Annotated in this window: 45 protein-coding genes (2 of these 45 running past the window's edge); 15 read left to right on the top strand and 30 right to left on the bottom strand. The window is 59.1% G+C overall.

What is annotated here, in order from left to right; genetic code table 11:
- The 4 genes from can to M0G74_RS13440 all read left to right on the top strand — a co-directional run.
- Positions 1–350, top strand: partial view of a carbonate dehydratase gene (gene can, locus M0G74_RS13425; protein WP_236250425.1) — the 3' portion only. It extends 307 nt beyond the left edge of the window; 350 of the gene's 657 nt are visible here — the last part of the coding sequence; the start codon falls outside the window, past its left edge; its stop codon occupies positions 348–350.
- 263 nt (positions 351–613) lie between these two features.
- Positions 614–2281, top strand: a complete 1668-nt coding sequence (locus M0G74_RS13430) for an FAD-dependent oxidoreductase (RefSeq protein WP_248217985.1) — start codon at positions 614–616, stop codon at positions 2279–2281.
- Positions 2282–2378: 97 nt separating this feature from the next.
- Positions 2379–2942, top strand: a complete 564-nt coding sequence (locus tag M0G74_RS13435) for a flavin reductase family protein (protein WP_248217986.1) — start codon at positions 2379–2381, stop codon at positions 2940–2942.
- Between the two features lie 200 nt (positions 2943–3142).
- Positions 3143–3925, top strand: coding sequence for a glycerophosphodiester phosphodiesterase (locus tag M0G74_RS13440; RefSeq protein ID WP_248217987.1), 783 nt, complete (start codon positions 3143–3145; stop codon positions 3923–3925).
- A gap of 27 nt (positions 3926–3952) precedes the next feature.
- Here M0G74_RS13440 and M0G74_RS13445 read toward each other — a convergent pair whose 3' ends face one another.
- Positions 3953–4615, bottom strand: coding sequence for a peroxiredoxin-like family protein (locus M0G74_RS13445; RefSeq protein WP_248217988.1), 663 nt, complete (start codon positions 4613–4615; stop codon positions 3953–3955).
- A 165-nt stretch (positions 4616–4780) separates the two neighbouring features.
- Between M0G74_RS13445 and selD the strand changes: the two genes are divergently transcribed.
- Together selD and mnmH are read left to right on the top strand one after the other, a co-directional pair.
- The gene (selD, locus tag M0G74_RS13450) at positions 4781–5836 is read left to right on the top strand and encodes a selenide, water dikinase SelD (protein ID WP_248217989.1); all 1056 of its coding nucleotides are present in this window, start codon (positions 4781–4783) and stop codon (positions 5834–5836) included.
- Complete coding sequence (gene mnmH / locus M0G74_RS13455) at positions 5833–6945, top strand: tRNA 2-selenouridine(34) synthase MnmH (protein WP_248217990.1); 1113 nt, start codon at positions 5833–5835, stop codon at positions 6943–6945. The genes selD and mnmH overlap by 4 nt, the downstream gene beginning before the upstream one ends.
- A 21-nt stretch (positions 6946–6966) precedes the next feature.
- Here mnmH and M0G74_RS13460 read toward each other — a convergent pair whose 3' ends face one another.
- Both M0G74_RS13460 and M0G74_RS13465 read right to left on the bottom strand, forming a co-directional pair.
- On the bottom strand, positions 6967–7749 hold the full coding sequence (locus M0G74_RS13460) for an alpha/beta hydrolase (RefSeq protein WP_248217991.1): 783 nt from the start codon (positions 7747–7749) through the stop codon (positions 6967–6969).
- A 22-nt stretch (positions 7750–7771) separates the two neighbouring features.
- A complete protein-coding gene (locus tag M0G74_RS13465; RefSeq protein ID WP_248217992.1) occupies positions 7772–9274 on the bottom strand; it encodes an NAD(P)/FAD-dependent oxidoreductase in 1503 nt (500 codons plus the stop codon).
- Between the two features lie 178 nt (positions 9275–9452).
- On the opposite strand from M0G74_RS13465, the gene M0G74_RS13470 reads away from it, so the two are divergent.
- Entirely contained in the window at positions 9453–10475 is a 1023-nt protein-coding gene (locus M0G74_RS13470; RefSeq protein WP_248217993.1) for an AraC family transcriptional regulator, read from the top strand.
- Between the two features lie 106 nt (positions 10476–10581).
- On the opposite strand, the gene M0G74_RS13475 is transcribed toward M0G74_RS13470, so the two are convergent.
- From M0G74_RS13475 to arfB, 5 genes are all read right to left on the bottom strand, one after another.
- Entirely contained in the window at positions 10582–11790 is a 1209-nt protein-coding gene (locus M0G74_RS13475) for an aminotransferase class I/II-fold pyridoxal phosphate-dependent enzyme (RefSeq protein ID WP_160154276.1), read from the bottom strand.
- A complete protein-coding gene (locus M0G74_RS13480) occupies positions 11787–13241 on the bottom strand; it encodes an amidase (RefSeq protein WP_248217994.1) in 1455 nt (484 codons plus the stop codon). The genes M0G74_RS13475 and M0G74_RS13480 overlap by 4 nt, the downstream gene beginning before the upstream one ends.
- Before the next feature lie 133 nt (positions 13242–13374).
- Positions 13375–14436, bottom strand: coding sequence for a hypothetical protein (locus tag M0G74_RS13485; protein WP_248218000.1), 1062 nt, complete (start codon positions 14434–14436; stop codon positions 13375–13377).
- 105 nt (positions 14437–14541) lie between these two features.
- The gene (locus tag M0G74_RS13490) at positions 14542–15594 is read right to left on the bottom strand and encodes an Ldh family oxidoreductase (protein WP_160154279.1); all 1053 of its coding nucleotides are present in this window, start codon (positions 15592–15594) and stop codon (positions 14542–14544) included.
- Positions 15595–15671: 77 nt separating this feature from the next.
- Entirely contained in the window at positions 15672–16088 is a 417-nt protein-coding gene (gene arfB / locus M0G74_RS13495) for an alternative ribosome rescue aminoacyl-tRNA hydrolase ArfB (protein WP_248218001.1), read from the bottom strand.
- Between the two features lie 143 nt (positions 16089–16231).
- Here arfB and betT point away from each other — a divergent pair, with 143 nt between their 5' ends.
- From betT to M0G74_RS13510, 3 genes are all read left to right on the top strand, one after another.
- On the top strand, positions 16232–18217 hold the full coding sequence (gene betT, locus M0G74_RS13500) for a choline BCCT transporter BetT (protein WP_248218003.1): 1986 nt from the start codon (positions 16232–16234) through the stop codon (positions 18215–18217).
- A gap of 255 nt (positions 18218–18472) precedes the next feature.
- Positions 18473–20851, top strand: coding sequence for an autotransporter domain-containing protein (locus M0G74_RS13505; protein WP_248218006.1), 2379 nt, complete (start codon positions 18473–18475; stop codon positions 20849–20851).
- A gap of 67 nt (positions 20852–20918) precedes the next feature.
- Positions 20919–21437 (top strand): GNAT family N-acetyltransferase, encoded by a 519-nt coding sequence (locus M0G74_RS13510; RefSeq protein WP_160154283.1) that lies wholly within the window; start codon positions 20919–20921, stop codon positions 21435–21437.
- A 75-nt stretch (positions 21438–21512) separates the two neighbouring features.
- Here M0G74_RS13510 and M0G74_RS13515 read toward each other — a convergent pair whose 3' ends face one another.
- The 3 genes from M0G74_RS13515 to M0G74_RS13525 all read right to left on the bottom strand — a co-directional run bounded on the left by M0G74_RS13515 (position 21513) and on the right by M0G74_RS13525 (position 24976).
- Positions 21513–23213, bottom strand: coding sequence for a sodium:solute symporter family protein (locus M0G74_RS13515; protein WP_248218008.1), 1701 nt, complete (start codon positions 23211–23213; stop codon positions 21513–21515).
- 3 nt (positions 23214–23216) lie between these two features.
- On the bottom strand, positions 23217–23552 hold the full coding sequence (locus M0G74_RS13520; RefSeq protein WP_160154285.1) for a DUF4212 domain-containing protein: 336 nt from the start codon (positions 23550–23552) through the stop codon (positions 23217–23219).
- Between the two features lie 77 nt (positions 23553–23629).
- Positions 23630–24976, bottom strand: coding sequence for a DcaP family trimeric outer membrane transporter (locus M0G74_RS13525; protein WP_248218010.1), 1347 nt, complete (start codon positions 24974–24976; stop codon positions 23630–23632).
- 269 nt (positions 24977–25245) lie between these two features.
- Here M0G74_RS13525 and acs point away from each other — a divergent pair, with 269 nt between their 5' ends.
- Complete coding sequence (gene acs / locus M0G74_RS13530; protein WP_248218011.1) at positions 25246–27213, top strand: acetate--CoA ligase; 1968 nt, start codon at positions 25246–25248, stop codon at positions 27211–27213.
- Positions 27214–27406: 193 nt separating this feature from the next.
- Positions 27407–28132 carry a response regulator transcription factor gene (locus M0G74_RS13535; protein WP_248218018.1) on the top strand — a complete coding sequence of 242 codons (726 nt, stop codon included), beginning with the start codon at positions 27407–27409 and terminating at the stop codon, positions 28130–28132.
- On the opposite strand, the gene M0G74_RS13540 is transcribed toward M0G74_RS13535, so the two are convergent.
- A complete protein-coding gene (locus M0G74_RS13540) occupies positions 28125–31658 on the bottom strand; it encodes a PAS-domain containing protein (RefSeq protein WP_248218021.1) in 3534 nt (1177 codons plus the stop codon). The two genes, M0G74_RS13535 and M0G74_RS13540, sit on opposite strands and share 8 nt — an antisense overlap.
- 177 nt (positions 31659–31835) lie before the next feature.
- Positions 31836–33299: a catalase gene (locus tag M0G74_RS13545; RefSeq protein WP_248218028.1), complete on the bottom strand. Its 1464-nt coding sequence runs from the start codon at positions 33297–33299 to the stop codon at positions 31836–31838.
- 276 nt (positions 33300–33575) lie between these two features.
- Between M0G74_RS13545 and M0G74_RS13550 the strand changes: the two genes are divergently transcribed.
- Positions 33576–33902, top strand: a complete 327-nt coding sequence (locus tag M0G74_RS13550) for a DUF1540 domain-containing protein (RefSeq protein ID WP_248218036.1) — start codon at positions 33576–33578, stop codon at positions 33900–33902.
- Between the two features lie 83 nt (positions 33903–33985).
- Here M0G74_RS13550 and M0G74_RS13555 read toward each other — a convergent pair whose 3' ends face one another.
- The 15 genes from M0G74_RS13555 to M0G74_RS13625 form a co-directional block, all read right to left on the bottom strand.
- The gene (locus tag M0G74_RS13555) at positions 33986–35251 is read right to left on the bottom strand and encodes a sugar MFS transporter (protein WP_160154290.1); all 1266 of its coding nucleotides are present in this window, start codon (positions 35249–35251) and stop codon (positions 33986–33988) included.
- A gap of 448 nt (positions 35252–35699) precedes the next feature.
- Complete coding sequence (gene lipA / locus M0G74_RS13560; RefSeq protein WP_248218057.1) at positions 35700–36749, bottom strand: lipoyl synthase; 1050 nt, start codon at positions 36747–36749, stop codon at positions 35700–35702.
- On the bottom strand, positions 36742–37464 hold the full coding sequence (lipB, locus tag M0G74_RS13565) for a lipoyl(octanoyl) transferase LipB (protein WP_248218060.1): 723 nt from the start codon (positions 37462–37464) through the stop codon (positions 36742–36744). Before lipB ends, lipA begins: the two co-directional genes overlap by 8 nt.
- On the bottom strand, positions 37464–37745 hold the full coding sequence (locus tag M0G74_RS13570) for a DUF493 family protein (protein WP_248218065.1): 282 nt from the start codon (positions 37743–37745) through the stop codon (positions 37464–37466). Before M0G74_RS13570 ends, lipB begins: the two co-directional genes overlap by 1 nt.
- Before the next feature lie 189 nt (positions 37746–37934).
- Positions 37935–39086: a D-alanyl-D-alanine carboxypeptidase family protein gene (locus M0G74_RS13575; RefSeq protein ID WP_160154293.1), complete on the bottom strand. Its 1152-nt coding sequence runs from the start codon at positions 39084–39086 to the stop codon at positions 37935–37937.
- A gap of 119 nt (positions 39087–39205) precedes the next feature.
- Entirely contained in the window at positions 39206–40156 is a 951-nt protein-coding gene (locus tag M0G74_RS13580) for a septal ring lytic transglycosylase RlpA family protein (protein WP_282450196.1), read from the bottom strand.
- Positions 40157–40362: 206 nt separating this feature from the next.
- The gene (gene mltB, locus M0G74_RS13585) at positions 40363–41352 is read right to left on the bottom strand and encodes a lytic murein transglycosylase B (protein ID WP_248218066.1); all 990 of its coding nucleotides are present in this window, start codon (positions 41350–41352) and stop codon (positions 40363–40365) included.
- A gap of 177 nt (positions 41353–41529) precedes the next feature.
- Positions 41530–42675 carry a rod shape-determining protein RodA gene (gene rodA, locus M0G74_RS13590; RefSeq protein ID WP_236250432.1) on the bottom strand — a complete coding sequence of 382 codons (1146 nt, stop codon included), beginning with the start codon at positions 42673–42675 and terminating at the stop codon, positions 41530–41532.
- Entirely contained in the window at positions 42668–44626 is a 1959-nt protein-coding gene (gene mrdA / locus M0G74_RS13595) for a penicillin-binding protein 2 (protein ID WP_248218075.1), read from the bottom strand. Before mrdA ends, rodA begins: the two co-directional genes overlap by 8 nt.
- A 200-nt stretch (positions 44627–44826) precedes the next feature.
- On the bottom strand, positions 44827–45303 hold the full coding sequence (gene rlmH, locus M0G74_RS13600) for a 23S rRNA (pseudouridine(1915)-N(3))-methyltransferase RlmH (RefSeq protein ID WP_248218087.1): 477 nt from the start codon (positions 45301–45303) through the stop codon (positions 44827–44829).
- A gap of 9 nt (positions 45304–45312) precedes the next feature.
- A complete protein-coding gene (rsfS, locus tag M0G74_RS13605) occupies positions 45313–45675 on the bottom strand; it encodes a ribosome silencing factor (protein ID WP_248218089.1) in 363 nt (120 codons plus the stop codon).
- 27 nt (positions 45676–45702) lie between these two features.
- Positions 45703–46356 (bottom strand): nicotinate-nucleotide adenylyltransferase, encoded by a 654-nt coding sequence (gene nadD, locus M0G74_RS13610; RefSeq protein WP_248218095.1) that lies wholly within the window; start codon positions 46354–46356, stop codon positions 45703–45705.
- A 62-nt stretch (positions 46357–46418) separates the two neighbouring features.
- Positions 46419–47744, bottom strand: a complete 1326-nt coding sequence (locus tag M0G74_RS13615) for a glutamate-5-semialdehyde dehydrogenase (protein ID WP_348983715.1) — start codon at positions 47742–47744, stop codon at positions 46419–46421.
- Positions 47745–47903: 159 nt separating this feature from the next.
- A complete protein-coding gene (locus tag M0G74_RS13620; protein WP_248218097.1) occupies positions 47904–50684 on the bottom strand; it encodes a DUF2339 domain-containing protein in 2781 nt (926 codons plus the stop codon).
- A 73-nt stretch (positions 50685–50757) separates the two neighbouring features.
- Positions 50758–51411 (bottom strand): LON peptidase substrate-binding domain-containing protein, encoded by a 654-nt coding sequence (locus tag M0G74_RS13625; RefSeq protein ID WP_248218099.1) that lies wholly within the window; start codon positions 51409–51411, stop codon positions 50758–50760.
- Between the two features lie 85 nt (positions 51412–51496).
- Between M0G74_RS13625 and M0G74_RS13630 the strand changes: the two genes are divergently transcribed.
- Both M0G74_RS13630 and M0G74_RS13635 read left to right on the top strand, forming a co-directional pair.
- On the top strand, positions 51497–52405 hold the full coding sequence (locus M0G74_RS13630) for a neutral zinc metallopeptidase (protein WP_248218103.1): 909 nt from the start codon (positions 51497–51499) through the stop codon (positions 52403–52405).
- 95 nt (positions 52406–52500) lie between these two features.
- On the top strand, positions 52501–52782 hold the full coding sequence (locus M0G74_RS13635) for a peptidylprolyl isomerase (protein WP_160154303.1): 282 nt from the start codon (positions 52501–52503) through the stop codon (positions 52780–52782).
- 182 nt (positions 52783–52964) lie between these two features.
- Here the strand turns inward: M0G74_RS13635 and M0G74_RS13640 are convergent, their stop codons facing one another.
- Both M0G74_RS13640 and M0G74_RS13645 read right to left on the bottom strand, forming a co-directional pair.
- Positions 52965–53804: a hypothetical protein gene (locus tag M0G74_RS13640; RefSeq protein ID WP_248218105.1), complete on the bottom strand. Its 840-nt coding sequence runs from the start codon at positions 53802–53804 to the stop codon at positions 52965–52967.
- 204 nt (positions 53805–54008) lie between these two features.
- On the bottom strand, positions 54009–57671 hold the 3' portion of the coding sequence (locus tag M0G74_RS13645; RefSeq protein WP_248218107.1) for an AsmA-like C-terminal region-containing protein. The gene runs 762 nt beyond the window's last position; 3663 of the gene's 4425 nt are visible here — the last part of the coding sequence; its start codon lies beyond the right edge, outside the window — the gene reads right to left on this strand; its stop codon occupies positions 54009–54011.

Consider the following 57671-nt stretch of genomic DNA (forward strand, 5'->3'; position numbering starts at 1 on the left):
GTGTGCGCGCGGCACTGGAAGACACACGCCTGGGACTGATCGAGAGCTGGCTGCGCCATATCAAAGATGTGCGCGACAAACATCACACCCTGATCGAACTCTTCCCCGAAGAAGACCGGGTGGACCTGTTGTGCGAGCTCAATGTGCTTGAGCAGGTCATCCATGTTTGCCAGACCACACCGGTGCGGGACGCCTGGGAAAGAGGCCAGGAACTCTCGGTACACGGCTGGGTTTACGGGCTTTCCAACGGCCTGGTAAACGACCTGCAGATCACTGTGGAAAACACCGCACAGATCAGCGACATCTATCACGGCGCCCTCACCAACATCGCGCAGCGCGGCAAAGGCTGAAACACCGACAAACTCCCCGGGCACTGCCGCCACCTCATCAGCAATGCACCAGTAATGCACCACCGGGCCCGGTGGTGCATGCCCCCGCCCGGCGCCGCTGCGCATGCAGCGCGGTGCTTCAACCAAGTACCTCCATCAGACACCTCCATCAATAGCAGTCAACGCAAGTTAACTTTCCGCCCGTTTTTCCCTACACTCCACTCCCGCAATATCGCCGGCCTGCTGGGCCGCCTTCAAGAATGACGCTGTTTTCAGGGGTATCCATGTCCGACTTTCGCGTTTGGGAATGCCAGATCTGTGGCTGGATTTACGATGAAGCCAAAGGCTCCGCAGACGACGGCATCCCCCCGGGCACCCGCTGGGAAGATATCCCCGACGACTGGGTGTGCCCGGAATGCGGCGCCACCAAAGACGAATTTTCCATGCTCGCGATTGTGGGCAACGCTCCCGGCGCCCAGGCTGCCGGCACCGATGCTGCTTTCGCGCCGACTTCTGCCGAGTCGCAAACGCCTGCAGGCGGCAAAGTGCCCGCGGCCAGCGCACCGGCCAGCCGCATCTGGGAATGCATGGTTTGCGGTTGGGTTTACGACGAAGCCAAAGGCGCCCCCGAGGAAGGCATAGCGCCCGGTACCCGCTGGGAAGACATTCCCGACGACTGGACCTGTCCCGAGTGCGGTGTTGGCAAAGAAGATTTCGATATGGTGCTGGTGAGCGAGCCGCAGGCTGAGCCCGCCCCGGAAGCCGCAGCGGTAACGCTGGACGACGGTGATCCCCTGGTCATCATCGGCAGTGGACTCGCCGGCTACCACCTGGCCAAAGAATTCCGCAAGCTGGATCAGCGCACGCCCCTGGTGATCATCAGCGGCGACGACGGCACTTTTTATTCCAAGCCCCTGTTGTCTGCCTCCCTCGCCCACGGCAAAACGCCACAGCAACTGGCCACCGCCAGTGCGGAAGACATGGCCCGGGAACTCAATGCGGAAATACTGGTACACACCCACGTCACCAATCTGGACCGGGAAGCCCGCCTGTTAACCCTGGTATCCGACAGCGGGGGCATCCGCAGCGCGCTGCGCTACCGTCGCCTGGTAATGGCCACCGGCGCCAGCTGTACCCCGCTGCCGCCGATGGAGGGCGATGGGCTTTCGCGTCTGTTCCGCGTCAACAGCCTGAGCGATTACCGCCGTTTCCGCACCGCCCTCGCCAACCGCAAGCGGGTACTGCTGATCGGCGCCGGCCTGATTGGCTGCGAATTTGCCAACGACCTGACCCAGGCGGGCTTCCAGGTAGATCTGGTCGACCTGCAGCCCTGGCCCCTGGCTAGCCTGCTGCCGGAAGCCGCCGGCCGCGATATCCAGCAGTCTCTGGAGCAGGCTGGCGCACGTTTTCAGCTGGGCGCCGGTGTTGCCACCCTCGAACACACCAGTGGCGGTATTCGCGCCACCCTGGATAATGGCGCGACCGTTGAAGCGGATATCGCGTTGGCCGCACTGGGCCTCACCCCCAATGTCGGGCTCGCTACCGCTGCCGGCCTCGCCGTCAACCGCGGCATTGTCACCGACAGGCACCTGCAGACCAGCGACCCGCATATCTACGCCCTGGGCGACTGTGCCGAAGTCGATGGCCACAGCCTCTACTTCGTCGCCCCCCTCACCCAGAGTGCCCGCGCACTGGCGCTGACACTCTGCGACAAACCGACCCAGGTTCAGTACGGGTGCCTGCCGGTGGCCGTGAAAACCACCCTGCGCCCCACCGTCGTCTGTCCTCCTCGCCCCGGCTCCAGGGGAGAATGGCAGGTCACCGCAGCGGATTCCGGCGTCAAGGCAGAGTTTCTCGACGACGCAGGCCAGCTGCTGGGCTTTGCCCTCACCGGCAGCGCCATTGCCGAGCGCGACAGCCTGAGTCGCCGCTGCGCGCCGCTGATGGATTGAGGCTTACCCGGCGGTCTATAAAGAAAATCACGCAGAGCGGTCACTTTTCCCGTAGAATGGCCGCCCGCACAAAATTTGAACAAATCTTGATCGAAGTATGACGGCATCCAGCAATTCCAACTCTGGCCTCACCAGTAACACCGACAGCAGCACCGATGTATCCGGAAACGCCGGACAGACGCCTGCCGAGCGCAGCCGTGCCCTGCGAGACACCCTGGGACACTTCGCTACCGGTGTAACCGTGATTACCACATTGGACGCCAAGGGCCAGCCGGTGGGTATGACCGTCAACAGCTTCAACTCCGTTTCCCTGGATCCGGCCCTGATCCTCTGGAGTATCGACCGCGCCTCCCTCAGCTACGCCGCCTTTACCGAGGGCGAGCGCTTTGTGGTGCATATATTGAAGGGCGACCAGCAACACGTGTCCAACCTGTTTGCCGGTCGCGGTGCCGACAAGTTCGGCCAGGTAAAGTGGCACGCCGGGCCCGGCAATGTACCGCAACTGGATGACTGTGCGGCAATGTTCCACTGCCGCCGGGCACAGAATATTGACGGCGGCGATCACACCATTCTGCTGGGCGAAGTACTGGAATTTTCCGCCAGTGGTGGGGAACCCCTGGTCTTCCACCGCGGCAGCTACCGCGCACTTGCCGGAGACTGAGCCGCGGCGATAACCCCGCTGCGCGGCCATTCCCTCCCTGAATTGGTCTCTGATGAGAGCAACCAGCGGGACAACCTTTCCTACCGTTATATCGAGACAGCGCTCCCGCCGGAATTTGTATAAAAATTCCGACGGATTCTTTGTTTCGCTGTCACCTCGCGGTCATACTTTTGGTACACCCTTGGGAGGCCTCCGCAACCGTGGACGTCGAAATGCACACCGCCAACACCCTGTTCTGCTTCGCGCACCGTGGCTATCCCAAACGCGCCACGGAAAACACCCTGCAGGCCATCACCCACGCACTGGAATTTGATATAGACGGTGTGGAAATTGATGTGTGGAATGTCGGCGGCGAGCTGATCGTCAAGCACGACCGTCGACTGGGCAGGTTACTGGCGGGCCAGGAACTGCTCACGGAAATGGCCCCGGCGGCCCTGCGCAAGATGCTACTGCCCGGTGGCGAGCAGGTACCGACCCTGCGCGAGGTACTGGAGCTGATCGGCAATAACGTGCAGCTCAATATCGAACTGAAAGGGCCCAACTGTGCGGCGCTGGTGGCAAAAGAACTGGAGTCCTATATTCGCGACGACGGTGCCAGCTACGAGCAGTACATCATTTCGTCCTTTGACCACCGCCAGGTTTACGAGTGCCTCAAGCTGATTCCCCAGGTGCGCAGGGGCGTGCTGATCGACGGCGTGCCGCTGGATCTCGCCGCCTGTGCCGAGCCACTGCAAGCCTACTCGTTACACCTCAGCCTGGATTTCGTGTGCCCGGAAATCATTGCCGATGGGCACAGGCGCGGGCTCAAAAGCTACGTGTTTACCGTCAACTATCCCCATGACCTGAGCCTGGTTGCCGCGATGAAAGCGGATGGCGTTTTTACCGACGAGCCGCAATTGATCATGGACTACAACCTGGCGAAAACCGCCGAAGTTCTGGCTCGCCAGGTCAAGCCCGCAGGCAAGCTCAACCAGACAGGCTAGAACCCGGCTGGGCTGATCACCGAAACACTATTGCTGCTGATCCAGTACCGCTAACAACTGCGCTACGCTGGGGCGTGTCTTGTAATCCTTGGACACGTGGGCCCACCGCACGGTACCGGTTTTGTCCAGCAGGAAAATTCCCGGCGCCGCAATCTTGTGGTGACCACGTCCCGACCAGGCTTCCAGGTCAATGCCGTAACCCTTGTATTTCTCCGCGGTGGCATCGTCAATCTGCACCACCACATCAAAGGCTTCATGCGCCTTGAGATCCGGATCGGAAAGCACCGGGAAGGGAATCTCATACGTCGCCTTGGCCAGGGCACTGGCATCCGGCTTGTCGGCACTGATCAGCACCGGTGTCACCCCGCGCTTTTCAAACTCCGGCCAGGCCTCTGCCAGCTGACGAATTTGCACATTGCAGTAGGGGCACCAGCCACCGCGGTAAAACACCACCAGAATCGGTGCCTTGTCTTTCACCAAGCCATTGAGGGATACCTGATCGCCCTTGTGGGTGGACACCGAAAAATCCGCTGGCCGGCTGCCCACTTCAAGCCCCGCTTCCCCGATCCCAAGGGACTCGGCCGGCGTTGCCGCCAACTCCGGCAATTTCTCCGGAAGCCGAACGTCCTGTGCAGAGAGCCCGCTACTCACAATCGCAGTTAGCAGGCCGATCATTAGTTGGCGAATCATCGATGTATCTCCTGTGGGTGTTTCTCAGGTTGCAAGCGCCCCAAGATACAGGACTTTTCTGACCGGAAACAAAATCCTGCGGTTAATTGTTTGTCTATTTGACGAAAGCAATGCCATCCGCTGATAACATGAGCGGCATTCTCTAACCTGCCCAGTGAGACAGCCATGACCAGCAGCGCCGCACAGCCTATTCGCCTGACCCAGTACAGCCACGGTGCCGGCTGCGGCTGCAAGATATCCCCCGCGGTGCTCGACCGGATTCTCGCTGGCAGCGGCTCGCAGGTCGCCGATCCCAGGCTTTGGGTGGGCAATAGCAGCCGTGACGATGCCGCGGTCTACGCCCTCGACGAGGAGCGCGGCGTGGTATCCACCACCGATTTCTTTATGCCCATCGTCGACGACCCCTTCGACTTCGGCCGCATTGCGGCCACCAATGCCATCAGCGACATTTACGCCATGGGCGCAGACCCGCTGATGGCCATCGCCATACTCGGCTGGCCCGTCAATGTGCTGCCGCCGGAGGTCGCCCGTGAGGTCATTCGCGGCGGCCGTGCCGTGTGCGATACCGCGGGCATTCCGCTGGCCGGGGGCCACTCGATCGATGCGCCCGAACCCATTTTTGGCCTCGCGGTAACCGGGGTGGTGGAAAAGCGCCGCCTCAAGCGCAACGATACCGCCACCGCCGGCTGTAAACTCTACCTGACCAAACCCCTGGGGATCGGCGTGCTCACCACCGCTGAAAAGCAGGGCAAGCTGCAAGATGCCGACATCGGCGTGGCCCGCGACCTGATGTGTACCCTCAATCGCCCGGGCAGCCAGTTCGCCCGTATTGAGGGAGTCAAAGCCATGACCGACGTCACCGGCTTCGGCCTGCTCGGGCACCTGGTCGAGATGGCCGACGGCAGTGGACTGAGCGCCCGCCTTGATTACGCTGCCGTACCCCGGCTCCCCGGTATCGAACACTATCTTGAGCTGGGGTGTATTCCCGGCGGGACCGGACGCAACTTCGAGAGTTACGGCCACCGGGTTCAGCTGGCCGATGAAGGCCAAAAGTTACTACTCGCAGACCCTCAGACCAGTGGCGGTTTACTGGTTGCGGTCGAGCCGGCCAGCGAACAGGAATTTCTCTCCGCTGCCAGCGACAGCGGCCTGGCGCTCTCCCCAATCGGCGTACTGGAAACGCGCAGTGCCAGTGACGCACCTGCGGTGCTAGTGGTATGAGTAGCAATTCCGTGAAGCGCGCCGACAGTGCCGATTTTCGGGAAATATTCCTGAACGACTTGCCCCTGATCGATACCCGCGCCCCGGTGGAATTCAACAAAGGTTCCTTCCCCACTGCGGTGAACCTGCCACTGATGACCGATAGCGAGCGCCAGAAAGTCGGCACCTGTTACAAACAGCAGGGCCAGCAGGCTGCCATTGCCCTCGGCCACCAACTGGTGGGCGGCAAGATCAAAGAAGCCCGGGTCGCCGCCTGGGCAGAGTTCGCCCGCCGCCATCCCGAGGGCTACCTGTTCTGCTTCCGCGGGGGCCTGCGCTCCCAGATCAGTCAGCAGTGGCTGGATGAAGCCGGCCTGCCCTTTCCACGGATTAGCGGTGGCTACAAAGCCATGCGCAGCTTCCTGATCGAGGAGATCGAGAGCGCCGTGCGCGACTGTCGCTTTACGCTGGTGGGCGGTATGACCGGCACCGGTAAAACGGAAGTGCTCGCACAACTGGACAACGCCATCGACCTAGAAGGCCACGCCAACCACCGTGGCTCCAGCTTTGGCAAAAGAGCCACGCCGCAGCCGCCACAAATTGCCTTTGAAAACGCCCTGGCTATCGACCTGCTCAAGCGCCGCGCCCTCGGCCAGCAACAGTTTGTGCTGGAAGATGAAAGCCGCCTGATCGGGCGATGCTCGGTTCCATTTAATCTCCATCAGGAAATGCAGCAATCTCCGGTGATTTTTCTCGAAGACACACAGGCCAACCGGGTGGAGCGGATTTTGCGGGATTATGTGATTGATCTCTGCGCCGAGTTTGTCGCCGAGCAAGGGGAAGAAAACGGGCGGGAAATGTTCGCCAGCGCTCTGCGCCAGAATCTGGCGAACATTGCCAAGCGGCTCGGTGGTGCGCGCTACCAGTCACTCGACAGCTGCATGCAGCAGGCGCTAGCGCAACAAATCGAGAATGGCAGCGTCGACTACCACCGGGAGTGGATCATTGCCCTGCTGCAAGATTACTACGACCCCATGTATCAGTATCAACTGGCAAAGAAGAGCGAGCGCATCGTGTTCCGCGGCGACCAGCAGGCGGTGGTGGAATATACCCGCGCGCAGTTCGCTTAAAAATGCAGGCAGGGTCTGTGTTCAGGTATCCAGCCAGCGAAACATGGCCGCACGAATTTTCGGGAAATAGGAGCCTCCCACTGTCCAATGGCAGGCGCCGGGGATTTTGATCAACTGTGCCCGATCGCCATACATGGCCGCAATCCGCTGCTGGATTTTGAACGGCGTAATACGATCGTCACTGCCGCCAATAACCAGTACCGGACAGCGCACCGCATCAGTGTCGACCCGGGAAAAGCCGCCGCGGAACAGTCCACCAACACCAATCTGAAAGGTTGCCATACCCGACTCATAAGTAGCCAGATCCAGTATCTGCTGCTGGGTTGCCGCACTCTGGGAATTGGCAACACCGTAGCGAATATTCGCCGCGCGCAACTGCGTAACACGCCGCCACAGTGGGAACAGCAACAGGTTGCGCCCAAGGGTCCGGATCATGGACCAGCTCCAGCCATTGATACCGCCAGGTGCTGCCGACGACAGCAGCACCAATCGATGACAGGCAACCCGTGCCGCCACCAACTGTGCCAGCAGCGCGCCCATGGAGTGCCCTACCAGAATTGGCGCCACCTCCAATGCGCGGATGCGGGCGACGATGAAATCCACATAGTCCTGCAAGCTTGCGCGGGCAAGGCGCGCCTTGCCCGCCTTATCGTAAGTCGATTTCGGCTGGTGAAATGGCAAGGTCAACGCCTCGACGGCATAGCCTTTTTCCTCGAACGCCGCCTTGACTTCCTGCATGACGGCCGAAGTGGCCCACATGCCGTGGATCAGCAGTACCGGTGGCTTGGAGTGCTCAGTATTCAAAGCAAAATTTCCACAACCGGACTCAGGCAACCGCGCTGAGTTCACCTTTCGGGGCCGGAACATTTTCTGCGGCGGCTTCGAACTGCAGCACGCCATCGTCTACCGCATCCTCGGTCAACATTTTCTTGTCCTTGCCGTAGTGCATGGTGAGTTTCCAGGGACCATCGCGGCCCTGTCGCGGCATGCGATCTTTGGCGCGGCTGATATACCCCGGAGAGAATGCGTCCAGCATACCAGTGCCGGTTGCGTTATTTTCCGTATCCACTGGCCGCGCTACAGCGAAACCGCCCTTGTGCATGTGCGACAGAAGGCGACAGAAATAGCGGCCGCCGATATCGCTCTTCAGGGTCCAGGGAGCATTGGTGTAACCGAAAATCCACAGGTAGTTGGGGATATTTTCAATCAGTATGCCCTTGTAGGTCATCTTTTGCGGCAGATCCACCGGCTTGCCGTTCAGCTTCACCTGCAGATCACCCATCAGCTGTACGTCCAGGCCTGTGGCCGTCACGATCACATCGGCTTCAAGATGCGCGCCAGACTTCAACACTATGCCATTTTCAGAAAAATGGTCGATTTGATCGGTGGCGATATCGGCTTTACCCGAGCGCAGCACCTCGAAAAAATCCCCGTCCGGTGCCGCACACAAACGCTGCTCCCAGGGTTTGTAATTGGGAGAAAAGTGCCGCATATCAAAGTCCGGCCCCACCCGCTTGCGTACCTGTGACAGCAGCAATTTACGCATCGCATTGGGCCAGCGCTGGCATGCCAGAAACAGTCCGCGTTGCAGCAGCACATTGCGCATACGCGTCATTTTGAACACCCAGCGCTTGGGCAGGAATTTATTCAGAAAAACAGACAGGGTATCCGTATCCGGCACCGCCATTATGTAGCTCGGCGAACGCTGCAGCATCGTGACTTTGGCGGCCTTCTCCGCCATTGCCGGTACTACCGTGATCGCCGTAGCGCCACTACCGATGACCACGACTTTCTTGCCGGTGTAGTCGAAGTTTTCCGGCCAGTGTTGCGGGTGCACAATGTCGCCCTTGAAGGATTCCTCGCCCTCAAAGCGCGGACGATAGCCCTGATCGAAATTGTAATAGCCGGCGCAATTCACCAGGAAATTACAGGTAAAGGTTTTCGTTTCTCCGGAAGCTTCATGCAGTGCCGTCAGGGTCCAGAGCTGTTTGGCATCAGACCAGTCGGCACTGACAATTTTCAGGCCGTAGCGCACCTTGTCGTATAGGCCGAATTGGCGCGCCGTTTCCACAACGTAATTGCGAATATCCCCACCTTTGGCCAGAACCTTGTCGGAATACCAGGGGTTGAAGTCAAATCCGAAACTCGCCATATCCGAGTCGGAACGGATACCGGGATATCGAAACAAATCCCAGGTGCCGCCCATATTTTCCCGGCGCTCGAGAATGCAAATACTTTTATCGGGATAGGCTGCCGCTACGTGGCAGGCAGTACCAATGCCGGAGAGTCCGGCGCCGATGATAATGATCTCATTGTGCATCGCTGACATATTGGCCTCTTTTTATATCTATTGATGACCTGAAGAGAACAATATTTATCCATTTCCATTTGACATTATTGACGAATCGCGACATATTTTTGACGAATCGCGACAAGCCGCGCTCATCGCGATCCTATCGGTGCCAGCTGCGCCACCGGCGCAGTACAAATACCAGCGGCGGTATCTTATGAGCAGTCTTATTCGGGCGACGAACCTGCGGGGATATGACGAACTGGTCAGAATTCGTGGCGGTGATCCACTGCCACTACTGCGCCGGTATCGCATAGCGGCAGAGGAAGAAAGGGACGATGAATCCTTTCTGATCTTCAAGGATATGATGGCGCTATTTGAGGATACTGCGGAAGCATTGCACTTCCCGGAATTCGGCCTCCGACTCGCGGAGTACCAGGGGATGGATATCCTTGGGCCTATCTCGGTCATCGGCCGCAGTTCTGCCACCGTGGGTAGCGCGGTCGACAGTATCGCCCGCTACCTCCCCCTGCATTGCTCGGCCCTGTCACTCTCGCAAACCCTGGAAGAGACTGAACTCGGGCAAGTCATCAAGTTAAGCTACCACATTAATGAGAAAGAACTGGGCAGCAGTATCCAGGCGTATGAACTTGGCATGTCAAACGCCATGCAAGTCATGAAACTCCTTTGTGGAAAGGACTTTGTCCCGCTCGGTGTTTTTTTTATGCACCATCAGCTGGGCGATTCCCGGATATACCGCGATGTCTTCAAATGTCCGGCACATTTCCAGCAAAACTGGTGCGGCTTTTACTTGCCCACGTCGACATACTCCATCCCCCTGTCGAGCGTCGACCACCAGACGTGGCAACTGGCCGAACACTACCTGAATTCACAAAAGCTCCCCGATGCGAATACCATTACTGAAGATGTCACACGGCTGATCCGCAGCCTGTTGCCAACCGGCCAGTGCAATAACGATACCGTCGCTTCATCCCTGTCCATGCACAAACGCACCCTGCAAAGAAAGCTCGCAAAAGAGAATACGACATTTGAGCAGCTACTCACTGAAGAAAGAAGGAAGCTCGCTCGGGTTTATTTACAGGAGCCGCACATGAAGCTTAGCCAGATTGCCGGTCTTCTTGGTTATTCGGAACAATCTGCACTAAATCGCGTATGCCGGGACTGGTTTGGCACCACGCCACAGAGGCTTCGCTCGCAGCTTCGTCATAACCGAAAATAAAACCGTTTAATTCGCCATTACTCAATAGTGCTTTTCCGCTGGTGTTCTTAACCAGTACAAACGGATCAAACAAGATGCCACCCGTGGTATCAAAACCCACCTTTGCTCAGCCGAAATCCTGTTTCTTCATCCACGGAATAATCCGCTCAAATGCCCGCTCGATATTTTCGATGGAGGTGGCGTAACTGAAGCGCAGTGCATTGCGGCTGCTTTCACCGAAGGTGTCACCGGCGATGGTACAGACGCCGGTTTCACGCAACAGGCGCAGGGCGACATTGTTGCCATTCACCCCTTCCGGCAACGCCGGAAACATGTAGAAGGCACCGTCCGGCACATAGCCTTCCAGGTAGGGTGTCTGATCGACGAGTTCCACCAGGCGATTGCGGCGTTTTTTGTAGGTCTCCACCGTATCGGCCACAAAACCGCGATCGCCCTTGAGCGCAGCCACGCCTGCCCACTGGCAGGGGGTATTGGCAACGGTGGTGGTAAACATATGGTAGCGGCGCAATTTGCGAATGGCGCCCTGACTGGCAATCAGCCAGCCGATGCGCATACCCGCCATACTGAAGGTTTTGGAAAAACTGCTCATCACCATGACGTGATCCAGGTCAGAACAGCAGGAAAGCACACTGGCGTAATTGCTGTAGCCGAGATCATCGTAAATCAGATGATCGTAAACCTCGTCGCTGATGACATAGATACCCCGGTAAGCGGCCTCTTGCACGATGGTTTCCACCGTTTCCCGCGGGTAGACAGTACCGGTCGGATTGCTGGGGGAGTTCAGAATAATTGCATGGGTGTTGCTGTCGATCGCATCAATCACTTCCTGGGGGTCCAGCTGGTGATTGTTTTCCGCACGGGTGGGAATGTATTTCACTTCCCCGCCATTCATACGAATTAGCGGTGCATACAACATAAATGAAGGGTCAGGCACGATAAATTCTCGCCCCGGTGCCGATACCGCCGTCAATGCCAGGTAAATAGCCTCGGTGGCGCCGGTGGTGATCAGGATATTTTCCGGCGTAATACTGCGCCCGGAACGTTCGCTGTAATACTCCGCCAGTGCATCGAGTAATTCCGGCAGCCCTGCATCCATAGTGTATCCGGTCTGCCCTGCGTGCAGCGCATCCACGGCCGCATTGACGACATGGGGCGGTGTAGGCGCGTCCGGTTGCCCGATGGAAAGATGAATTACATCTTCCATGGAGGCCGCCATATTCACCATTTTACGAATGCCTGGTACGGGGATGGTCAGTAGCGCGGGGTTCCAGACCGGGTCTTCCGACTCGTAAAAATCAAAATCCAACCGGCTCACAGGCTCGCCCCCGTCGCTGCACCCTGTTCAACATGTTCATCAAACAGCGCCGGGCGTTTGTCGGTAAGCGGCGCAGCCAGTTGATAGGCGTGAGCCGCCTGCAATACAGCCGTATCGTTAAAACGTGCGGCAACCAACTGCAGTCCGATCGGCAGGCCCGCACCATCGAAACCGCAGGGAACCGAGATCGCCGGTTGCCCGGTCATATTGAAGGGATAGGTAAACGGCGTCCACGACGGCCAGCGGGTGCTGGGCCAGTCTTCCGGCACTTCCCGCCCGGCCTTGAACGCGGTGATCGGCAGTGTAGGGGTCAGCAGTAAATCGTATTTTTTGTGGAATGCCGCCATGCGTTCGCAGAGTCCCGCGCGTTCATTGACAGCCTCGAGATAGTCCAGCATGGAAAGTTGCGCTGCCTTCTCAGACACGGCTACCAGTTGCGGATCCATCAGACTGCGCTGCTTTTTGCCGATGTCACGGAGCGCGTTGGCGGCGCCGCCGTAAAACAGGTGTCCGAAGGCCGCCAGCGGGTCGTCAAATCCCGGGGCCACCTCGGTCACTTCCGCTCCGAGGGACTGTAGCAGTTTTGCCGCCGCGCGCACGCTTTCCTCTACTTCGCGATCTACCTGCACATAACCGAGTGTTGCACTGAAGGCGATGTGCACACCGCGTAACAGATCCTCGGGTTCACCGTTCAGCGCCGACAGATAATCGATATTGCGCCGCGGTATGGCGTTGGTATCCCGACTGTCCGCTTCCGCCAGTACATTCATTAACAGTGCGCAGTCCGGTACCGTCCAGGTCATGGGGCCTGCATGTGCCAGGGTGCCAAAGGGGCTCGCCGGCCAGTGAGGTACTTCACCGAAGCTCGGCTTTAACCCCACCAGACCACTGAAGCCCGCGGGTATACGGATGGAACCACCGGCATCGGTACCCAGCGCCAGTGGGCCCATTCCCAGGGGAACCGCAGCCGCACTACCGCCACTGGAGCCTCCGGCGGTTTTCTCGGGATTCCAGGGATTACAGGTGACGCCATCGACCGGGTTGTCGGTTACCCCCTTCCAGCCAAATTCCGGCGTGGTGGTTTTCCCCAGTGGAACGGCGCCGTTGCGATTGAGTGCCGCGACGCTGGGCGCTTCCTTGCCCAGGGTGGATTTGGGATCAATGGTTTTCGACCCTTTGATGGTGGGCCACTGGGGTGTCAGGAAAACGTCTTTAATGGCAACGGGAACGCCGTCCAGTAGGCCTTTGGTATTCCCCTGCTGGTAGCGCTGTTCGGAATCCCGGGCCAGATTCAGGGTGGTTTCGGCGTCCACCAGGTTGAAGGCATTCACCACCGGGTTACAGCGCTCTATCTGTCGGAGCATGGCCTGGGCGGCATCGACCGGGGAGAATTGCTTGTCTTGGTAACCTTGCAGTAACTCCAGGGCGGACATGCGCAGCAGCTCGGTCATCGGGGTTATTCTCCGGCTAGGGTGATCTCTGTCGTTTTTGTGACAACTCCCCTAATGTAGACCTAATTCGCGCCTGTTCGTTGAAATTGACGTAGAAGAAGCCGCCCCGATTTTGCAATGCTTACTCGCGGTATCAATTTACAGCCGGGATTCGCAAAATTCCTACACTCCCGTCAGCGCCGGCACCAAGAATCAGATTGTTACCTGCCGCCAGGGTGTAAAAGCCCGCTCCCGCTAAAGCCTGCCAGCTGTTTCCAGCGTCAAAAGAAATATCGCTGGCGGTCTTGCCGCTGGCGACACACAGGCTGTCAATGCAGGCCATAGCGGTACGCAAACCGCGCTGTCCATTATCCGCGACTTGCCACTCGCCGTTGGATAACTGCACCAGGTTGTTGTAGCGGCCGGGTCTGTCCTGGTAGTCGCCGCCCAGCACAAAAACACGCCCCTGTGTGTTCAGCGCCAGTGCGTAACCGCCGGATGTCTGGGTTTTCTGATGCAGCGGCACCGGGCTGCGCTGCCAGCTCTGGCCGAAATCTTCACTGCTATACACCGACGCCGCGAAACCACCGGTGGTAAACCAGGCCTTGCCCCCCGCCCCGCTGATCAGGGTATTGCCACTGGCCGCGAAGGCGGCCTCTTTGGGCAATATTGCAGGAATCTTGTTCTCGCCAACCCGGGTCCAGCTGCGACCGCCATCTTTCGTTATCCTGACCACATAAAAGCCGTCGACCGGGTCCCCCAGTAACAGGCCGTGGTTGCGATCCCAAAAGGCAATGGAATCGAAAAATCCGGTTTCATCCGGGTTTTCATACAACAATTGCCAACTGCTACCGCCATCCTCGGTCAGATACAGGCGCGAGTCACTGCCACTCCCCACGCCCATAACAATCGCAGTGTCATCGTCAAACAACTGGATATCCCGAAAATCCGTTGCGGGTAAATCCTTGACTGAAACATCCTGCCAGCTTTGCCCACCATCCACCGATTTGAATACCGTGTTGTCGGTACCACTGACCCAGAGACTCCCGGGGCCAACAGCGCTACCGCGCAGCGATGCCGGTTTACTCAGTTCCGCCCGTTGCCATTGGACCGTCTCTCCCGCAGTGCTGGAAGGCGTTGCAAAAGCAAGACTATTTGCAAAAGTAACCAGACCACCAGTGAGTACGAAAAGCAGCGAATAGATTGACCGATACACGATAAGTCCTCAGTAATTATTGTTATTTATCCACAGCGCCTTTGACGCAAGGACATTCACACCCAATATCAGTGGTGTCATAGCAGCAATACAAGTTCAGCTGGTTCAACCAGAGACTGCCGGCATCGAAATACCGTAACGTTGCGCCAAAGACTGCAGATCTTCAACGATGGTCGGGTAGAGATTGACCCCATTCGCCAGCTGCTCGCTGCGCAATTGCCAGGCGCGCTGGCCGGGCACCCTTGGCGCGGCACCATCATCCGTATCACAAGCTTCCCACAGCTGAGTCAGTGCGGCCACCTGTCGCAGGAAATTGTGCGAGCTGCCAAAAGCGGCGGGATCTATAACCTGCAGGAAAACAGAGTTTGCCTCATCGTCATCTGCCACTGCATCCGCGCGGCCATAACCTCCGAGCCCCATGGAAAGTATCTCAAGCATGGCCGACAGCGCCGCGCCCTTGTAACCGTGATCCGCACCACCCACCGGCAATATGCTGCCGCCCTGGTTAAACGCCGCCGGGTCATCCGACAGCTTGCCATCGCGGTCCTTCAAATACTGGTTGGGCAGTTTTTTCCCTTCCCGCTCGGCGCGGGCCACATAGCCCCCCGCGGTCACCGACATGCTGATATCAAACAATAATGGGTAGTCAGCGGCCGGCGCACAAAAGGCAATGGGGTTGGCCGAAAACAGGGGGGTCTTACAGCCCTGAGGAGATACGGTTCGCTCTGCGGGGGTGGAACAGGTCAGGATGGCAACGCAATTGCGCTCTACAATTTTTGGCAGATAGGCCGCCAGACAGGCGATGTGTTGGCTGCGGCGAATAGTCCCGGTAACCACGCCATACTCGCCGACACGCTCCAGGGCCTGGTCGAGCGCCTTGTTCACTACCCAGGGGCCGGGAAGAAAATCCGCATCCCAGTTAAAACAGTTACCCCGGTCGGCGAGCACATGGGGTTCACCGGTCAGGCGGGAAGCCCCCTGCTCCAGCCAGCTGAGATTACTGGCAACCCGATGCAGGCCATGGGTCGTAAAGCCCATCAGGTCAGCCTGCAGAAAGGTTTCTGCCATGACATCTGCTCGTTCCGGAGCCAAACCCGTAGTGGCGAAAAGATCACTGGCAAATTGCTTGAGGGATTCTGCGCTGTAACGATGTGTCATTGGTTCTCCTGTCTGCGACGCTAATCGGCGCCTACTGATTTTTTTCTACTGGAAACTTATGCTCGGAAATACGCAGCTCAGTGATCCGACACTTTTCCGCGCAAATTTTTTATCTGTCCGCGCCGCGACTTGTGCTGCAACCGGCGTTCTTTGGAACCCTTGGTAGGCTTTGTAGGCAAACGCTTTTTCGGCGTTTTCAAAACGCCTTCGATCAGTAGGCTCAAACGTTCCAGGGCATCGGCCTTGTTCTTTTCCTGAGTGCGGAAACGCTGCGCCTTGATGACCACTATGCCGTCGGAGGACACTCGCTGGTCGCGTAAATTTAGCAGACGCTGTTTGATCTCTTCCGGCAGGCTCGAATTGCCGATATCAAAACGCAGGTGAATGGCCGAAGACACTTTGTTGACATTCTGCCCACCCGCCCCCTGCGCCCGCACCGCGCTGATCTCTACTTCGCTTTCGGGAATTTGAATCTGGTTAGAAATAATCAACATGAAAAACTCTCTGGATATTCGCGCAAAGCCTAACCTTGTCCATCAACTATGCTCAAACTGTACGGCGTCAAAATTGCTGGTCGGAAATCATGTGAGCGGCGAACTAAACCTGCGCCCCTCGGCAACTCCTGGGAATCCTGCGGATGGAAAAACCAAACAATTTGGACCAAGCCCACTATAACCCGCCAGTATTTTACGCGGCTACCACCGTGCTGCTGCTGATGGTGGCTTATGCGGTGATTGCACCCGAGCATGCCACCGCCACTTTCAAGGCACTGCAATCCTGGGTCGTGGTACACATGAGCTGGTACTACGTGCTGGTGGTCGCGATCATTCTGGTCGGCACCATCATGATCGCATTTTCCAGCTTCGGTGCGATCAAGATGGGACCAGAGCATGCGGAACCCGAGTACGATTTTGTCTCCTGGTTTGCCATGCTGTTTTCCGCCGGTATGGGCATAGGCCTGCTTTTTTTTGGCGTCGCCGAGCCGGTCATGCACTATCTGGAGCCCCCGGTGGGTGAAACAGGTACCGTGGCGGCCGCCCGCGAAGCCATGGTGATTACCTTTTTCCACTGGGGGTTTCACGCCTGGGCCATCTACGCCATCGTCGCCCTGATCCTCGCCTATTTCAGTTACCGCCATAAACTGCCGCTTACTTTGCGTTCGGCACTCTACCCCATGATCGGCGACCGCATCTATGGTCCCATCGGCCACGCCGTTGATGTGTTTGCCATTGTCGGTACCGTATGCGGCGTCGCCACAACCCTGGGCTACGGGGTGTTGCAGATCAACTCCGGGCTCAATCATTTATTCGGACTACCGGTGGGCGCCGGTGTCCAGGTAGCCCTGATTATTGTCACCACCATTCTCGCCACCATATCGGTCGTGATGGGCCTGGATGCCGGTATCAAGCGACTGTCGCAAATCAATATGACCTTGGCCGGGATCATGCTGGTGATGGTGCTGCTGCTGGGCAGTACCGTATACCTGTTGCAGGCTTTTGTGCAGAACTTCGGCAGCTATCTGTCTGAAATCGTCAGCAAGACATTCAACCTGTTTGCCTACCAACCTACGGATTGGCTCGGTGGTTGGACCATCCTCTACTGGGGTTGGTGGATGTCCTGGTCTCCCTTTGTCGGACTGTTTATCGCGCGCATTTCCCGCGGCCGCACCATTCGCGAGTTTGTTGTCGGGGCAATGATGGTACCGGCGATCCTGACCATGCTGTGGATGACCTTTTTTGGGAATTCTGCCATTCATATGATTCTGAATGAGGGACTTACCGAGCTCGGGGAGATAGTCGCGCAAGACCAGTCTGTTGCCCTCTTCCAGTTCCTGGAGCAGTTTCCTTTCTCCTCGGTATTTTCGTTCGTGGCAGTGATCATGGTGATTGTGTTCTTCGTCACCTCTGCCGATTCCGGAGCACTGGTGGTCAACATGCTGTCATCCCATGGCCGCGACGATACCCCGCTGTGGCAACGGATATTCTGGTGCTTTCTTATTGGTGTGGTTGCCATTGCGCTGCTGCTGGCGGGCGGGCTCGGCTCCCTGCAGACCGCGGTCATCGCCAGCGCCCTGCCATTCTCCGCGATTCTGCTGGTGGCTATGTATGGACTGATCACCGCGCTGCGCACCGATACGGTCAAACGCATTACCCAGAGCGCCATCGTCGCGCCGATCAGTGCCCGCAATCCGGTGGTCTGGCAACGGCGCCTGAAAAACGCACTGCAACTGCCATCACTGTCAGAGGTACACGAATTCATCCGCGATACCGGTAGACCGGCACTGGAGGAGTTCGCTGCGGAAATACGCAAGAATGGCTACGAGGCGACAATCTCGGAAAGTGAAAACGCGTCGGTGCAGATTGAAGTACTCCAGGGTGAAGAGGTCAGTTTCATTTATGGCCTGCACCCCAAAGCCACCATCAAGCCCGATGCCAGCAATCCGGAACAGGAGCTGGACGACAGCTACGACGATGGCTCGCCGGACAAGTATTTCCGCGCGGAAGTCCACCTCTACGAGGGCGGCCAGGATTACGACGTGATGGGCTGGACCAAGGACCAACTGCTGACCGATATGGTGTCGCAATACGAGCGCCACCTGCAGTTTCTGCATACCTTGCGATAAGGCGGCACTTCAAACGCAAATTCAGGCGCCAGAACTGGCCTGGTGTTTCGTAAATACACGCCAAACCAGTTCGTGACCAATCAGACGAAATTAGTTTCGACAGATCTTCCAATCCCACGTTTGGCTCGGTTAATATCGGACAGGTTCCGGTATTAACCGGACTTACACCACATAAAAATAACGACGCAAGCACAGGCCAAAAGCCGTTCAACGGCCAATCCATAACACTGTGCATCGCGATGTAAGGAGATAGACATGCCCAACGCCAAGCGCAGCCTGGCGGCCGCCATAGCGGTTGCTTCCCTGACCTCCGGCCTGAGCACCTTTGCCCAGGCCTCTGCTGACGACTCCCCCTTCTCACAAGTGATCGCCTTCGGTGACAGCCTTACGGATGTCGGTAACGCCGGTGTATTCACCAGTGGCGACAGCAAACAGGCAGCCATCAGTCTGATGTCCCAGAACCTGGGCTTGGGCCCGGTAGCCCCCTCCTGTGCCGGCATGTACCTTTGTCTTCCCGAGGTTGACCCGACGCTGAGTGAAGAACAACTGCTGGCGTCCGCGCAGGCACAGGTGCGCGCGGCGCTGCCCAATGTGGGCGGCGGTTGGGCCGTAGGCGGACACCGTGCGGCGGATGTACTGCTGAACATTCTCGGCACCCACGGCTACCTGCAATACCTGGATGAACAGGGCCTTACCCTGAATCCCAACGCCCACAACTTTGCCAGTGCCCTGTTGCCAGATCCCACCCGCGAAACGTCCACCGGCCTGTATGCCGACCTGACCCTGTTGGGCCTGCTGCTCCAGGGGCCAGATGCAGTAGCACAACTGCGTGCAGGTGCCGCCCAGGCAGAAGCACAAGGTGATGCGACCACTGCTGCACAACTCACTGCCCAGGCAGACGGGCTGCAGGCGCAAATCGACGCGGCGCCCGCCGCCATCGTTGCCGATTCCGGCAGCACCGGTAATCCGCACCCCCTCGGACTCGGCTACCTGGAAACGAATAGTGGTCGCGCCGATGGCCAGGCACTGTACTGGGTAAACGGCGGCGGCAACGACCTGCTGGCCGGATTTACCGCAGCGCTCAGTGGCACCATTACCGCCGAACAGTTTGGCGCCCAGGCCGGCCTCGCCGCCAGCATGCTCGCGGACGGTGCCGAAGCACTTTCAAATGCAGGTGCGAATTACATCCTGGTTTCCAATGTGCCGGACATCAGCAGTACCCCCGGTATGTACGCCGCCGTGAGCCAGGCGGTAGCCGCCAGCCCGGAGGCCGCGCAACTGGCCGATGCGGTAACCGCAGGACTGATGACCCAGGAGCAAGCGGACGCGCAATTGGCTGCCGCCATTGACAGCACCCTCGCCCAGGCCAGCGGCGCCGTCACTCTGTTCAACAACACCCTGCTGACAGACGCCCGCGATATCGACGGCGTGCTGATGGTGGATATGGAGGGCATTCTCAAGGTCACCCTGGAGAATGCTGCGGCCATGGGCTTCTCCACAGAATTTGACCAAAGCACCCTGTGCTATGACGGCGGCAGCTGTATCGAGCATCCGGTCTACGGTAAAAACGGCAGCGCCCCGGATGCCAGCAAGCTGGTATTCAACGATGCGGTACACCCCACCCAGGCAGCACAGGCTGTACTGGCGGACTACTACACCGCGGTAGTCAATGCCGCGCAGGTTGCCGGCCAGTTGCCGGATATGGGCCTGCAGGCGTCTCGCAGCCACGTCAGTACGTTGGAGGAGAGTTTCATTGGCAGCCGCTATCGCACGGCGGAAACCGGTGTCTTTGTCAGCGGTGTGTTCGGCAACAGCGACTATGACAACAGCCTCGCGCCAACCGCCAGTGGCGACGCCAGCGGCAGTCTGATCGGTGCCGGCTATGCACTGCGCGACAATGTGCAGCTGGGTTTCGCCGTCAGCCGCTCCGACCTGTCCCTGGATAACAGCCAGAGTAACGTCGACTCCACTTCCACCAACTACAGCCTGTACAGCCGCTTCCATCACAATGAGTTTTTTGTGGACGCCAGCGTGACCATGACCGATGTAGACTACGACCGCATCGGCCGCCAGCTGCAGTTGGGCAACCAGTTCAATGGCACCCTGGAAGCAGCCACCAGCGGCGAAAACACTACCCTGGACCTGACCGGTGGTCTCAATATTTCTGCTGGCGACTCCCGCTTCGGTCCTTTTGCCGGGGTTACCAAAGTCACCGCGGAAGTCGACGGCTACGGTGAAGACGCAATGGACGGCTTTACCTACACCGGCGCCAACGGCGAGCAGATGGACCCCTTCGGGATGAATTTCGGCAGCCAGGAGCGCCGCTACACCACCATGCGACTCGGTGCCTTCGCCGACAAAGCCTGGGGCAAGGTGAGTGCCTATGGACAAGTCTGGTATGAAGACACCACCGGTACCGAAAACGATTCGCTGGAAGTGGGCGTCAAGTCCATGACCGGTAACATGAACGCCATGCCCAGTTACGCCAGTAAGGACACCGGACTGTTTGAAGATGGTGCCGGCGCACTACTGGGACTGCGCTGGCAGGCAGCCGATGCCATTGCGGTAAGCGCCAACCTGACGGCCCGTCCGAGCTCAGAGCAGGGTTCACTCAACGTAACCTACCGCTTCTGATTTTTTCAGGGCCGACCTTTTATCGCGCCCACTTCGGTGGGCGTTTTTATTGGTAAAAAAACACTGTATGTACCTGTTAACGACCGAACGCCTGCAATTGCGCGAACTGACCGACAGCGACGAAGATGCGCGCTTTACCCTTGCCCTGGTCAACGACCCGGACTTCCATCGCTATATCGGCGACCGCGGTGTGCGCACGGTGGAGCAAGCCCGCCATTACCTGGTTCAGGGGCCCATCACCATGTACCGGCAACATGGCCTTGGCATGTACCGCGTCGAACTGAAAGATGGCACCCCCGTCGGGCAGTGCGGACTTTTGCGCAGGCAGGGACTTGATGATGTGGATATCGGCTTTGCCTTTTTCCCCGAATACCGCGGCAAAGGTTATGCACTGGAAGCCGCCAGTGCAGTCATGGCCTGGGGCAAACAACAACTGGGGCTGCGCCGGATTGTCGCCATCGCCTCTCCGGACAATCGCGCTTCTATCCAATTGCTGGAAAACCTCGGGCTGACCAGAGAGGGCAACATCACCCTGCCCGGTGACGATGAAGAACTTCTGCTGATGGGCTGGACCCAAGCGAAGTAAGGCCCACACCTCAAAACAAAAAAAGCGAGCCGAAGCTCGCTTTTTTTGTTTTCTACGGATCCTTCTTAATCCGCACTAGTGCGCACTGGCAGAACCGGCGCCCTGTGGGAAGCGAATGCTCTCCACCATTTCCTGAACATCTTCCGGCGCTTCGCGGGTCACTTTAGCCACCGCAATGGCCACCGCAAAGTTCAGCAGCATACCCAGGGTACCGATGCCCTCCGGCGAGATACCGAACCACCAGTTGTCCGGGGTATTCGCCGCCGGATTGATGAACTTGAAGTAGCAGATATAAGCCGCGGTAAACAGGATACCGGAGACCATACCGGCAATGGCGCCTTCCTTGTTCATCCGTTTGGAGAAGATCCCCATGATGATGGCCGGGAAGAAGGACGACGCCGCTAGCCCGAAGGCGAAGGCCACCACCTGCGCCACAAAGCCTGGTGGATTGATCCCGAGATAACCGGCGATACAGATGGCCACCGCTGCCGCGGAACGCGCGTAGAGCAGTTCCTTCTTCTCACTGATATTCGGCATCAGATTCCGCTTGAGCAGGTCGTGGGATATAGAAGTGGAAATCACCAGCAACAGACCCGCCGAGGTGGACAGTGCAGCGGCGACACCGCCGGCAGCAACCAGTGCGATCACCCAGGCCGGCAAGTTGGCAATTTCCGGATTCGCCAGCACCATGATGTCGCGATCGACACTCATCTCATTGCGCTCGTCACCGGAGTAGAACATTTTGCCGTCGGCATTCTTGTCTTCCCATTTGATCAGACCGGTTTCTTCCCAGTTACTGATCCAGCTCGGTGCTTCCGCGTGGGCGGTGCCCTGGCCGTCGGCGCCGTTGATGGTATCGATCATGTTCACCCGCGCGAAGGAGGCGATGGCCGGCGCCGTGGTATAGAGCAGTGCGATAAACAGCAGTGCCCAGCCAGCAGATTTACGTGCATCGCGTACTTTCGGCACGGTGAAGAAGCGCACAATCACATGCGGCAGACCAGCGGTACCCACCATCAGCGCGGCGGTAATGAAAAATACATCAATGGTACTTTTGGTGCCCGAGGTGTATTCCGCGAATCCGAGTTCCGCCGAGAGGCCATCGAGTTTATCCAGTAAATAGGTACCGTCCGACAGCATGCCGCCGAAGCCGGTCTGCGGCAGTACATGGCCGGTCATCATGATGGAGATGAAAATTGCCGGCACCATGTAGGCGAAAATCAGTACGCAGTACTGGGCTACCTGGGTATAGGTAATCCCCTTCATACCGCCGAGGACCGCGTAGAAGAACACCACACCCATACCGATGACCACACCGGTGGCAATATCCACTTCCAGGAAGCGGGAGAAGACCACACCCACACCGCGCATCTGCCCGGCCACATAGGTGAAGCACACGAAGATCGCACAGATCACCGCGACGGTGCGCGCGGCCTGGGAATAGTAGCGATCACCGATAAAGTCCGGCACGGTAAATTTGCCGAATTTGCGCAGGTAAGGAGCCAGACAGAGTGCCAGCAGCACATAGCCACCGGTCCAGCCCAGCAGATACACCGCGCCGTCGTACCCCATAAAGGAAATCAGGCCGGCCATGGAAATAAACGAGGCCGCCGACATCCAGTCCGCCGCCGTCGCCATGCCATTGGCCACCGGGTGCACGCCGCCACCGGCCACATAGAAATCAGTGGTGGAACCGGCACGGGCCCAAAGCGCGATACCGATATAGAGAACGAATGTCGCACCGACAATCAGGAAAGTAAGGCTCTGTACGTCCATGGCTCAGTGACCTCCCTGCAGTTGTTGTGCTTCAGGCTGCGCGTCGGAAGCGTCGGCCTGCGCTGCGGGCTCGTCATCCTCGTAGACACCGTATTTGCGATCCAGCTGATTCATCTTGTAGACGTAGACAAAAATCAGCGCGAGGAACATATAAATGGCACCCTGCTGGGCAAACCAGAAGCCGAGCTTGAAACCGCCAATACGAATCTGGTTCAGCTCATCCACTAATAAGATGCCGCAACCAAAGGACACCACAAACCAAACCACCAGCAAGCTGAACATCAGCTTGAGATTCTCTCGCCAGTAATCACTGGCCTTCTGTTTATTCTCGAAACTCATCGTCGTTACTCCACTATTATTGTTCGCTGGTTGAGATCGAAATCATCTGTGCCGTGAGCAAGGCGCTCCCGAAAACATCAGAATACATATTTGACGGAAAACTGCAGTCGCTGGAGCTCTCCGCTGTCATCTGCCAGTAAGCCGCTCAGGTTTTCCACTTCCTTGCTGGCAAAAATATACTCGCCTCCAAGGGTCATCTTCGGCACCGGTGAATACATCAGGTTCAGGTGCAGGCTCTGGTAGGAAGAAGGCGTCATATCGGAAACGATATCGGGGTTATCCGCGGCCGTCGCGGAGAGCACCAGGTTGCTGCGCCACTCGTCACTCCAGAAGTGCCGCAGGGCCACATAGCCACCGTGCTGGTCGATCAGTTCGATATCCCCGTCGACCGGGTCAATAATGCCGCCGCGATAACTGTTCAGGCCCAGGTAGCGCCCCAGCGCATTGCCATAGCTGTACATAAAGCGCAGGTCGTCGCGCCCCAGTTGCCACTTGCCGGCCAGGCTGATTGCGTAGCCCTGTTCCGATTCATTGCTGCCATCGGTGTGGTCGTAGGCCAGTTCGCGGCTCATCGAAGCAATGGAATAATTGAGGTCGCCGATGCTGTTGTCGTAACGCAGGATCAGGTCGGGGCGAGAGTTATCGTCGTAAGGATTTTCCGTACCGTTGTACAGGGTCGTTGCCGGGTTTTCTGCAGCGATCTGTACCTTGCCGCTGCCTAACCCCTGGGTATAGCGGATCTGCGGCTGACGCTCGAATACGGTGCCGACAGGGCCGACAAAATCCAGGCCTTCCGGCAGCGTGCCCACGTTAAAAAAGGTAGACCAGGCCTGCCCCGCCAGCAGCGAGCGCTCACCATCGATATTCCAGTCAATATACGCATGGCGCAGGCGCTGGGCGTAAGAGTTACTGATGCGCTCATCCCCCTGGGCACCCGCCATGGCGTCAATCTCGAGATGAGTATTCACACTGCCGGCACCCAGCTCAGTAGAGGATTTGAAGAACAGGCGGGTGGATTTTGCATGGGCGTTGTAGTGCATATCCCCGCCTTCACCGCCGATGGGAATCGTGGAGGGCACCAGGAAATCCTCGCCGATGCCGGCGGTTGCCGCGCTGCCGTCGGAGTAATCGCTGAAGATACTGTCCAGTTTGATATAACCGCCGATCTGGATATCGGTATTGCCGAAGGTCGTGGTCTTGGGTGGTTCCGGGTTTTCCACCACTGGCTTATCGCTGGACGCCTGGGTTGCGGCCAGTTGATCCACCTGCGCCTGCAGTTCGGTAATACGCTGCTGCAGCTGGGCGGCGGTCATTTCTGACGATGCCAATTCGTCTGACTGGGCCGCCAGTGCGGGCAGTCCATTCACCATCGCTGCCAGCGCCACCGCGCCGGCCAGTTTGCTTTTTATTATTTTTACTGACATAGCCGTTGTCCTTACCGTTGTCTTTGACTCTTGTTATCGAAGAGGGGAATAAGCAACTCCAAGCAAACAACTTCACGGCGCACTCGGGTATTAACCATTGGTCTAAATTGGCGGTCGGGTTCGACCAATGTCTAGGTGCGCAACTGGTACACAGCGATAGTAACTGCCCCTCTCTTTAGCTGCCTTTCGACTTTTGTCTAATACGACCTGCCGCGGCCCCGGTGCCAGAATGCACCGCATAAGAATCTGCACTGATGAGAGGCCTGACCGTGACCAGCCAACAAGAAACCTATTTGGTACCCGAAAGCTACGCCGCCAACTCCCTGCTGGACGAAGACCGCTATTTCGAACTGTACAACCGCTCGATTCAGGACCCAGACGGCTTCTGGCGCGAGCAGGCCCAGCGCATCGACTGGATCCAGCCTTTTACCCAGGTCAAGGACACCTCCTTTGCCAAGGACGACCTGCATATCCGCTGGTTTGCCGATGGCAAGCTGAACGTCGCTGCCAACTGCCTCGACCGACATCTGGAGAAGCACGGTGACGACACCGCCATCCTGTGGGTAGGCGATGAGCCGGGCACCGCGCGCGAGATCAGCTACCGGGAACTGCACCGGGACGTGTGCCGCTTTGCCAATGGCCTGAAAAGTCTTGGCGTAACCAAAGGCGATGTCGTGACCATCTACATGCCGATGGTGCCGGAGGCCGCCGTGGCAATGCTCGCTTGCGCCCGTATTGGTGCCGTGCACTCGGTCGTGTTCGCCGGCTTCTCCCCGGAAGCGCTGGCCGGGCGTATGGACGACGGCCAGTCCCGCATCCTGGTTACCGCCAATGCCGGCCGCCGCGGCGGTCGCTCGGTGCTGCTGAAACAGAATGTCGACAAGGCGGTAGCCCTGTGCAAGGAAACCACCGTAGAAAATGTGGTGGTATTCAACTATCTCCAAAACAGTACCGACGATGCCACCGACTGGAACCCGGCCGTAGACCGCGACTATGGCGAACTGATCGCCGCGCAAAGCGACGACTGCCCGGCAGAAGTAATGAGTGCAGAAGACCCGCTGTTTATCCTCTATACCTCGGGCTCCACCGGCAAACCCAAGGGCGTACTGCACACCAGTGGCGGTTACATCACCTATGCCGCGCTCACCCACGAATACGTGTTTGATTACCGCCGCGGCGAGCGCTACTGGTGCGCTGCGGATATCGGCTGGATCACGGGCCACAGTTACATCCTCTACGGGCCGCTGGCGAACGGCGCCACCACCGTGATGTACGAAGGTGTACCCCACTACCCGGACGTTACCCGGGTGGCACAGATCATCGACGATCACCAGATCAATATTCTCTACATTGCCCCCACGGCCATTCGCGCGCTGATGGCGGAAGGCAACAAAGCCGTCGCGGGTGCCAGCCTGGAAAGCCTGCGCCTGTTGGGCACCGTGGGCGAACCGATTAACCCAGAAGCCTGGAAGTGGTATCACCGCACCTTCGGACGCGGCCAGTGCCCGATTGTGGATACCTGGTGGCAGACGGAAACCGGCGGCGCCATGCTCACCCCCCTGCCCGGCGCCACCGCACTCAAGCCCGGATCCGCCACCCGCCCCTTCTTCGGCGTGCAACCGGCACTGGTGGATAACGAGGGAAATATTCTCGACGGCGCAACCGAAGGCAATCTGGTGTTACTGGGCAGCTGGCCCGGGCAAATGCGCACCGTATTTGGCGACCACCAGCGCTTTGCCGATACCTATTTCAGTACGTTTGAAAACATGTATTTCACCGGCGACGGCGCGCGCCGCGACGAAGACGGTTACTACTGGATCACCGGCCGTGTGGATGACGTACTGAATGTGTCCGGCCACCGCATGGGCACCGCGGAACTGGAAAGCGCACTGGTCGCCCACGAGGCCGTGGCCGAAGCCGCGGTGGTGGGGTACCCACACGACATCAAGGGCCAGGGCATCTATATTTACGTAACCCTGAACAGCGGTATCGAACCCAGTGAAGAAATGCGCATAACCCTGCGCAACTGGCTGCGCTCCGAGATTGGCCCCATCGCCACCCCGGACGTGATCCAGTGGGCACCCGGCCTGCCGAAAACCCGTTCCGGCAAGATCATGCGCCGTATCCTGCGCAAAGTGGCGGCGGACGAATGCGACCAGTTGGGCGACACTTCCACCCTTGCCGATCCGGGCGTGGTGGACAACCTGGTGGCCAACCGCGCAGCGGTGACCAGTTAATCAAGCGACCCCGCACGATCGGCAGCAGACCCCGATAAAAAATAACAACAGGAATCGGTGGGATTTTCCCGGTACACTTTTTCACCTGTGCTCTTTTGGCAAGCTATCTGGGAGCACGGGTGTTACCGAGGTATTACTGAGGTACTACTGAGGTATTACCGAGAAAAGTCCCACCGCCTAGGGATGCATAGCGATGAACGATCACACCGACAGCGGGCAACCTGCCCGACAATTCATTATTGCGGACGACCACCCCCTGTTCCGCAATGCCCTGCGCCTGTCGATCCAGCAGACCTTTCCCGGCGCGGTCATTTTTGAAGCCTGCGATATGCAGAGTCTGCAGCAGTGCGTGGCAGACCACCCCCACTGCGACCTGCTACTGCTGGACCTGCATATGCCCGGTGCCCACGGTTTCAGTGGGCTTATTTTCCTCAGCGGCCAGTATCCACAACTGCCGGTGATGGTGGTTTCGGCCAATGAAAAACCGGAAATCATGTGCCGCGCCATCGACTACGGGGCCTGCGGCTTTTTGCCCAAGTCGGCGCCCGTAGACCAAATAGCAGAAGCCTTAGAACAAAGCCTGGAAGGTGAGATCTGGTTACCACCAGCGGTAGCCGAGCGCTATGAATCGGCTGGCACGGCAGACGACAACGAGGTGGTGGATGTCATTGCCACACTGACCCCGCAGCAATTTCGCGTCGCCACCATGCTGGCAGAAGGGCTGCTGAACAAGCAGATCGCCTATGAAATGCAGGTCACCGAGGCCACCGTGAAAGCGCACCTCACCGCACTGTTTCGCAAGCTGGACGTCAATTCGCGCACGCAAGCGGTACTGGCGCTCAGCAGTCTCGATGTGGAGGCTCCGGGGCAATTTTCGCCGCCCCAGAAACCCGCCTCCAAAAGTAACCAGGTCAACTGATATTGCTTTTAGCCGTGCGCGCCAGACGCCGCACCAGATTGCGTAACACCGCCGGCTTCACCGGTTTGGGTAAATAAAACCAGCCGTGCTCGGTCGCCGCACTGCGAATTTCTTCCGACGTATCGGCGCTGACCACAATGCCTGGTAAGTCGCTCTGCCAGTGCGCACACAAGGCCTCCAGCGCATCGATGCCGGTGGCATCCCGGTCCAGGTGATAATCCACGATCACCAGCGCCGGTGGACTGCGCAGTTGCCAGCGCGCCAGCGCCTCGTCCAGTGACACCGCGGTGACCACCCGGCAGCCCCAGCCACTGAGCAAACTCTCCATACCGCGCAGAATCTGCCGCTCATTGTCGATGCACAACACCGGTACCGCCGACACATTCGCTACCTCGGCGACACTGGCGGCTTCCGCCGGCGTTTCGCGGGCTTTACCGAGGGGCAGGCGGATACTGAACATGGAGCCACACCCGGGAATGGATGCCAGCCCCAGCTGGTGCCCCAGCAGATCCGCACTGCGGCGGGCGATGGCGAGACCGAGTCCCAGCCCCTTGTCTGCGCTGCGCTCACTGCTGCCGAGACGCACAAACTCATCGAAGATTTCCTCTTTTGCGCTATCAGCAATACCGGGGCCGGTATCCCACACCTGAATCTCCAGCTGCGGCTGGCCGTTACTGTCGGTGCGCCGGCGCACACCCAATAGCACGCGGCCGCGCGCCGTGTAGTGCAAGGCATTGCTGAGGAAGTTCTGCAGTATCCGTCGCAGCAGGTGGCGATCGCTGATGACCCAGGCGTCCGTGGGCACATACCTCAGTGCCAGGCCACGTTCACTGGCGAGCGCAGAGAATTCGGCATTGAGTCCGTCGAGCAACTGGCGCAGGGGAAAGTGGTCCCGTTTCGGCGTCAGGTTACCGGCATCCAGCCGGCTGATTTCCCGCAGTGCGCCGATCAACTGTTCCGCCGAAGTGAGTGCGCTGTCGATGTAGTGAATATCGTCGCCCATTTCCCGCCAGCTGCCCGCGGCGGCCTTGTTTTGCAAGGAGGCGATAAACAGGCGTGCAGCATTGATCGGCTGCAACAGGTCGTGGCTGGTGTGAGCGAGGAAGCGGGTTTTGGCCGCGTGCAGTTCACGGATTTTTACTTCCGCTTCAGCGCGACGGCGATTCTCCTGCTGCAGCGCGCGGTTGCTGTCGGAGAGTTCCGCGGTGCGCTGCTGCACCCGATCCTCCAGACTGCGGCGGGTTTCTTCCAGGGCATCCACCGCCGCGCGATATTCGCTGATGTCGGTAAAGGTGGTGACGAAGCCGCCCCCGGGCATCGGGGTTCCACGTACTTCCACAATGGCACCGCTGGGCAATCGGCGCTCGAAGCGGTGGGCACTGCCATGGCGCAGCAGGTCCAGGCGCCGCTCGATATGCCCCTCCAGCGCCTCGGGATCCTCCCTGTCACCATAGAGGCCGCGCTCGGCATTGTGGCGATAGAGCGACGCCACCGGGCAGCCGATATACAGCAACCGCTCGGGGTAATCGAACAGCTCGAGATACTGGCGGTTCCAGGCCACCAGCCTCAGCTCCGCATCCACCACGCTGATGCCCTGGCTGATGGTTTCCACCGTGGTCTGCAGCAGTTCCTGACTGAAGCGCAAACGCTGCGAGGTGCTATCCACCAGCCGCGCGATATCCTCCAGCTTCAGCGGGCGGTTGCTGTAGAGCAGCCCCATTACCTGATTCGCCGCGGCAGAGCCGACGATGCCAGCGAGAATGCGTTCGGCATCGGCAATCACAAAACGTGAGGCGGCATCATCCGGCAGCAGGCGCTGCTGGCTACGCAGTTCAAAATCATTCCAGATTTCTTCCAGCCGCGCCGGTCCCACAAAGGGTTGTAACAGGCTGCGTACCTGCCCCATGCGGATGCCGCTTGGCACCAGATCCGGAGCCGGTTCTCCTCCCTGTTCCGGTGTTACGAAAGCCTGTGCCTGGCGCCGGTCGTTGTCGTCCTGGCGACACCAGAGCGACACGCCAACCAGCAATACAATGTTCCCCAGCAGGCTCCAGAAGACACCGTGGCTGAGCGGATCCAGCCCGCCGACACCGAACAGCTGCTGCGGGCGCAATGATTCAACCCCGAACAATCCTCGCTGGAGCAACTCCGCCTCCGGGTACATGGCGGGCACAACAAGGCAAAACAGCCACAGGCCATAGCCGGCGATCAGCCCCGCCCAGACGCCGCGCCGGTGCGCACCTGGCCAGTAAAGTGCGGCAATCAAGGCCGGCGCCAGTTGCGCAGCCGCCGCAAAGGACAACAGACCGATGGATGCCAGCGCCTCGGTGCCGGAAATGGCGTGGTGCACCCCCCAGCTCATCAGCATCAAAAGCAGAATACTGAGACGGCGGATCAGGCGCAGGTGATTACCGAGGGACACCGCGGTGAGCCGGGTAAAACGGCTCAGGTACAGCCACACCGGCGCTACCAGTTCGTTGGAAACCATCACCGCCAACGTCAGCACCGCAACAATGACCATGCCCGTGGCCGCGGAGAAGCCACCGATATAGGCGAGCATGGTCAGGGTGTTGTGGCCGCCCTGTAGCGGCAGTGTCAGTACCAGGCTGTCTCGCGCACTCAGCCCCGCTGCCACCAGCGGCTGGCCGGCGAGGGAAATAGGGAGAATCAACACCGAAAAAAGCACCAGATAGGCCGGCAGCAACCAGCGCGCAGTGTGCAGGTCTTCCGGGCTGCGGTATTCCACCACCGCCATATGGAACTGGCGCGGCAGGCAGATGATCGCCGCCATCGCCAGCAGAGTCTGGGTGACAAAATTGATATCCGGTGCCAGCCACTGTAACCGCGGCTGCCACTGCACTTCCGGCAGGCCGCTGCCGCCGGTGATCAGCAGCCACAGCGCCAGTACCGCGACCGCCGCAAAGGCAAAAAGCTTCACCAGCGATTCCAGTGCGATGGCAGCGACCACCCCCACATTGCGCTCGCGGCCCTCCAGGTGACGGGTACCAAACAGAATGGCAAACAGCCCCATCAACAGGGCGGTGGCCAGCGCGGTATCGAGATCGACCAAGCTGTCGCCATCCGCGCTACCACCAATGACGTCCCACCCCATGGTCACGGCCCGCAACTGCAGCGCGATGTACGGCAAACTGCCCACAATGGCCAGTAGCGTCACCAGCGCGGAGAGCCCTCGGCTTTTGCCATAACGGGAGCCGATAAAATCGGCGATGGAGGTGACCTTCTGGCGCTCACCCACCTGCACCAGTTTCTGCAGGAAACCACCGGCAAACAGGAACAGCAAGATGGGTCCCAGGTAGATCGGCAGGTAGCTCCAGGTGTTGCTGACCGATTGCCCCACCGCGCCGAAGAAGGTCCAGGAGCTGCAGTACACCGCCAGGGTCAGGCCGTAAATGATGGGGCGAAAATGCTGCATCCACTGCGTGTGCCGGCCCGCACGCCAGGCAACCACAAACAGCAGCACCACATACAGCAGGGCAAAAAGCAGCAACAGGGGTTTGCCGATCATGAATTCCTCGCGCACCGGATCCGATGACCCTGTATAACCGATGGCGACAGCCGGGGGCAATTGGATAAACGTCGAAAGCGCCTCGCAAAAAAAATGCGGCAGGTCTCTCCACCGCATTTTCCTGCGTCAGTTTTTCTCACCGGCCATGTTTACCCGCTGGCCATGTTTACCCACTGGCTATGTCGATTCAGATAGTGCGAAATTCACCATCTCCGCGTAGAGCGGATCGGCCTTGTTGAACTGCGCCAACATGCGTGTCTGGACAGATGCGTTGGCCTGGCGCAGACCGCCGGCAATATTGTCCACCAGCTGCTGTTTCTGGTCATCGCTCATCAGGCGGAACAAGTCCCCGGCCTGGGTGTGGTAATCCTCCCCATCCTGGCTGTAGGGCTTGATCCAGGCATCGTGCTCCAGTGGCATCGGCGGTTCGGCCACCTCCGGTACCGGTGCAGGCGCGCCCTGATGGATGCGATCGTTGGGGTAAAAATTCACACTGCGATCCTGATTCGATGCCGCGCCACCCAGCGGACACATACCGGCAAAAGCACCGTCGCGCTGGTAGTGGTGCACCGGACAGCGCGGGGCATTGACCGGGATAGTATTCACGTTGGCACCCACCCGGTAGCGGTGTGCATCCTGATAGGCAAACAGCCGCGCCTGCAGCATCTTGTCCGGCGAGGCGCCGATACCCGGCACCAGATTGCTGGGAGCAAAAGCAACCTGCTCGGTCTCGGCAAAATAGTTTTCCACATTGCGGCTCAGCTCCAGCATGCCGATGTCGACCAGCGGCGCCTCGCTGTGTGGCCACACCTTGGTGAGGTCAAACGGGTTTACCGACAGTTTTTTCGCCTGTTCCTCGGAGAGAATCTGCAACTGGACTCGCCACCTGGGATAGTCGCCCTGATCAATGGATTCCACCAGATCCTGCTGTGCACCAAAGGCCGGATAATTACCCGCCTCTTCACTGCGCACATTCTTGATGCCCTGCTGGGTTTTCAGGTGCCACTTCACCCAGAAGCGTTCACCGCGTTTGTTCCAGAAACTGAGGGTATGTGAACCGAAACCGTGCATATGCCGGTAACTCAACGGAATACCACGATCGGACATCAGGATAGTCATCTGGTGCAGCGACTGAGGGTGATTCGCCCAGTACTCGAAGCTCGCCGCAGGGTCGGGAAGATTGGTGCGCGGATTCTTTTTCTGGGAGTGAATAAAATCCGGAAACTTGGACGGGTCATTCAAAAAGAACACCGGGGTATTGTTCCCCACCAGATCGAAGTTGCCCTCTTTGGTGTAAAACTTCACCGCAAAGCCCCGGGGATCGCGGGCGTAATCGCTGGAGTCCTGACCGCCGCCCACCGTAGAAAAACGCACGAATACCTCGGTATCAGTACCGGGTTTCTGCAGAAAATCGGCAATGGTCCAGTCGCTGAGGTCTTTGTTCAAACGAAAGGTACCGTAGGCGCCGGTTCCACGGGCGTGAACCACTCTTTCGGGGATGCGCTCGCGGTTGAAGTGCGCCAGTTTTTCAAACATGCGGAAGTTATCAAACGTGAGCGAGCCGCGCTCACCGGCAGAAATGCTGTTGTTGTCGTCGGCAATGGGTGCGCCGGCGGAAGTCGTCAGCTTGTTGTGGCTCATGGCTCGGTTACCTCTTTCCATTTTCCATCAAGCTCCGCTGCAACACCCATCCGGCCTCGTGAGTCAGGGGGTGGCAAGCATTCACCGGTTGGATTCTTGTCCCTTGTGGAAAGTGGCGCTTGAGTCAGGTCAATTTAGACGGAAGTCCAACAAAATAAATTTGAACGGCATCTGGAATATTTTTCCGCCATCGATTTGACAGTGAGAGGTGCTCAACTAGGCTTATTGCGGGAGTTTGCTCCTCGTATTTACCGCAAGACCACTGCCGGCAACACCATGAGCCGCCAGACAATAATTGACGAGAACCACGCCATGATCATCGCCACCGACATGCCCGAAGTTTCCAGCTGTGCCGCCACCAGCTGTGCCTACAACACCGATTCTGCCTGTCACGCCCGCGCCATCACCATCGGCGATGGTGACCAGCCAGACTGCGATACCTACTTCAATAACAGCCATCACACCAAGCGCGAGCGCCACGCCGGCGTGGGTGCCTGCAAGGTCACAGCCTGCTGTCACAATGAAGACTTCGAGTGCGGCGCGGATCAGATTGAACTGGGGTACAGCGGAAACACCGTGAATTGCCTGACCTACGCACACTGAGCAAACTCACATTCACAAAAAAAGGGAGGGAAGCCTTGGCTTCCCTCCCTTTTTATCGAACGTCAGTTTTGCAGGATGCCCGGTCAGTCGGCGACCTTTGATCCCTTGAGCCCGTAGTAAGCGATGTAGGCATAGCACACCACTGGCACCAAGAAAGAGATCTGCAGACCCGCGCTATCGGCCACAACCCCCTGGATCAGCGGTACTATCGCTCCCCCGACGATGGCCAGGCACAGAACACCGGAAGCCTGACCGGCTTGTTTGCCGAGGCCCTGAAGCGCAAGACTGAAGATGGTGGGGAACATGATGGAGTTGAACAGCCCCACCAGCAGAATCGCCCACATAGCGGCTGCACCCGAACCCAGAATGGCGGCAAACACCAGCAAAATCGCTGCGACCGCGTTGAACGCCAACACCAGCCCCGGCGATACCTTTTGCATCACCGCCGCACCAATAAAGCGGCCGATCATCGCACCACCCCAATAGTAGGCGATATAGTGTGCCGCTTTCGCCTCTTCCATTGCCGCAACACTGTCGAGACCGAGGAAGTTCACAAGAAAGCTGCCGATGGAAACTTCCGCGCCCACGTACACAAAAATACCCACGGCACCCAGCACCAGATGACGGTGGGACCAGACAGAGCTCCCCTCTTCCGCCACGGCCTTGTCAGCCTGCATGTCAATCTGCGGCAGCTTTAGCCGGCTGAAAATCACGGCCAGAGCCGCCAGCACGCCAGCCAGCATCAGGTAAGGGACTTTCACCGCATCCGCTTCCGCATCCGCGCTTAGCGCATCCGCACCAACGGTAGCAGCAGAGAGAATCAGTACGCCGCCAAAGAAGGGGGCAACGGTGGTACCCAGGGAATTAAATGCCTGGGTCATGGTGAGGCGACTGGATGCGGTGGCCGGATCGCCGAGAGCGGTCACATACGGGTTGGCAGATACCTGCAGCAGGGTGATACCCGAGGCGAGCACAAACAGTGCGCCGAGGAATACAGGGTATGAGTGACTTTCGGCTGCCGGGTAAAACAGCAGGCAACCAAGTGCCGCTACCGCGAGACCGCCCACGATGCCCTTCTGGTAGCCGATACGCTTAACCAGCGCCCCGGCAGGCAGGGAAACTGTGGCATAGGCACCGAAGAAGCAGAACTGGATCAGCATCGCCTGGGTGTAACTGAGATTGAAGACCGCTTTCAGGTGGGGAATCAGGATATCGTTGAGGCAGGTCAAAAAGCCCCACATAAAAAACAGCACCGTGAGTGCTGTCAGCGCGAAACGGAAATTGCCACCCTCGCTGCTGGTGGACGTCTCAATCGGAATATTGGTCACTGGCGCCTGGGTCCCGGCCATAGTTCACCTCTTATGATAGTTATTGTGCCTGTTTCATCATCGTATGAATGGCTGGTCGAAATGGAGTAACGATCTACGGGAGACTGGGGACACGATCGCCATGTGCGTACTTTCTAGCGGCTTCCCCCCGGTCTCTCCATAGGATTGAGACGTACCAAACCAGGCCATCCAATCCCCGCCATATACAAATTTGGCGGAGACATAAAGAACATCACGGCAGACTATCACGGTGAATCTGCACCGGTTGGTGCCACTTTGCGCTGTCGCGTCCCACTTTCACGGCTAGTGAGAAGTGGGAGCAAAGTTGATATTGAGTGGACTTTTAACGGCTCCTCCGCTCAGACATTGCCACCGCAGGAGCCGGAACCACCTCTTCTGCGCGCAAGTTAACCGCAACATTTTCGATGACCATACACTCGCCCAAGGCACTGGCGGTAACAATCGGCGCTTACTTTACCTCTTCCCCATGAGCCTGCTTATCCGCGTGATAGGACGAACGCACCATCGGACCACAGGCCGCGTGTTTGAAGCCGATCTGCTCGGCGTAAACCCGGTACTCTTCAAACTCATCCGGGTGCACGTAACGCTGCACCGGCAGGTGCTCCTTGCTCGGCTGCAGGTACTGGCCGATGGTGAGCATGTCGATATCGTGTTCGCGCATGTCGTCCAGTACTTCGAAAATCTCTTCCTTGGTCTCGCCAAGGCCCACCATCAGGCCGGACTTGGTGAGTACGTCGGGGCGGCGCTTTTTATATTCCTGCAGCAGTTTCAGGGACCACTTGTAATTGGCGCCGGGGCGGGACTCGCGGTACAGGCGCGGCACGGTTTCCAGGTTGTGGTTGAACACGTCCGGGGCATCCACTTCAAGAATATCCAGCGCGATATCCATGCGGCCGCGGAAGTCCGGGGTCAGGATTTCCACCTGCAGGTTCGGCGACAGTGCGCGAGACTGTTTGATGCAGTCGGCAAAGTGCTGGGCACCGCCGTCGCGCAGGTCGTCGCGGTCCACCGAGGTGATCACCACGTAGCGCAGGCTCATGGCGGCAATCGCTTCCGCCAGTTGCTGCGGTTCATTCGGATCCAGCGGGTTTGGCTTGCCGTGGCCCACATCGCAGAAGGGACAGCGACGGGTACAGATCTCGCCCATGATCATGAAGGTGGCGGTACCGCCACTGAAACACTCACCCAGGTTGGGACAGCTGGCTTCTTCACACACGGTGGCAAGTTTCTGCGAGCGCAGAATGCTTTTAATGCGCTCCACTTCTTTGGACGCTTTGACCGAAGGCACCTTTACCCGAATCCACTCGGGTTTGCGCAGGGTCTGGTCACTGGCGATCACCTTCACCGGGATACGCTCTACCTTGTCGCCGTCGCGCAGCTTTTCGCCCTGCTGCAGGCGGCGGGTGCGTTTTACCGGGCTGATTTCCGGCACGGCAGTTTCGGGTACTGCAGAGGTAGCGATGATTTCCGGCTTGTCGGTATCAAAACGTTCAGACATTGCTCATTCCTGATTCGGTATCGGGCTCAATCCCCGCCACCAAAAATAAATTCTCGTCCACCGGCTGCCAGTCGGCTGCCGGTAATTGCAGTCTGCGCTGCAATGCGGCTACAAAAATCTCAGCCACTTTTTGCCATTCCGGCGCAGGCTGGATCACTTCGGTCATCTGCACCATCTGCATGCCCGCATATCCACAGGGATTGATCCGCAGAAAGGGGCCCAGATCCATATCGATGTTGATGGCGATACCGTGGAAGCTGCAGCCGCGGCGCACCCGCAGGCCAATGGAGGCAATCTTGTTGCCGGCACGGGGACCATCCGTGAGGTAAACACCGGGCGCATCCGCGCGCGGCGCGGCGGCAATCCCGAATTCCGCCAGCATATCGACGGTGGCCTCTTCCAGCGCGGTTACCAGGTCCCGTACTCCGACTTTGCGGCGGCGCAGGTCCAGCAGCGGGTAAACCACCAGCTGGCCGGGGCCGTGGTAGGTCACCTGACCACCGCGATCCACCTGCACTACCGGGATATCGCCGGTATTCAGCAGGTGCTCGGCTTTGCCGGCCTGGCCCTGGGTAAATACGGGGGGGTGTTCAACGCACCAGATCTGATCCACGGCGTCGTTGCCGCGGGTATCGGTGTAGTGGGCCATGGCACGCCATACGCTTTCGTAATCGCGCCGGCCCAGATTGCAGATGGCCAGATCTTGTACGGCCATCAAATCACCATATGTACGCCGTCAAGGGCGACAAGTTCTTCGGTCAGCGCCTGCAGTTGCGGCTCTCCGGTTGCAACGATGAAGAAGGTCACAGAGGTAAACTTGCCATTGCGGCTGGGCTTGTGCTTCATCTTGCTCTCGTCCAGATCCGGCGCATGGCGGCGCATCACTTCCAGAACAAGCTGGTGCAACTGCTCGTCGGCGTTTCGCAACACCTTGACCATATAGTCTTCACAGGGAAATTCGATTTTCGGAGGCTGCTGCTCTGAATCCTGGGTCATACCACACTCACTTGGCCGCAGGTCAGAAGTGAAGACGCGGGGACGGATCCCTGCGGGAAACGCGGCCGGGCGGCGATTATACAGTGCGAGTCGGGGACTGGACAGGGAGGAAAGATTGCAGGCGAAACTGCTTTAAGAAGGGCCCGGCGGCGAAGCCAGCCGGGCTGAGACCGTCAATGACAGCAACTTTTACTGGAAGAAGCCCATCACGAAGCGCTTGATGGAGTCCCACAGGCGCTTGAAGAAGCCGGCTTCCTCAACATCCTCGGCCACTACCGCGGCAACATCGGCGACGGTTTCACCATCCAGGGTCACAATCACCTTGCCTACCTGCTGTCCCTTGGCCAGCGGGGCCTTGAGCTCACCGTCGACGATCAGGTCGGCCTTGATGCTCTCTTCACCACCGCGCGGAATGGTCACAAACACGTCGTTTTTGACCGCAACACCCACGGAGTCCACTTTGCCACCCCAAACCCGCTCGGTCTGCAGCACGTCGTTGCTGCCATACACTTTGTGGGTCTGGTAGTAGCGGAAGCCGTAGGCCAGCAGCTTCTGGGTTTCGGCAGCGCGTTTTTCGTCGCTATCGGTACCCACCACCACGGAAATCAGGCGCATACCGCGCTTGACCGCGGAGGCTACCAGGCAGAACCCGGCCTCTTCGGTATGGCCGGTTTTGATACCGTCAACCGCAGGATCGCGCCACAGCAGGCGGTTGCGGTTTGGCTGGTTGATACCGTTAAAGCGGAAGTATTTTTCCGAGTAGAGCGCGTAGTGATCCGGGTGATCGTTGATCAGTGCGCGCGCCAGTTTACCCAGGTCGCGGGCCGTAGTGACGTGGCCTTCTGCGGGCCAACCAGTGGCATTCATAAAGTGGGTGTCGTCCATTCCCAGCAGTTGCGCCTGCTGGTTCATTACCTCGGCGAAGACCTCTTCACTGCCGGAAACGAATTCCGCCAACGCAATGCTGGCGTCGTTGCCGGACTGCACGATGACACCGCGCAGCAGGTCGATCACCGGTACCTTGTCGCCCACTTTGACGAACATTTTGGAACCGCCTTTACGCCAGGCCTTTTCCGAAATATTCACCATGTCCTGTTCTTTGATGGCGCCCTTTTCCAGCTCTTCAGACACGATATAGCTGGTCATCATCTTGGTGAGGCTCGCCGGGGGAATCTGCTTGTCGGCGTCGTGTTCCACCAGCACCTGTCCGGTGTGGGCGTCAATCAGCAGGTAGGCCGTTGCCGCCAACTGGGGCGGTGCGGGAATCAGCGGTTTATCGGCCTGGGCCACACTGCTGGTGCCGACAATCAGGAGCAGACAGGCAAATAAGCGTTTGAACATGGGTATCTCTTTATTCCTTGCGTACAAAAAGTGTCAAAACCCGGCTCCAGCCGGGGTATGCGCTGCGATAGACCAACAATCACCGCGACGGTTCAGTCAACGGCGATTATCGCGGTCAATCAATCAACCACCACCTGGGGTTGACCAAAAGATTGCTGCTCTACGGACTCCCGTAATGCGGCCAGTGCCCGCTGCTGGGCGATGGGTCCAATACGCACCCGGTAGAGCATTTGTCCGTCACGCTGCACCGGGCTGACGGATACAGGATAGCCGAATGCGGCGGCCAGCTGCCCGCGAATGTCATCTGCCTGACTGGCGGAGCTATAGGCCCCCACCTGTAGGAAGGTATTTTCCGGCAGTTTGAAGCTGGCGTCCTGCGGTAACCCTTTACGCGCAGCAGCGTCTTTTTCCACCGCCAGGGTTTCGCTGGCACTGGGAAGGCTGGCGGGATCCAGGGCTTCGACTTCTACCCGGGCAACGCCCTTGTCGATGTAGCCGAGTTTCTGTGCGGCAGTGTAACTGAGGTCAATGATCCGTCCCGGCACAAAAGGTCCGCGGTCATTAACCCGCACAATGATACTGCGGCCATTGTCCAGGTTGGTCACCTTGGCATAGCTGGGTAGAGGCAGGGTTTTATGCGCCGCCGACATGGCGTACATATTGTAGACCTCGCCATTGGCGGTCTTGCGACCATGGAATTTGGTGCCGTACCAGGACGCGTGCCCGCGCTCCCGGTAGCCATCCACGCCCTTCAGCACTCTGTATTTCACCCCATTTACCACATAGGGGGACTTGTTGCCGGCCACCCCGATGGGTTCACGCACCGGGGTCACTTCCGGCGTGGCCAACATATCCACAGGTACTGCCGGGCCGCTATCGCGCACCTGGTCGAACGGGACATCTTCCGAGCCTGCGCGGGGTTTATCGGGGGTTTGCAGTGGCGTGGTATTACAGGCTGAGAGCAAAGCCAGTGCACAGGTTGCGACAACTTTTACGCCGACGCTAACGCCAGACTGGAAACCAGCAAGTAAACCCGACCGAGGCCCCTCGGCCGCCGTGATATTTTTCATAAGCTTCCCCCGGAACAGGCAAAACAGCAGCCCGCAACCGCGATTTATGGTTTTTATGTTGCCCCGCCACCATCCGCTGGCGAATCAACCGCCGGGTACTGCATCGGTCCCCGGCTATGGATATTGCATTATTCCGCCGATTGTCCGTTCAACCATCGGCCTTGAAACAGATTATTTAAAACCAACAAACAGCGAACAAACACCTATCAGGAACGGCCACCGCGCGCCTTGATAATCTCCTGCCCCAACTCATACACCGCCATGGCATACAGGCGGCTGTGGTTATACCGGGTAATGGTGTAGAAATTATTCAGCCCGATCCAGAACTGGTCGCCATCCTGGGTATCCAGTGAAAATACGTTGGCCGGCATGTCTTTGGTGACCTGGGCGGTAGTGGGGAAACCCTTGGCTTCCAGTTCACCCACCGTCCACTTGGGTTTCAGGTCATCGTTGACGATGGTCATATCCGCATTGGGGAGCGGCTGGGTAATCACCGTTACGGGCTCCCCGGGCTTCCAGCCGTGCTGTACAAAATAGTTAGCGACACTGCCGATGGCGTCTTCGGTGTCCGTCCAGATATCCACCCGGCCATCACCATTGAAGTCCACCGCATAATTTCGGTAGCTCGATGGCATGAATTGACCGAAGCCCATGGCACCGGCGTAGGAGCCCTTCAGTTCTTTCGGGTCCAGTTTTTCATCCCGGGTCATCAGCAGGTAGTTTTCCAGTTCCTTGGTGAAGAACTTGGAGCGGCGCGGATAATTGAACGACAGGGTGGCCAGGGCATCCAGTACCCGATAGCTGCCCATATTGCCGCCGTAGCGGGTTTCCACGCCGATGATGGCAACAATCATTTCCGGCGGTACGCCGTATTTTTCTTCCGCGGCCTTCAGTGCCTCGGCGTTTTTATCCCAGAACTCCACACCACCGCGAATGCGGGTATTGGTCAGAAATATCTTGCGGTACTCGTGCCAGGGTTTGGCTTTTTCTGCCGGGCGTTTGATCGCTTTGAGGATCGAGTCCTTGCGCTTGGCTTCCTGCATCAGGGTTTGCAGGTCGTCGCGATTGAAGTTGTGTTCGGCCACCATGTAATCCACAAAGGCCTTGGCCTGGACATTGTCCCCATGCCCCTGCTCCTGGGCGCAGGCACTGAGCACCAGCCCCAAGCCTGCCAGCAATCCTGTGGTCCACTTCAAAACAACCGCTCCTGTTTTCATACAAGTACTTCCGACTACTTTTTCCGTTATTAAAATCGAACTGATGCTGTGACTGCAAACGCGCCAAAAAGTGGCACCTTACACGAGAAAAAGTGAAGCCTACCTGAATATGGCCCGGTTAAAACTGACCCGGGCCACATCCCGTCAAACGGCGGGTCAAAAAAGTACTCTGCGCCTTTCCGTGCTGATAGCCATGAGAATGCCAAACCCGGCCATCAGAGTTATTACCGAAGTACCACCATGACTCACCAGCGGAAGCGGTACTCCCACCACTGGCAACAGGCCGGTCACCATACCGATATTCACAAACACGTAAACAAAGAAGGTGAGCGTGATACTGCCCGCCAACAGGCGGCCGAACACGTGCTGGGCCATGAAACTAATATAGATGCCTCTGGCAATGATCAACAGATACAGGGCCAGCAGGATCAGGGCACCGCGCATCCCCCACTCTTCGGCCAGTACCGCGATGATGAAATCCGTATGGCTCTCTGGCAGAAAATCCAGCTGGGACTGAGTGCCTTGCATGTAGCCCTTGCCCGCCCAACCACCGGAGCCGATCGCCGCCTTGGACTGGAAGATATTCCAACCGGCACCGAGTCGATCAGCATCCGGGTTGAACAGGGTGAGAATCCGCTGGCGCTGATAATCCCGCAATCCCCAGATCCACATGGGCCAGGCCGCCATCAGTCCCAGCAATCCCGCGCTGCCGATCATTTTCCAGCTGAGGCCGGAGAGATAGAGCGCGAAGATACCGGACGCAGCAATCAGAATAGAAGTTCCCAGATCCGGCTGGCGCACGATCAACGCCGCCGGAACCGCAATGATAAGCAGGGCCCCCGCAATGGTCAGGAAAGATGGCGGCAGGCTGCGCTTGTGGAGATAGGCTGCCACCGCAATGGGCACCGCCAGCTTCAACACCTCTGAGGGTTGAAAGCGAAATCCGCCGATCTGCAGCCAGCGCTGTGCGCCCTTGGCCCCAACCCCAAAAAAGAGCACCGCCACCAGCAGGCAGCAGCCGCCCAGGTAAAACCAGGGCGACCAACGACGATAGAATTCCAGCGGAATCTGCGCAGCAATCAACATTCCGGTAAACGCCAGGCCCATAAACACCGCCTGGCGCTTCACATAGTGAATCTCTTCACCGGAAGCGCTGTACAGTACCACCAGGCCCACACCCGCCAACACCAGTAGCAGGAGCAGCAGCGGCATATCGATATGCCAGCGACGGGAAAAGCTCTCGGGGCGACGCAGGCTACTGCCGGCATCTGGCAACCGGTGCATATAGTCGCGACTAGCCACGGACGCGGATCTCCTGAAGTTGGGGCATAGGAAGCATTGACTGCGGTTGCGCCATGGGCGGTCGCCAGTGGAGCGGCGCGGATGACATATCAGGCTCGAGCGCCGCGGTATCTTCCAGCTTGCGCGACATCCAGTCGAAGAACACCTCACGCGCGACCGGCGCCGCTACCCGGCCACCGCCCTCGCCGTTTTCCACCAGCACCGATACCGCAATCTGCGGGTCATCCACCGGCGCAAAAGCGACAAACAACGCGTGGTCCCGGTGGCGCTCCTTGAGCGCTTCGGAATCGTATTTTTCGCCCTGGGCAATACCGACGACCTGGGCGGTACCGGACTTTCCGGCCACCTTGAAGTCCAGATCGGCGCCGGCTTTCTTGCCAGTGCCATGGGCGCTGTAAACCACCGCTTCCATCCCCTTGAATACCAGGTCCCAGTATTCCGGGCGGGCATCCACGTGGTGCAGGACTTCCGGTGGTTGCTCGACACCGTCGACCGCCATCACCATTTGAGGGCGATAGTGAGTACCGCGGTTGGCAATGGTAGCGGTCATCACCGCCAGCTGAAGCGGGGTCGCCAATACAAAGCCCTGACCCAACACAGCGTTAAGGCTGTCACCTGGGAACCAGGGGGCACCGCGGGCACCGCGCTTCCAATCTCGCGACGGGAAAATCCCCGGGTATTCCCGCGGCAGGTCGATACCGGTTTTCTCCCCCAGGCCGAAGCGGGTGGCGACGTCATGCATGCCATCGATATTCCAGCGCGACGCCATATCCCAGAAATAGACGTCGCAGCTTTGCGCCAGCCCCTGAATCAGGTCCACATGTTTGCCGTGGCCCCAGCGCTTCCAGTCCCGATAAATACGGCTGTCATTGGGCAACTTGAAGTGGCCCGGGTCCGCCACTTTGGTCTCCGCAGTAATCACACCGGCCGCCAGGCCACCGAGCCCCATCATCGGCTTCAGGGTCGATCCCGGTGGGTATTGCCCTTGCACCACACGGTTGAACAGGGGCACATCGAGAGAATCCCGCAAGGCGCTGTAGTCCTTGAAACTGATACCGGTAACGAACAGGTTGGGGTCAAAGGAAGGCTGACTCACAAACGCCAGCACACCGCCGGTCTTGACGTCGATAGCCACTACCGCGCCGCGATTCTCGCCCAGGGCGTCGGTTGCTACCTGCTGCAGGCGGGTATCCAGGTGCAGGGTCAGTTCCGCACCGGGTTTGGGGTCGTGGCGCTCCAGCACCCGCAACACACGGCCGCGGGCGTTGGTTTCCACATTTTCATATCCTACTTCGCCGAGCAGCAGGTCTTCATAGGAGCGCTCCAGGCCCACCTTGCCGATACTCTGGGTACCGCGGTAGCGGCTCACATCTTCCTCGGTAAAGGCGGTCAGTTCGCGCTCGTTGATGCGTCCCACGTAGCCCACACTGTGGGCAAACAGCTCGCTCTCGGGGTAATAGCGCACCAACTCGGCCTCGACCGACACCCCCAACAGGTGGAATTCGTTGACGCTGATGCGGGCAATTTCGTCTTCGCTCAGGCGATAGCGCAGCGGCACTGGTTCGAACGGGCGGCGGCGCGGCAGACGGCGTTTGAACTTCTCCACATCGCTGTCATCCAGACGTACCAGCTGGCCGAGGAGTTCCAGGGTGGCGTCCAGGTCTTTGACCCTTTCGCGGACGATAGAGAGGGTGTAACTGGGACGGTTGTCCGCCAGCAACTCGCCGTTGCGGTCGTAGATCAGGCCGCGCGTGGGCGGCACCGGCCGCATCTGGATACGGTTCTGGTCCGACTGGGTGCGGTAGCTCTCGTAATTGACCACCTGCAGGTTGTACAGGCGCGCCACCAGCACTCCCAGCAGCACGGCGACGCCGACAATCGCCACCAGCATGCGATTGCGGAACAGTCGCTGCTCTGTGTGGTGATCTTTGAAGCGCAGGTTTTCTGACATGGTGGTCGGTACGAACAGTCGTTATGGGTCGTTATGGATTGGCAGTGGCGCAAAAATGACCACGAAGTGTACACAAGTTTATCGCGCCTGCGGAGTCTTCCGCGCAGACGCACGCACAGCCCGCACAAAGAAGAAGACGCCAAACCTGATCAGACGCCAGGTCGGCACACGAGTTCAATCCAATTGGGGGCTACTCAAGATTACTTGTGGTATGGGTGACCGGCCAGCAAAGTCCAGGCGCGGTACAACTGTTCCGCCAACAGCACCCGTACCAGCGGATGTGGCATGGTCAGGGCGGACAGCGACCACTTCTGATTCGCGCGCGCCAGGCATTCTTGCGACAGGCCATCCGGGCCGCCGATCAGCAAGCTGACGTTGTCCCCGGACATCTGCCAGTCCGCCAGTTCCCGCGACAGATGCTCGGTGCTCCAGGACTTGCCCTTCACCTCCAATGCGACCACGTGGTCCCGGGGCCCGAGGGCCGCCAGCATGGCCTCGCCCTCTTTCTGGCGCGCCTTCTCCACCAGGGCGGCGGAGTTCTTCTGGCCGCGGTTGCCCAGGGGAATTTCCACCATTTCCAGGGTGAGTTCCCGGGGCAGGCGTTTGGCGTACTCGTTGTAGCCTTCTTGCACCCAGGCGGGCATTTTGCCGCCGGCAGCGAGAATCCTGACTTTCATCGCGGGCGATCAGTCCTGGTGGGGGTCGCTGCCGTCCGCATCTTTGCGGGTATTGGGGGTCATGGACCACAGCTTTTCCAGGTCGTAGAAACCGCGGGTTTCCGCCTGCATTACGTGGATAACCACATCACCGTAGTCCACCAGCACCCACTCGCCCTGCTCCATGCCTTCGACACCGATGGGGCGAACGCCGGCTTCTTTACCGTCTTCGACCACATTGTTGGCCAGGGATTTGACCTGGCGATTGGAGGTGCCGGTGCAGATGATCAGGGTGTCCATCACATCGCTCAGTTCGGAGACATCCAGGGTGACAATGTCTTTCCCTTTGAGGTCTTCCAGTGCGTTTACGGCAATTGCTTTGATATCAGTCATAACACCTGTACGTGGGAGCCTTGGCCCCTATTGTTCGCTCTTGTAGAGCTGATGAGTTTGAATGTAGTTGAGTACCCGCTCCGGCAGCAGAAACTGCGGTGAACGGCCACGCTCGATCAGGCTGCGGATGCCAGTGGCGGAAATCGGCAACAGTGTCTGCTCCCGCACCAGGATCCTGCCCGCGGCTTCCTGCCGCAAATGTTGTAATTCACCCCGGTGTGACGCCAGTAGCTCGGCCACTTCGCCATCTCTGGGAATCTGCCACCCGGGGCGGGTCACCACCACCAGGTGGCCCAGTTTTGTCAGCTGCTCCCACCGATGCCAGCTGGGCAAGCTGAGAAGGGAATCCAACCCCATACAGAAGCTGATGGACACTTCCTCGCCCAACTCTGCGCGCAGCTCTTCCAGGGTATCCACGGTGTAGGTGGGCCCCTCCCGGTTCAGCTCGCGCTCGTCCAAGGTCAGTTCCGGGCAGCCTTCGATCGCCAGCGCCAACATATCCCGGCGCGCGGCACTGCTGATGCCGGGGGTTTCCCGGTGTGCCGGCTGGTGCGAGGGCAGCAGGCGCATTTCATCGAAGTCCAGAAGCTCTTTCAGCTCCAGCGCCATACGCAGGTGGCCAAAGTGCACCGGATTGAAAGTGCCGCCGAACAGGGCGATGGTTTTCCGTTGTGCTGCCACTTCATTCCCTGCTGGTTAGTGCCACTCATTCAATCGGTGGCGGCGCCGCTACCGGTGGCCGCTTAATGGCGAATATGCCCGTCCCCGAACACAATCCACTTCTGCGAAGTCAGTCCCTCCAGCCCCACAGGCCCGCGGGCGTGGATTTTGTCGGTGCTGATGCCAATTTCCGCACCCAGGCCGTATTCAAAGCCGTCGGCAAAGCGGGTGGAGGCATTGACCATCACCGAAGCGGAGTCCACCTCCGCCAGAAAACGACGGGCGCGACTGTAGTCTTCGGTCACAATCGATTCGGTATGGCCGGAGCTGTACTGGGCAATGTGATCCATCGCCGCGTCCATATCCGCCACCACGCGAATCGCCAGCACCGGCGCCAGGTATTCAGTTGCCCAGTCCGCCTCTGTCGCCGGCAATACATTGGGAAGTATGGCCCGGGTCTGCTCGCAACCGCGCAGCTCTACACCCTTTTCCTGGTAGGCCGCCGCCAGTTTTGGCAGGAATTCCGCCGCAACTGCCTCGGCGACCAGCAAGGTTTCCATCGCATTGCACACGCCGTAGCGATGGGTTTTGGCATTCAACGCGATATCAAATGCCTTCTGCGGGTCGGCGCGGTCGTCCAGGTATACGTGGCAGATACCGTCCAGGTGCTTAATCACCGGCACCCGCGCTTCGCGGCTGATGCGCTCGATTAGGCCCTTGCCACCCCGGGGGACGATCACGTCCACGTATTCGGGCATGGAGATCAACGCACCCACGGCAGCGCGATCGGTGGTGGCCACGACCTGCACCGCGGTTTCCGGCAGTCCGGCCTGTTTCAGGCCGGCGGCAATACAGGCAGCAATAGCGCCGTTGGAGTGCAGCGCCTCACTGCCTCCGCGCAATATGGTCGCGTTGCCCGATTTGAGGCACAGACTGGCGGCGTCGATGGTCACGTTGGGGCGGGATTCGTAAATGATCCCCACCACTCCGAGAGGCACACGCATTTTGCCCACCTGAATACCACTGGGGCGGTATTTGAGGTCGCTGACCTCGCCCACCGGGTCCGGCAGTTCCGCGATCTGGTTCAGCCCTTCGATCATGCCGTCAATACGCCCGTCGGTCAGTTCCAGACGATCCAGCAGTGCGGCGTCCAAACCATTGTCGCGGCCATTCTGCATGTCTTTGGCGTTGGCCGCCGCCAGCTGCGGTCGCTGGGCATCCAGTTCGGCGGCGATCGCTTTGAGGGCGGCATTTTTTGTTCCGGTATCAGCGCGGGCCATCAGGCGGGCAGCAGCGCGGGCGGCGCGGCCCATGGCCTGCATCATCTGACTAGTGGCGTCGGCGGCATCCTGACTGGCTTCATTGGCGCTGATAGTGTTCACGGCGGCTCTCCTTGATTGGCCTCTCACAACGAACGTATACGTCGGCCCGAAATTTCGGGTCGCGAAGTATACCGTAACCCGGACACAAAATTGCCCATAGAACGCGAATACCGCTTACTTGAGGCCCGCCCCGGTCAAAGTCGCTGGTCAGGGCCCGCAATCAAAGTCGCCGACCACGCTTTCCAGTCAATCTCCCCGGTCAAACGCATCGCGCGCAACACTCAGCTTCTGGTGCAAGTAGGCAATTCCCAGCAACGCCAGCCCCAGCCCCATAAACGAGGCCACCCGCAGCAACCCCTCGAGACCGGACATATCCACCAGGAACAGCTTCACGATCACCAGTGCCAGAACCGCCATTCCGCCTTGGTAGCAGTTGCGCCAGCCTCGCCAGCTGCCGAGCAGAATGGCAGCCACCGCCAACAACAGCCATATCGCGGAATAGGTGTACAGCTCCCCGGTAGAGGTCCCGGTATTCAGGCGAATATCCCCCTGCCACAGATGGCGTATCTCCAGCGACACCCAGACAAATGCCGCCAGCGCGGACAGCAGAGTGGCAAACTTCCGACAGGTCGGCAGGTAAAAGCGGCGAACCAGCAGGGCCAACAGCGCCGGTCCGGCAAAGGCCGGTAATAACAGGTTGAATACCGGACGCTCGCCAATGGCCTGCCAGGCCCAGGCCTGGCTGTCGGCCACGGCAAACAGAATGCGCAGATAACAGGCGAGAGAGGCCAGCATCAGCAGCCGCGCGTAACCGTCATACCAGCGGGCAAAACTGCCCCCTAGCAGGCTTTTTCTGTAGTAGACCAACCCCAAGCCGGCAAACAGCCAGATGTTGACCACCGCTTCGGTAAAACTGAATTCCGCCGCAAAGGCATTGCCGCCGTAGAGCCAATAACGGCACTCCGCCCACAGCGCCAGTACCAGCAAATGTAAAAATGCCGCCTCGGCCCAATTGGCCAGGTTAGCCAGTGGACCACTGCTTCCCCGCGGCTCATTGCAGGACCTCAACATCACCGCCGCCAGCCAGGCGCAGAGCGCGGAACCACCGTAGGTCCAGAGTGACCAGTGGCTACCCTCGCCATAGGACAGAAGCCAGGGGTTGAACGTGAGCCGCACCACCACCAGCAGCAAAACGCCTTTCAACAACCAGCCCAGTGCAGGTACCTGAAAACGACGGATAATCCAGGCCAGGGAAACCGCCTGCAGCGCGAGTGCCAGGGTCAGGCTGGCCTGCTCCAGCCACAGACAGACCGCCAGGCTGTATCCGAAGTGACCGGCGACAAACAGCCAGACCACCATCGCCTTGGGCCAGGCCCTGGCCGCCCCGAGGCTTCCCAGATAGGCAAAAACGGCTCCGAGCACTGCTGCATACAGGCACCACCAGTAGCGCGGCAGGTATTCCGCCGCCAGCAGGTACCCGAGTAACAGAGAGAGCAGCGGCGCCATCACGGCCAGGGACGCCCACCAGTAGCGGGCCAGGCCGGCACGGAAGTGCGCCAAGGCCCCAGCGGAAAACAGCAGCGCGGTTCCCCCGAGGTACAACAAAAATGACCCCTGGTCCGCAGCCTGCCAGGGCGAGAGCCGGATCTCATTACCGCCGTCCAAATGCAGGCGCACGGCCAACCATGCCGCCAACTGCCCCAGCAACAAACCCCAGGAAAGCAGCGCGAAATTCGCGCGCCCCCGTGCGGCCAGCAGTATCACTACCACCAGCGGACTCCAGACCCACAGTGCGGTTGTCAGCGCCCCGACCTGTGCGCCCTCGCGCAGTATCGACAGGCACTGCGCGGCAATCACCACCAGCAAGCTGGGCAGCAATAACGGCACTATGGCGACGGCCGGTGCCGATGAACTTGCGGCCCTCTCGACACCCAATGTGACGCTTCCCCTGCTCCAGCCTGGCTTTCCGAGCAACAGCCAGTCCCCCGGCACCAGTGACAGTAACAAATACGCCAGCACCGCCAGATAGGGCCCGCGCCACCCATCGGCCTGATGCCCGGCCAGGGAAATCAGCCACCACGCCAGAGCGCCCAGCATCAGGCCCAGCCACAGCCAGGTGCGGTACACGCGGCGCAACAACAGCAGTACCGAGGCGGTAATGATCAGGGCATAGAGCATGGCCCCCAGCACATTGCCGCCACCGCTGGAAACCAGTGCGGGCACCGAGTAGGCACCGAGCATCCCGATGGCCGCGAGCACAGGCCCGTGCAGTCGCGCCAGCCACATGGTGACCAACGCCACCACCGCCAACAGACCGAAGGCCAACCCCGGTTCAAACAGGTGATACAGGTGGAGCGCAGACAGAATCGCGGCAAAGGCAGTAATCGCGCCACCACCCGCCAGCGCCGCAAAAGTGGGATGGCTGGCCCCGGTTCTGCGGCGTAAATATTCGGAGGCCAGGTACAACGCCAGCGCTGTCGCCAACCCCAGGGCTACCCGCACTTTGGGGCCCAACAATCCCTGCTCTATGCCGTAGCGCGCGAGAAAAACGCCCGCCAGCGCCACACAGGCGCCCCCCAGCCAGACCATCCAGTTTTCCTGCAGCCGGGAAAGGAATAACGAGTGCTTGCGTGGTTGCGGTTGAAGCTCTTTGCGGGTTCGCTGTTTGCGCAATGCAGAACTGGTAGGAGCAGGAGTAGGAATATGGGTATGAGCGCGCCCGGCCTGAACCTTGGGAGAGGCGAATATTTCCGTTGCGCTAGTTACCGTCGAATTAGTGCCCGTCGAATTAGTGCCCGTCGAGTTAGTGCCCGGCACTTCCGACGATGGCGCAGGTGGTTGTACGGGCGGCGGCTGCTCTTTTACCGCTTCGGATGCACCGACACTGGGCGTTGCGTCTACAGCCTTGCGCAATCGGCTCAACTCCTGGCGCAGGCTTTTCACTTCGACAAAGGCAACAATTCCCAGCAGGGACCCGACAATCACCGTCAGGATCAGCAGCAGCCCCAGGAGGACAAATCCGTCCATAGATTCCCCGAATTGTTATTGTAATCTTGTTAAAAGGCGCGGCTTTTGCGCCTGGATCATTTGGTGTGAAGGGTTACTGCCTGGCCCAGCGATCCAGATTGGCGGCGATATGTGCCAGCCGCTCCAGAGGATCCTGGCTGGCCAGCAACTCGACCCTCGCCGCATCCTCCAGCGGCAACAGTTGCGCCAGCTGCCAGGACAGTGCCTCAGCAGATTCCACCGGGGCAAACTTTAGCGCCAGGGAAGCGGCATGCTGCTTCAGCTCGGTCAGCACCGCCAGCAAGCCGTCACAGCTTTCCGGCACCGGGTGCGACTCTTCATCCGGCAGCCACTCCACCTCCGCCATCAACAGGCCGTCGTCTTCGGGAAAGGACTCCAGAACCCGGAACCGGGACTCTCCCGCCACATCAATATGCAGCAGCCCTTCCTCACCCTGGCTCCAGTCCACAATCCGCACATAGAGCCCCAGCGGCCACACCTCCGCCGGACCCACCTCACGGCCGCTGCGAATCAGCGCAACACCAAAACCGGTATCCGCCTTCATGGATTCGGTTACCAGCCGCAGGTAGCGTTGCTCAAAGATACGCAGCGGCAGTGTCACGCCGGGAAACAGCGCCATATTGAGCGGAAACAGTGGGATCAACGACAAAATAAGCACCCTGTTGAGGTCCATGGACGCGACAAAGATACCATCGGTGCCGCTGAAGTAAGGATAATCTCCCGACAATTAAACAAAAAATCGCGCCAGCTGTTCTATGCTCAAAGCAATGCTCAAAGCGAAAGACATGCGGACTGCATCGAGAGGTATCACCATGCGCTGGCGTCAGGGTCGCAGAAGTTCGAATGTGGAAGATCGCCGTGGAGAGCCCTCCCCCGGTGGCGGTGGTGGTCTTGGAGGTCTTGGCAATTTGCTCGCCCTGGCCCCTTTGCTACTGCGCAGCAAGCGGGGCTGGTTAATCCTGCTGGCCCTCGGGGCGCTCTACTATTTCGGCGGCAACCTCTTCAGTGGTATGCAAAGCACCGAGTCCCCGAGCCTGGGTCCGGATTCACAGACCGCGCCCGGCACCCAGGGCGCCGATGACGAGGTCGCACAGTTTGTATCGGTTGTGCTGGCCGATACCGAAGACACCTGGGGGAAACTGTTCCAGCAGGCTGGAGGCCAGTATGTTGCGCCCAAGCTGGTACTTTATAACGATGCCGTGCGCTCTGCCTGCGGCCTCAGCTCCGCTGCCGTGGGGCCCTTCTATTGCCCCGGAGACGCCAAGGTCTACCTGGACCTGAACTTCCTGAACGAACTGAAAAAACTCGGCGCGCCGGGGGACTTCGCCTTCGCCTATGTGATCGCCCACGAGGTGGGGCACCATGTGCAGAATCAGATGGGCATATCGGCCAAAGTGCAGCAGGCGCGGATGCAGGCGGACAAAGTCACCGCGAACCGGCTGTCGGTAATGCTGGAATTACAGGCGGACTGCTACGCCGGTGTCTGGGCATTTTACGCCCACCGGGATCGCAACATGCTGGAACCCGGCGACATAGAGGAAGGCCTGCGCGCCGCCGCCGCAGTCGGTGACGACCACCTGCAAAGACGCTCCGGCCGCGCCGTCTCCCCCGACGCCTTCACCCACGGCAGCGCCGAACAGCGCGCCTACTGGTTCCGACAGGGCTTCACCACCGGCGACGTAAACAAGTGCAATACGTTTGCAGCACTATCGGGCCAATAATTGAGCCAGAAAGTTTTTAAAGAAATCCTGTGGCGCTGCCGCTAAGCTTGCCCACTCATCAGGAAATTTCATTTTTATAGATAAGGGAGAATCCCGTGCCTAGAGCAACAGCCCGCCACATTCTGGTAGAAACCGAAGCCCAATGCCTGGATCTGAAAAAGCAGATCGAAGATGGTGCCGACTTTGGCAAAATTGCCCAGCAGTTTTCCAAGTGCCCTTCCGGCCGCAGCGGCGGTGATCTGGGTGAATTCAGCCAGGGTCAGATGGTGCCGGAATTCGACAAGGTCGTATTCAACGATGAGTTGAACAAGGTGCACGGCCCGGTGAAAACCCAGTTTGGTTATCACCTGTTAGAAGTCACCAGCCGTAAGGACTAATCGCAGAGCTTCTGGGATCTATTTGAAGCGCCAATCTCAGAAGTGAAGGTATCGATGTCGGGTGTGCTCTTGTGCGACCGTCTGCGGCCAGGACGGCCGCAGCCGAGCCCCCATGGATGGGTATACGGCGTGTCGCACAAGAGCACACCCGGCAGCGATACCGCCACCACTTAAGCTTTAAATTACTCAGCGCTGGTCTCAGCCTGCCACTCAAACAGGTTCATTTCGATAAAGAAGAAGGCCACCAGCCACAGGAACGCATCCCAGAAATCCAGGAAGCTGCCATTAATACCCCAGTAAATGGCGCACAGCAGCAAGGTGAAATACAACAGCCCCTTGATCACCTGGGAATAACGCATAATGGAATCGGACAACTGGTGACGCAGCTGCAGCCAGACATCAAAGGCCAGAATCGCCACCACCAGCAGCCAGGCGCCGGCATTGATCACATCCACCCACGCCAGCCACTGAATCTCACGCCACACCGCCGCATCACCCACAATCTGCGCATCCGCCAGACGCAAAAGATGGGCATCCGCCAGCGAACCGCAATTGGCCGCGGTCAGCGCCACATAATCATCCTGCTCCAACACCATCGACCAGCCACCGCTCGCCACCAGATCGCAGGCGCTTTCCGTCACCGGCAGCAGATGGGTCAGGGACACCATCTCCGACACATAGCCGTAGAAGGAGTAGACGATAAACACATAACAGAAAACGGAAATACCGTTCAGCAGCCACTTGGTAGATCCCTTGAGCTTTTCATCGGACAACACCCAGGTTTCCAGCTCAAACACCAACAGCAGCAGCACCCAGGCCAGGGTATCGATGGAGTCATTGTAGGCTTCGATGATTTTTCCGATGCTGACACCATCGGCGAATACCGTGCCCGCCGCCGCATGATTTTCCAGGAAGAAGGCGTAGACGTTATAAGTCAGCAGGAAGTAAACGGTGTACTTGAAGAGACGAAAAAGCGTGTAACGATTAACGGGAATCCCGGCCAAAGAGACCACCTCAGACATTGGCGACGCACCTCTGATAGCGTGTTTATTATTTTTCCCGACTCTCCGCAGCGAGAGTGGTTATGCGAATCGTGATGAGAAACGCAAATATCGAATAATTGTTCGGTTTTTGCAACTACTGACGGGCATTTTTTCGCCAAAAGCTGACAAGCGCGGCATTTCCGGTCACCTTGCCACTGCGGCGCAACGGCGAGCCTGCCCCGGTCAGCCGGCGCCCCAATCCCGCGGCGCAGCGTTCTCAGTAACCGCACCCTCGCCCCGGCGCGCATCGACACCACCGCTGAACTTGCTGCCAGAAGGCACAGGTTCCTTGGCCCGCGCAGAGTCCGCTGTTTTCGGCGCAATCGGCTGCGGATGTGTTATCTCGAGCTCGCTGCGCGCCTTTGAGGTAGCGACCGCGTTCTGCCCCTCGCGCCCGGCAGCGCCATCATCGAACAGTTTGTCAAAGCGCACCTTCGGGTCCGACCATTCACCGTTGATCCGATAGCTGACACTCGCCACCCGATCCACCTGTTTTTTGAACACTTTACTGATCAGATAGACCCCGGCCGCCGCCGGCAGGCCACCGGCCAGTGCCGCCACAAACGCCAGGTTGTTGCCCACAGGCAATGTGGCCACCAGTGTCAGGTTCAGGTCTTCGCGCTGCAGATTGACCCGCCCGGCCATCTGCAATTCGCTGGTGGGCCCCTCAACCTGAATGGGTACTGCAATCAACAGCTCACCATCACCCTCAAAGTACACTTCACCGTGCACCCGGTCGAAGGTCAGACCGCTCTGTACCAGGTCGGAAAAATCTAACCGCAGGCGCCGCGCCCAGGTGTCGAAATTGAACAGTGAGAGCAGCCGCAAGAGTGATGTACCCGCGTTATCTTCGGCGCGCAGGAAGCTGCCGTTGCGGATATCAATACCGATCTCCCCCGACAGGCCATTGGCGTTGACCATTGCCGGCGACCCATCCCAGCGCAGAGCGGTGTCAAATATGGCGCTGCGGCTTTGCATCGCCGCCTCCTGGCCCCAGGCTTCCAGTACCTGCCCCAGGTCTTCACCACGCAGGCGACCGATAAACTGGGACGACTCCCGCCCCTGCGCATCGCGCATCCACATCAGCTGCGCACCGAGACGATTCTCTCCTTCGCCACGCCCCTCGATCTGAATACCGCGCATGGCGCCGCGAATCTCGCTGATCACCAGACGCTCCGCCGAAGGTCGCAGCTGAAAGGACCAGGGGCCCATGGACTCATCCCCCAGCCACAGGCCCTCAGTGCTGAAATCCACCGGTGGCAGACTGGCGAAATCGAAGCCCGACCAACGATCTACAGCGGGCGTTTGCGCGGCGGCATCGGCGGTTTCACCAGAGGTTTCTGCGACTGCGGCATCGCCTTCGCTTCCCTTGCGGAGGGCCGGCAGGCGCAAGTGATCCAGTGACAGTTTCAGTGGTGTGGTGGAGTTGAGCGCGCCGGCGAGTTCACCGGCGGCGGTTTCGCTATCAAACGCCAACTGCCAGTCCCCACCCAGCCCGCGACCGCGCACATGGATATTTTCAATACGGGTGGACTCGGAAACCTGCAGCAGGTCGGTACTCAGGTCCAGGGAAATCGGCAGGACGGGCTCGCCACCCTCCTCCGGCTGCTGGGACAGACCAGCCCCCTCAGCGTCAGGCGTCTGATCGGCCGCAACCTTCTGAGCAGCGGCGGCGGATTGGGGGTTTTTCGCATCGGTGTAGATCGCCAGCGCCTGCTTCCACGGCTGCAATTCCACCCGCGGCAGGTCGCCGATAATGGATATTCCGGGTGACTCCGGCAGTTTCGCTTCGGCGTTGAGCGCAATGGCCGCGCGCTCCAATTGCCCATCTACCTGCCAGATTTGCCCCTGCAAATGCTCACCATAACTGAGGTGGTAGAGATTGCCCTGCTCGCCAATCGGCACCCGCATCACAAAGCGGGACTTGTCACCGGCGGGCTTTTTCAGGGGCTCTGGCAGGTTGACCGCCACCTGTTCCAGGTCTGAGGACAGCTCCAGCACCGCCGCGTAGGGTTTCTCTTTGGCTTGAGCGGGAATGGTAATACGGGCGGTATAGTCCAGCGCGCCATCCAGCCACTGCAATTCCGGTCGCTGGCTCCACTCGCCAATACTCGCGGTTTCCGCCTTACCGTGTATCACCACCTGGGTATCACGCTCCTCCCCTGCCCCCAGGTGCTGAATGGTTGCGCGCAGCGGCTGCCCCCACAATTGCCCGCGGAAGTTCGAACCTTTGAGACCGTCGATACTGTGATAGCGCACATTGCCATTCAGCTGGTCTATGTCCAGCCGCAGATTCTGCAGTGACAGCCTCGCGCCGGAGAGCGCCAGATCCACCTGCTGGCTGGGTTCAAAACGCGCGCCACCCAAGGGCTGCGTGATATGAAGGCTGCCTTGCATGTTCCCGTCCAGCGCCCAGTGATCAAAGGCGCTACCCAGCTTGTCGCGCAGTGGCGAATCCCGCAGCAGCTTCAGTCCATCCGCAGCCGGCCCCGCCAGCTGTGCACGCACATCGAGCCTTGAGCCTTCCGCCTCCGGGGAAACCCGCACCGCTACATTGGCCCCATCCACATGCCACAGGCGTGCTTTGGGCGCCACCACCAAAACATTCCGGTCATTGATCCCCAGATGCCCCTGAACATTTTCCGCGGCGGGCCAGCCGGCGGCATATTTAAGGCTGCTATTGGCGATATCCGCCTGTAGCTGAACCGTCTGGCGATTGTCGTGCTGTCCCAGCGCCAGCAAGTCCTTGTCGTCACCATCTTTGTAGCTGTAACCCCGGTAGACAAACCCGGCACTGGGAATCTGTCCGTCGTTGTTGCGGCCAACGCTCTCATTCAGCCACTTGCGCAGATCACTGCTCACCACCGTGGGCACCAGATTGCGCTGGTCCGTTACCGTCACATTGCGCAAGCCCAGGGCGAGAGTGAAGTCTGCCGCGCGGGAGTGTGGCACCAGCGGGATCTGCAGCAGGAACTGGCCACGAAAGGCTCCGCCCGAAGGAGAAGAGGCTCCGCCAGAGAGAGACGAGCCGCCGCCAGCGGCCGCTACGGCGTTCGCAGCCTTGCCCGAAGCCGCATCCAGCATCAGAGGTCCGGAATACACAGACACCGTGTTGTGATCGCGATCGATATCCCAGGCAACGGTGCCCCGGGCCGCCGCGAAGGCAAAGGGAGCGTCATAGAGTAAGGGGAAGTGGGCGCTGAAGCCGTCGTGACTGTCCAGCTCTACCCAGCCACCCTGGCCATTGAGAGAAAGGAAGCCGTTAACGCCGGAAACTGCTGGCGCACCGCGGTGGGCACCGGCACTGACCTGATGCAGGTTGGCCGCCACCGAGACCTCACCATCGATGCGTGAAAGACGCACGTTCTGCAAGTCGCCGCTGGGCTCCAGCGCCCGCAGCCACTCGTCGGCCTTTTCGGGAATGAGCTCCAGCACCCGCAGTACCCGGTGCCAGGCTTGCAGTTCGATTTGATCCACCGCCAGCTGCAGATTACCTGACTGGTCGCCACTGGCCTGTAAATTGATGTCAGGCACTTCCAGCTGCTGCCAATTGAGCCCCAGCTGCTGCAATACCAGTTCCCACGACTGACCCGGCCGCCAGCGCCCGGAGAGATTACTGGACAGCGCGTTCAGGGTTTCCAGGGCACCCGCGGATCCCGGCGCCGATTCCTGCGCAGATTCCGATCCCGGTACCGTGTCAGGGGCCGCTACCTGGGCGAGACTCAGATCCCCGCGCAGACTGTAGCCCGACTTGGCATCCGAGTTGAGCCACAGTCGCCCCCCGGCCAGCTTGCGGCCCGGCCAGTAAAATTTCTCGGGCAGTGGGGATAACTGGTACAGAAGGTT

It is taken from the genome of Microbulbifer sp. CAU 1566, from assembly GCF_023156515.1.
Lineage (GTDB): Bacteria > Pseudomonadota > Gammaproteobacteria > Pseudomonadales > Cellvibrionaceae > Microbulbifer.

What these genes read in the sequence shown, in the direction of transcription:
- M0G74_RS13535 (WP_248218018.1), top strand. Translation starts at nt 27,407, where the DNA reads ATGAACGATCACACCGACAGCGGGCAACCTGCCCGACAATTCATTATT.
- M0G74_RS13630 (WP_248218103.1), top strand. Translation starts at nt 51,497, where the DNA reads ATGCGCTGGCGTCAGGGTCGCAGAAGTTCGAATGTGGAAGATCGCCGT.
- M0G74_RS13640 (WP_248218105.1), bottom strand. Translation starts at nt 53,804, where the DNA reads ATGTCTGAGGTGGTCTCTTTGGCCGGGATTCCCGTTAATCGTTACACG.
- M0G74_RS13480 (WP_248217994.1), bottom strand. Translation starts at nt 13,241, where the DNA reads ATGACCGAGCTGCTGCGCATGTCCGCCCTGGAGTTACTGCAAGGTTAC.
- M0G74_RS13620 (WP_248218097.1), bottom strand. Translation starts at nt 50,684, where the DNA reads ATGGACGGATTTGTCCTCCTGGGGCTGCTGCTGATCCTGACGGTGATT.
- M0G74_RS13445 (WP_248217988.1), bottom strand. Translation starts at nt 4,615, where the DNA reads ATGATTCGCCAACTAATGATCGGCCTGCTAACTGCGATTGTGAGTAGC.
- arfB (WP_248218001.1), bottom strand. Translation starts at nt 16,088, where the DNA reads ATGTTGATTATTTCTAACCAGATTCAAATTCCCGAAAGCGAAGTAGAG.
- selD (WP_248217989.1), top strand. Translation starts at nt 4,781, where the DNA reads ATGACCAGCAGCGCCGCACAGCCTATTCGCCTGACCCAGTACAGCCAC.
- rsfS (WP_248218089.1), bottom strand. Translation starts at nt 45,675, where the DNA reads ATGACTGATATCAAAGCAATTGCCGTAAACGCACTGGAAGACCTCAAA.
- M0G74_RS13505 (WP_248218006.1), top strand. Translation starts at nt 18,473, where the DNA reads ATGCCCAACGCCAAGCGCAGCCTGGCGGCCGCCATAGCGGTTGCTTCC.
- M0G74_RS13555 (WP_160154290.1), bottom strand. Translation starts at nt 35,251, where the DNA reads ATGGCCGGGACCCAGGCGCCAGTGACCAATATTCCGATTGAGACGTCC.
- M0G74_RS13540 (WP_248218021.1), bottom strand. Translation starts at nt 31,658, where the DNA reads ATGATCGGCAAACCCCTGTTGCTGCTTTTTGCCCTGCTGTATGTGGTG.
- M0G74_RS13550 (WP_248218036.1), top strand. Translation starts at nt 33,576, where the DNA reads ATGAGCCGCCAGACAATAATTGACGAGAACCACGCCATGATCATCGCC.
- mnmH (WP_248217990.1), top strand. Translation starts at nt 5,833, where the DNA reads ATGAGTAGCAATTCCGTGAAGCGCGCCGACAGTGCCGATTTTCGGGAA.
- M0G74_RS13515 (WP_248218008.1), bottom strand. Translation starts at nt 23,213, where the DNA reads ATGGACGTACAGAGCCTTACTTTCCTGATTGTCGGTGCGACATTCGTT.
- M0G74_RS13525 (WP_248218010.1), bottom strand. Translation starts at nt 24,976, where the DNA reads ATGTCAGTAAAAATAATAAAAAGCAAACTGGCCGGCGCGGTGGCGCTG.
- M0G74_RS13520 (WP_160154285.1), bottom strand. Translation starts at nt 23,552, where the DNA reads ATGAGTTTCGAGAATAAACAGAAGGCCAGTGATTACTGGCGAGAGAAT.
- mrdA (WP_248218075.1), bottom strand. Translation starts at nt 44,626, where the DNA reads ATGTCAGAAAACCTGCGCTTCAAAGATCACCACACAGAGCAGCGACTG.
- M0G74_RS13510 (WP_160154283.1), top strand. Translation starts at nt 20,919, where the DNA reads ATGTACCTGTTAACGACCGAACGCCTGCAATTGCGCGAACTGACCGAC.
- M0G74_RS13570 (WP_248218065.1), bottom strand. Translation starts at nt 37,745, where the DNA reads ATGACCCAGGATTCAGAGCAGCAGCCTCCGAAAATCGAATTTCCCTGT.
- M0G74_RS13545 (WP_248218028.1), bottom strand. Translation starts at nt 33,299, where the DNA reads ATGAGCCACAACAAGCTGACGACTTCCGCCGGCGCACCCATTGCCGAC.
- lipB (WP_248218060.1), bottom strand. Translation starts at nt 37,464, where the DNA reads ATGGCCGTACAAGATCTGGCCATCTGCAATCTGGGCCGGCGCGATTAC.
- M0G74_RS13435 (WP_248217986.1), top strand. Translation starts at nt 2,379, where the DNA reads ATGACGGCATCCAGCAATTCCAACTCTGGCCTCACCAGTAACACCGAC.
- M0G74_RS13580 (WP_282450196.1), bottom strand. Translation starts at nt 40,156, where the DNA reads ATGAAAAATATCACGGCGGCCGAGGGGCCTCGGTCGGGTTTACTTGCT.
- M0G74_RS13430 (WP_248217985.1), top strand. Translation starts at nt 614, where the DNA reads ATGTCCGACTTTCGCGTTTGGGAATGCCAGATCTGTGGCTGGATTTAC.
- M0G74_RS13575 (WP_160154293.1), bottom strand. Translation starts at nt 39,086, where the DNA reads ATGTTCAAACGCTTATTTGCCTGTCTGCTCCTGATTGTCGGCACCAGC.
- M0G74_RS13490 (WP_160154279.1), bottom strand. Translation starts at nt 15,594, where the DNA reads ATGACACATCGTTACAGCGCAGAATCCCTCAAGCAATTTGCCAGTGAT.
- betT (WP_248218003.1), top strand. Translation starts at nt 16,232, where the DNA reads ATGGAAAAACCAAACAATTTGGACCAAGCCCACTATAACCCGCCAGTA.
- M0G74_RS13465 (WP_248217992.1), bottom strand. Translation starts at nt 9,274, where the DNA reads ATGTCAGCGATGCACAATGAGATCATTATCATCGGCGCCGGACTCTCC.
- rlmH (WP_248218087.1), bottom strand. Translation starts at nt 45,303, where the DNA reads ATGAAAGTCAGGATTCTCGCTGCCGGCGGCAAAATGCCCGCCTGGGTG.
- lipA (WP_248218057.1), bottom strand. Translation starts at nt 36,749, where the DNA reads ATGTCTGAACGTTTTGATACCGACAAGCCGGAAATCATCGCTACCTCT.
- M0G74_RS13470 (WP_248217993.1), top strand. Translation starts at nt 9,453, where the DNA reads ATGAGCAGTCTTATTCGGGCGACGAACCTGCGGGGATATGACGAACTG.